This is a genomic window from Ancylobacter sp. G4_0304, from assembly GCF_047501495.1.
Taxonomy (GTDB): Bacteria; Pseudomonadota; Alphaproteobacteria; order Rhizobiales; family Xanthobacteraceae; genus Ancylobacter.
On sequence record NZ_JAZDRM010000019.1, the window covers coordinates 1 to 55,196 of the forward strand.

Annotated in this window: 54 protein-coding genes (1 of these 54 running past the window's edge); 25 read left to right on the forward strand and 29 right to left on the reverse strand. The window is 69.5% G+C overall.

The window, feature by feature from the left end:
- Positions 1-117: 117 nt before the first annotated feature.
- Entirely contained in the window at positions 118-1,422 is a 1,305-nt protein-coding gene (locus tag VRZ77_RS12240; protein ID WP_414593010.1) for a DUF3422 family protein, read from the reverse strand.
- A gap of 266 nt (positions 1,423-1,688) precedes the next feature.
- Here VRZ77_RS12240 and VRZ77_RS12245 point away from each other — a divergent pair, with 266 nt between their 5' ends.
- Positions 1,689-2,471 carry a hypothetical protein gene (locus tag VRZ77_RS12245; RefSeq protein ID WP_414592938.1) on the forward strand — a complete coding sequence of 261 codons (783 nt, stop codon included), beginning with the start codon at positions 1,689-1,691 and terminating at the stop codon, positions 2,469-2,471.
- An 84-nt stretch (positions 2,472-2,555) separates the two neighbouring features.
- On the opposite strand, the gene VRZ77_RS12250 is transcribed toward VRZ77_RS12245, so the two are convergent.
- A complete protein-coding gene (locus VRZ77_RS12250) occupies positions 2,556-2,954 on the reverse strand; it encodes a hypothetical protein (protein WP_414592939.1) in 399 nt (132 codons plus the stop codon).
- A 267-nt stretch (positions 2,955-3,221) separates the two neighbouring features.
- Here VRZ77_RS12250 and VRZ77_RS12255 point away from each other — a divergent pair, with 267 nt between their 5' ends.
- From VRZ77_RS12255 to VRZ77_RS12275, 5 genes are all read left to right on the forward strand, one after another.
- Positions 3,222-4,718 (forward strand): FAD-linked oxidase C-terminal domain-containing protein, encoded by a 1,497-nt coding sequence (locus tag VRZ77_RS12255; RefSeq protein WP_414592940.1) that lies wholly within the window; start codon positions 3,222-3,224, stop codon positions 4,716-4,718.
- A 175-nt stretch (positions 4,719-4,893) separates the two neighbouring features.
- Complete coding sequence (locus VRZ77_RS12260) at positions 4,894-6,309, forward strand: 8-oxoguanine deaminase (RefSeq protein WP_414592941.1); 1,416 nt, start codon at positions 4,894-4,896, stop codon at positions 6,307-6,309.
- A gap of 10 nt (positions 6,310-6,319) precedes the next feature.
- The gene (glcE, locus tag VRZ77_RS12265; RefSeq protein ID WP_414592942.1) at positions 6,320-7,531 is read left to right on the forward strand and encodes a glycolate oxidase subunit GlcE; all 1,212 of its coding nucleotides are present in this window, start codon (positions 6,320-6,322) and stop codon (positions 7,529-7,531) included.
- Between the two features lie 6 nt (positions 7,532-7,537).
- Complete coding sequence (gene glcF, locus VRZ77_RS12270) at positions 7,538-8,857, forward strand: glycolate oxidase subunit GlcF (RefSeq protein WP_414592943.1); 1,320 nt, start codon at positions 7,538-7,540, stop codon at positions 8,855-8,857.
- 162 nt (positions 8,858-9,019) lie between these two features.
- On the forward strand, positions 9,020-10,009 hold the full coding sequence (locus VRZ77_RS12275; RefSeq protein ID WP_414592944.1) for an asparaginase: 990 nt from the start codon (positions 9,020-9,022) through the stop codon (positions 10,007-10,009).
- Between the two features lie 6 nt (positions 10,010-10,015).
- On the opposite strand, the gene VRZ77_RS12280 is transcribed toward VRZ77_RS12275, so the two are convergent.
- The 5 genes from VRZ77_RS12280 to VRZ77_RS12300 form a co-directional block, all read right to left on the reverse strand.
- Positions 10,016-10,606 (reverse strand): histidine phosphatase family protein, encoded by a 591-nt coding sequence (locus VRZ77_RS12280; protein WP_414592945.1) that lies wholly within the window; start codon positions 10,604-10,606, stop codon positions 10,016-10,018.
- A gap of 134 nt (positions 10,607-10,740) precedes the next feature.
- Positions 10,741-12,891: a polyribonucleotide nucleotidyltransferase gene (gene pnp, locus VRZ77_RS12285; protein ID WP_414592946.1), complete on the reverse strand. Its 2,151-nt coding sequence runs from the start codon at positions 12,889-12,891 to the stop codon at positions 10,741-10,743.
- 226 nt (positions 12,892-13,117) lie between these two features.
- Positions 13,118-13,387: a 30S ribosomal protein S15 gene (gene rpsO, locus VRZ77_RS12290; protein WP_241619614.1), complete on the reverse strand. Its 270-nt coding sequence runs from the start codon at positions 13,385-13,387 to the stop codon at positions 13,118-13,120.
- Positions 13,388-13,614: 227 nt separating this feature from the next.
- Positions 13,615-14,400 (reverse strand): SDR family oxidoreductase, encoded by a 786-nt coding sequence (locus tag VRZ77_RS12295; protein WP_414592947.1) that lies wholly within the window; start codon positions 14,398-14,400, stop codon positions 13,615-13,617.
- On the reverse strand, positions 14,397-14,723 hold the full coding sequence (locus VRZ77_RS12300; protein WP_414592948.1) for a nuclear transport factor 2 family protein: 327 nt from the start codon (positions 14,721-14,723) through the stop codon (positions 14,397-14,399). Before VRZ77_RS12300 ends, VRZ77_RS12295 begins: the two co-directional genes overlap by 4 nt.
- Positions 14,724-14,800: 77 nt before the next feature.
- Between VRZ77_RS12300 and VRZ77_RS12305 the strand changes: the two genes are divergently transcribed.
- On the forward strand, positions 14,801-15,205 hold the full coding sequence (locus tag VRZ77_RS12305) for a winged helix-turn-helix transcriptional regulator (RefSeq protein ID WP_414592949.1): 405 nt from the start codon (positions 14,801-14,803) through the stop codon (positions 15,203-15,205).
- Between the two features lie 129 nt (positions 15,206-15,334).
- On the opposite strand, the gene truB is transcribed toward VRZ77_RS12305, so the two are convergent.
- From truB to rimP, 6 genes are all read right to left on the reverse strand, one after another.
- The gene (gene truB / locus VRZ77_RS12310; RefSeq protein ID WP_414592950.1) at positions 15,335-16,333 is read right to left on the reverse strand and encodes a tRNA pseudouridine(55) synthase TruB; all 999 of its coding nucleotides are present in this window, start codon (positions 16,331-16,333) and stop codon (positions 15,335-15,337) included.
- Entirely contained in the window at positions 16,330-16,746 is a 417-nt protein-coding gene (rbfA, locus tag VRZ77_RS12315; RefSeq protein ID WP_414592951.1) for a 30S ribosome-binding factor RbfA, read from the reverse strand. Before rbfA ends, truB begins: the two co-directional genes overlap by 4 nt.
- 129 nt (positions 16,747-16,875) lie before the next feature.
- Positions 16,876-19,653 (reverse strand): translation initiation factor IF-2, encoded by a 2,778-nt coding sequence (infB, locus tag VRZ77_RS12320; protein WP_414592952.1) that lies wholly within the window; start codon positions 19,651-19,653, stop codon positions 16,876-16,878.
- A 64-nt stretch (positions 19,654-19,717) separates the two neighbouring features.
- The gene (locus VRZ77_RS12325; RefSeq protein ID WP_414592953.1) at positions 19,718-20,449 is read right to left on the reverse strand and encodes an RNA-binding protein; all 732 of its coding nucleotides are present in this window, start codon (positions 20,447-20,449) and stop codon (positions 19,718-19,720) included.
- A gap of 60 nt (positions 20,450-20,509) precedes the next feature.
- Entirely contained in the window at positions 20,510-22,120 is a 1,611-nt protein-coding gene (gene nusA / locus VRZ77_RS12330; protein WP_414592954.1) for a transcription termination factor NusA, read from the reverse strand.
- A gap of 2 nt (positions 22,121-22,122) precedes the next feature.
- Positions 22,123-22,935 carry a ribosome maturation factor RimP gene (gene rimP, locus VRZ77_RS12335; protein ID WP_414592955.1) on the reverse strand — a complete coding sequence of 271 codons (813 nt, stop codon included), beginning with the start codon at positions 22,933-22,935 and terminating at the stop codon, positions 22,123-22,125.
- Between the two features lie 217 nt (positions 22,936-23,152).
- On the opposite strand from rimP, the gene VRZ77_RS12340 reads away from it, so the two are divergent.
- Together VRZ77_RS12340 and VRZ77_RS12345 are read left to right on the forward strand one after the other, a co-directional pair.
- A complete protein-coding gene (locus tag VRZ77_RS12340) occupies positions 23,153-24,034 on the forward strand; it encodes a 4-(cytidine 5'-diphospho)-2-C-methyl-D-erythritol kinase (protein WP_414592956.1) in 882 nt (293 codons plus the stop codon).
- A 13-nt stretch (positions 24,035-24,047) separates the two neighbouring features.
- Complete coding sequence (locus VRZ77_RS12345) at positions 24,048-24,371, forward strand: YnfA family protein (protein ID WP_414592957.1); 324 nt, start codon at positions 24,048-24,050, stop codon at positions 24,369-24,371.
- Positions 24,372-24,380: 9 nt separating this feature from the next.
- Here VRZ77_RS12345 and VRZ77_RS12350 read toward each other — a convergent pair whose 3' ends face one another.
- Complete coding sequence (locus VRZ77_RS12350; protein ID WP_414592958.1) at positions 24,381-25,403, reverse strand: polyprenyl synthetase family protein; 1,023 nt, start codon at positions 25,401-25,403, stop codon at positions 24,381-24,383.
- A gap of 194 nt (positions 25,404-25,597) precedes the next feature.
- On the opposite strand from VRZ77_RS12350, the gene VRZ77_RS12355 reads away from it, so the two are divergent.
- The 8 genes from VRZ77_RS12355 (at position 25,598) to VRZ77_RS12390 (ending at position 33,551) form a co-directional block, all read left to right on the forward strand.
- A complete protein-coding gene (locus tag VRZ77_RS12355) occupies positions 25,598-25,822 on the forward strand; it encodes a DUF2007 domain-containing protein (RefSeq protein ID WP_241619625.1) in 225 nt (74 codons plus the stop codon).
- Positions 25,823-25,840: 18 nt separating this feature from the next.
- Positions 25,841-26,617, forward strand: a complete 777-nt coding sequence (locus VRZ77_RS12360) for a tRNA1(Val) (adenine(37)-N6)-methyltransferase (RefSeq protein WP_414592959.1) — start codon at positions 25,841-25,843, stop codon at positions 26,615-26,617.
- A 60-nt stretch (positions 26,618-26,677) separates the two neighbouring features.
- Positions 26,678-27,574: a S49 family peptidase gene (locus VRZ77_RS12365; protein ID WP_414593011.1), complete on the forward strand. Its 897-nt coding sequence runs from the start codon at positions 26,678-26,680 to the stop codon at positions 27,572-27,574.
- Between the two features lie 29 nt (positions 27,575-27,603).
- Positions 27,604-27,798, forward strand: coding sequence for a hypothetical protein (locus tag VRZ77_RS12370; protein ID WP_414592960.1), 195 nt, complete (start codon positions 27,604-27,606; stop codon positions 27,796-27,798).
- A 148-nt stretch (positions 27,799-27,946) separates the two neighbouring features.
- On the forward strand, positions 27,947-29,164 hold the full coding sequence (locus VRZ77_RS12375; protein ID WP_414592961.1) for an efflux RND transporter periplasmic adaptor subunit: 1,218 nt from the start codon (positions 27,947-27,949) through the stop codon (positions 29,162-29,164).
- Between the two features lie 12 nt (positions 29,165-29,176).
- Entirely contained in the window at positions 29,177-31,192 is a 2,016-nt protein-coding gene (locus VRZ77_RS12380) for a MacB family efflux pump subunit (RefSeq protein ID WP_414592962.1), read from the forward strand.
- A gap of 74 nt (positions 31,193-31,266) precedes the next feature.
- A complete protein-coding gene (gene purD / locus VRZ77_RS12385; RefSeq protein ID WP_414592963.1) occupies positions 31,267-32,535 on the forward strand; it encodes a phosphoribosylamine--glycine ligase in 1,269 nt (422 codons plus the stop codon).
- Positions 32,536-32,576: 41 nt separating this feature from the next.
- A complete protein-coding gene (locus VRZ77_RS12390) occupies positions 32,577-33,551 on the forward strand; it encodes a patatin-like phospholipase family protein (RefSeq protein WP_414592964.1) in 975 nt (324 codons plus the stop codon).
- On the opposite strand, the gene VRZ77_RS12395 is transcribed toward VRZ77_RS12390, so the two are convergent.
- Entirely contained in the window at positions 33,548-33,976 is a 429-nt protein-coding gene (locus tag VRZ77_RS12395) for a nucleoside deaminase (protein WP_414593012.1), read from the reverse strand. The two genes, VRZ77_RS12390 and VRZ77_RS12395, sit on opposite strands and share 4 nt — an antisense overlap.
- A 105-nt stretch (positions 33,977-34,081) precedes the next feature.
- Here VRZ77_RS12395 and VRZ77_RS12400 point away from each other — a divergent pair, with 105 nt between their 5' ends.
- Entirely contained in the window at positions 34,082-36,130 is a 2,049-nt protein-coding gene (locus VRZ77_RS12400) for a pseudouridine synthase (protein WP_414592965.1), read from the forward strand.
- Between the two features lie 14 nt (positions 36,131-36,144).
- Positions 36,145-36,702, forward strand: coding sequence for a 16S rRNA (guanine(966)-N(2))-methyltransferase RsmD (rsmD, locus tag VRZ77_RS12405; protein ID WP_414592966.1), 558 nt, complete (start codon positions 36,145-36,147; stop codon positions 36,700-36,702).
- A 3-nt stretch (positions 36,703-36,705) separates the two neighbouring features.
- Here rsmD and VRZ77_RS12410 read toward each other — a convergent pair whose 3' ends face one another.
- Positions 36,706-37,494 (reverse strand): alpha/beta hydrolase, encoded by a 789-nt coding sequence (locus VRZ77_RS12410; RefSeq protein WP_414592967.1) that lies wholly within the window; start codon positions 37,492-37,494, stop codon positions 36,706-36,708.
- A 312-nt stretch (positions 37,495-37,806) separates the two neighbouring features.
- On the opposite strand from VRZ77_RS12410, the gene infC reads away from it, so the two are divergent.
- A complete protein-coding gene (gene infC, locus VRZ77_RS12415) occupies positions 37,807-38,331 on the forward strand; it encodes a translation initiation factor IF-3 (RefSeq protein WP_414592968.1) in 525 nt (174 codons plus the stop codon).
- A gap of 124 nt (positions 38,332-38,455) precedes the next feature.
- On the opposite strand, the gene VRZ77_RS12420 is transcribed toward infC, so the two are convergent.
- The 5 genes from VRZ77_RS12420 to VRZ77_RS12440 all read right to left on the reverse strand — a co-directional run bounded on the left by VRZ77_RS12420 (position 38,456) and on the right by VRZ77_RS12440 (position 43,731).
- Positions 38,456-39,832, reverse strand: a complete 1,377-nt coding sequence (locus VRZ77_RS12420) for a bifunctional folylpolyglutamate synthase/dihydrofolate synthase (RefSeq protein WP_414592969.1) — start codon at positions 39,830-39,832, stop codon at positions 38,456-38,458.
- A gap of 10 nt (positions 39,833-39,842) precedes the next feature.
- Complete coding sequence (gene accD, locus VRZ77_RS12425; RefSeq protein ID WP_414592970.1) at positions 39,843-40,841, reverse strand: acetyl-CoA carboxylase, carboxyltransferase subunit beta; 999 nt, start codon at positions 40,839-40,841, stop codon at positions 39,843-39,845.
- A 105-nt stretch (positions 40,842-40,946) separates the two neighbouring features.
- Complete coding sequence (gene trpA / locus VRZ77_RS12430) at positions 40,947-41,786, reverse strand: tryptophan synthase subunit alpha (protein WP_414592971.1); 840 nt, start codon at positions 41,784-41,786, stop codon at positions 40,947-40,949.
- Positions 41,783-43,024, reverse strand: coding sequence for a tryptophan synthase subunit beta (trpB, locus tag VRZ77_RS12435; protein WP_414592972.1), 1,242 nt, complete (start codon positions 43,022-43,024; stop codon positions 41,783-41,785). The genes trpA and trpB overlap by 4 nt, the downstream gene beginning before the upstream one ends.
- Entirely contained in the window at positions 43,021-43,731 is a 711-nt protein-coding gene (locus VRZ77_RS12440) for a phosphoribosylanthranilate isomerase (protein ID WP_414592973.1), read from the reverse strand. The genes trpB and VRZ77_RS12440 overlap by 4 nt, the downstream gene beginning before the upstream one ends.
- A gap of 176 nt (positions 43,732-43,907) precedes the next feature.
- Here VRZ77_RS12440 and cysP point away from each other — a divergent pair, with 176 nt between their 5' ends.
- From cysP to cysW, 3 genes are all read left to right on the forward strand, one after another.
- On the forward strand, positions 43,908-44,924 hold the full coding sequence (cysP, locus tag VRZ77_RS12445; protein WP_414592974.1) for a thiosulfate ABC transporter substrate-binding protein CysP: 1,017 nt from the start codon (positions 43,908-43,910) through the stop codon (positions 44,922-44,924).
- A gap of 165 nt (positions 44,925-45,089) precedes the next feature.
- Complete coding sequence (gene cysT / locus VRZ77_RS12450; RefSeq protein WP_414592975.1) at positions 45,090-45,911, forward strand: sulfate ABC transporter permease subunit CysT; 822 nt, start codon at positions 45,090-45,092, stop codon at positions 45,909-45,911.
- Positions 45,912-45,916: 5 nt separating this feature from the next.
- Positions 45,917-46,801, forward strand: coding sequence for a sulfate ABC transporter permease subunit CysW (gene cysW / locus VRZ77_RS12455; RefSeq protein WP_414592976.1), 885 nt, complete (start codon positions 45,917-45,919; stop codon positions 46,799-46,801).
- Between the two features lie 3 nt (positions 46,802-46,804).
- Here cysW and VRZ77_RS12460 read toward each other — a convergent pair whose 3' ends face one another.
- The 8 genes from VRZ77_RS12460 to VRZ77_RS12495 form a co-directional block, all read right to left on the reverse strand.
- Positions 46,805-47,767: an ornithine cyclodeaminase family protein gene (locus tag VRZ77_RS12460; RefSeq protein WP_414592977.1), complete on the reverse strand. Its 963-nt coding sequence runs from the start codon at positions 47,765-47,767 to the stop codon at positions 46,805-46,807.
- A gap of 3 nt (positions 47,768-47,770) precedes the next feature.
- Positions 47,771-48,118, reverse strand: a complete 348-nt coding sequence (locus VRZ77_RS12465; RefSeq protein WP_414592978.1) for a LapA family protein — start codon at positions 48,116-48,118, stop codon at positions 47,771-47,773.
- 97 nt (positions 48,119-48,215) lie between these two features.
- Positions 48,216-48,509, reverse strand: coding sequence for an integration host factor subunit beta (gene ihfB, locus VRZ77_RS12470; protein WP_029351613.1), 294 nt, complete (start codon positions 48,507-48,509; stop codon positions 48,216-48,218).
- An 84-nt stretch (positions 48,510-48,593) separates the two neighbouring features.
- The gene (sppA, locus tag VRZ77_RS12475; protein ID WP_414592979.1) at positions 48,594-49,568 is read right to left on the reverse strand and encodes a signal peptide peptidase SppA; all 975 of its coding nucleotides are present in this window, start codon (positions 49,566-49,568) and stop codon (positions 48,594-48,596) included.
- Positions 49,569-49,690: 122 nt separating this feature from the next.
- A complete protein-coding gene (locus tag VRZ77_RS12480; protein WP_414592980.1) occupies positions 49,691-50,302 on the reverse strand; it encodes a DapH/DapD/GlmU-related protein in 612 nt (203 codons plus the stop codon).
- A gap of 4 nt (positions 50,303-50,306) precedes the next feature.
- On the reverse strand, positions 50,307-50,999 hold the full coding sequence (locus VRZ77_RS12485; protein ID WP_414592981.1) for a DUF1045 domain-containing protein: 693 nt from the start codon (positions 50,997-50,999) through the stop codon (positions 50,307-50,309).
- 16 nt (positions 51,000-51,015) lie between these two features.
- Positions 51,016-52,155 (reverse strand): alpha-D-ribose 1-methylphosphonate 5-triphosphate diphosphatase, encoded by a 1,140-nt coding sequence (locus VRZ77_RS12490; RefSeq protein WP_414592982.1) that lies wholly within the window; start codon positions 52,153-52,155, stop codon positions 51,016-51,018.
- Positions 52,156-52,214: 59 nt separating this feature from the next.
- The gene (locus tag VRZ77_RS12495) at positions 52,215-53,822 is read right to left on the reverse strand and encodes a gamma-glutamyltransferase family protein (protein WP_414592983.1); all 1,608 of its coding nucleotides are present in this window, start codon (positions 53,820-53,822) and stop codon (positions 52,215-52,217) included.
- Positions 53,823-53,938: 116 nt separating this feature from the next.
- On the opposite strand from VRZ77_RS12495, the gene VRZ77_RS12500 reads away from it, so the two are divergent.
- Entirely contained in the window at positions 53,939-54,178 is a 240-nt protein-coding gene (locus tag VRZ77_RS12500) for a hypothetical protein (RefSeq protein WP_414592984.1), read from the forward strand.
- Positions 54,179-54,799: 621 nt separating this feature from the next.
- Positions 54,800-55,196, forward strand: partial view of a type III PLP-dependent enzyme gene (locus VRZ77_RS12505; protein ID WP_414592985.1) — the 5' portion only. The gene runs 734 nt beyond the window's last position; the window shows 397 of its 1,131 coding nt (coding positions 1-397); the start codon lies at positions 54,800-54,802; its stop codon lies off the right edge, out of view.

Consider the following 55,196-nt stretch of genomic DNA (forward strand, 5'->3'; position numbering starts at 1 on the left):
AGCCCGCCCCGGCAGCGCCCGCCCAGGCCCCGGCGCAGAACCAGTGGATCGGCACGCCCGCGCCCTCGACCGGCGGCTTCTCGCAATAAGCAGGTGAGAAGGACGAGGCGTGAGCGCTCACGCCTCGTCGAAATGGCCCTTGCGGATGCGCCGGACCACGGCCCAGATCGACAGCACCACCAGCGGCACGCCGAGCGCCGTTGCGACCCCGACATCATAGTCGAGGCCCATGGTCTGCGCCTTGTGGTGCAGGCCCTCCAGCACATAGTGCAACAGGCTGATCACGTAATAGGAGATCGCCGCCACCGACAGCCCTTCGACTGTCTGCTGCAGGCGCAGCTGCATGCGGGTGCGCTCGTTCATCGAACGCAGCAGGTCGCGGTTCTGCTGCTCCAGCTCGACATCGACGCGGGTACGCAGCAGGTTGGCGGCGCTGGTGAGCTTCAGGGAGAGATTGGCCTGGCGCTGCTCGATCGCCTGGCAGGTGCGCATCGCCGGCTGCATGCGCCGGGCGAGGAACTGCGCCCAGGTCGGAAAGCCGGAGACCGGCCGCTCCGCGATAGTGCGCAGGCGCAGACCGACGATCTCCTCATAGGCCCGGCTGGCGCCGAAGCGGAACAGCGAGGCCGCCGCATCCGCCTCCAGCTCGGCGGCGAGCGTGGTCAGTTCATCCAGCAGCTTGTTGTTGGCCGCCAGCCCCTCGGTGTTCTTCATCTCCTCGGTGAGCGCCCCGAGCCGCGCCTCGATATGGGCGACCTTGGGCGCGAGGCGCTGCGCCTCCGGCAGGCCGAGCAGCGCCAGCGTCCGATAGGTCTCGATCTCCAGCACACGCTGCACCAGCGCGCCGGCCGCGTCGTCGGTCATGCCGCGGTCACGCACCAGAATACGCACGAAGCCGGACGGGTCGGGCTGGAAATCGGTAGCGATCTCGGCGAAGCCGTCCTCGACATCCGAGCGCGCAAGGCTGGCGCGGTCGAACAATCGGTCGAGCGGCAGCGCGTCGGCGGTGTCGGTGACGAGGTGCAGGTCAGCCGCCACCAGCAGCGGACCGGGCTGCGGCATCTGCGAGAGCGTGGCGGCGAAACTCGCCGAGGAGGGCTGAAACGGCAGGCCGCCCTCCATCAGGTCCTCGGCCGGCAGCTCCCAGGTATAGGTGGTGAATTCCGCGTGGCTTTCCCAGCGCAGCACCGCCCCGCCGAACGTCACGCGATGATGCTTGGCGTCCGCCGCTGGCCCGGCATGGCCGCGCGCGGCGCAGAACGCGGCGAAGGCGGAGCGGTCGGCGCGGGCGGCGTCACGGTCCACCAGGAAGGCGACGTGCAGGATGCGCGCGGGGGTCGAGACCGAGACGAAGGGCCGGGCGTGAAGCTCCGCCAGCACCGGCGCGCGCAGCGGATGATCGGTGAATCCAAGGGCCAGCATCGAGGGTGGGGCGGTCTCGCTGGACGACACGATGTTGCCTCCTGATCACAGCTCTCGCGGCACGCCAGCCGCCGGTCGGGACGGGGGAACCATCCACCGGCCAATCGGTTGCATGAGCGGTGGCGGGGTGGCAACCCCCGTCCCGGGTCGCGAGCTGTGGCCAATTGGCATCAGCCGCGCGACAAGTCCGAAGTGATTCAAAATTCGTTTGCCATGATCAACAGGGCAGATGCATGAAGACAGGTGGGTTTTTCGGGATTGGCGACATGACCAGATTCGCGCGGGCGTTGTGCCTTGTTGTTCTCTCCGTTTTCGCCCTCGCCCTTGCTGTGCCGAGTGCCTCTGCCCAGTCGAAGAGCACGCAGCCACAGCCGCGTGTCTATCTGCTGCGCGGCCTCGCCAACATCTTCTCGCTCGGCATGGATGACCTCGCCGCGAAGATGAACCAGCAGGGCATCAAGGCGAGCGTCCACTCCTATTCCGACTGGCAGGTGCTGGCCGATTACGCGGTCGAGCAGGCGCAGGCGAACGGCACCAAGCGCCGGCCGCAGCCGGTCATCATCATCGGCCATTCGCTGGGCGCCGATGCGGCGGTTTATATGGGCAACAAGGTCGGCGCCGCCGGCGTGCCGGTCCCGCTGGTCGTGACCTTCGATCCCGTCACCCCGACCATCGCCTCGGCGCGGATAGGCCGTGTGGTGAACTATTACAAGCCGGGCGGCGCGGGGAAGGCGGTCTCCGGCCCGCGGGTCGAGAATGTCGACCTCACCTCCTCCGACACCATCGGCCATTTCAACATCGACAAGGTGGCCTCGCTGCATGCCAAGGTCATCGCCATGGTGAAGCAGCCGGTCCGTCCGGTGCGCAAGCCGCGGCCGGCCGCCCCGCCCCCGGTGGCGACGCCGACCGCGCCTGCCATCACCCCTGCCGCTACCCCCGCTGCCACGGTGCCTCCGGCGCCTGCCGCCACCCCGGCTCCCGCCGCCGCCGTGTCGCCCGCGCCGGCTCCGACGGAAACCGCCGCGGCTCCCGCTGGCACCGTCAACTGAGGCAGACCGGCCGACCTCAAATGCAAAAGCCGCTCTCCCTGACCGGGGAGAGCGGCTTTTGCCTTTCAAGCACGCTTACATGGCTCAGGCTGGCGTGACGGTGAACACCTGGAAGGTGTGCATGTCGCCATCTTCATCGCGCAGCGACACATATTCGCCGGGCACGAAGGCATGGTCGGCGAAGCGATAGCCGGTCTCGTCGTCCTCGGTGTCGCCCTCTTCATAGTCGAATACCCAGCTCGCGCCGTTCACGCCGCCGGCGCGGTGCACCAGCCGGCCCTGCTCGGGCGCGTCGTTGCCCCAGAACCGCTCCACCGTGCAGGCCGCGCGCACCGCGCGCCAGGCGTCCAGGTCGATATGGCCGCTCTCATCCAGTGGAGCCACGAATTCGTAGCCGTGGCGAGCGCTGCCCTCGGGAAAATCCTTGGAACGCGCCAGATGCAGCCGGATGCGGCTGAGAGCGGGTGCGGTATTGTCGGTCATGCCTGTCTCCCTGGACCAAGGAGGGCCCGCCGCCGGCGGAATCAGCCGGCGCATCGGCGCCCTGCGACCGGTGGTGTTCCGGCCTTGTCGGCAGCATTCTTGCCGTCCCGAAGGTGCCCGCCGCCTTGATCCGGCGCAAGGGTCTCGCGGGCCGCGCCCGTTCCATGCATCGATGGTCTAGTTTTTTTACCATATCGCGCGTAAAGGCTTTTCCCTAGAATGGATCGAAACGGTCGTTCAGGCCGGAACGACGACAGGGAGAACGCCATGTCCGCGCTCGTGATGCCGGAGCTCAAGGCCGACGTGCTGGCCCGGCGGGCCGAGATCATCGCCGATCTGCGCGCCATCGTGCCCGGCGAGGGCGTAATCGACGCGGTCAACGAGATGCGGCCCTATGAGAGCGACGGCGTGACCGCCTATCGCCAGCTTCCCCTCGCGGTGGTGCTGCCCTCGACCACGGAACAGGTCTCGAAGGTTCTCGCCTATGCCCACGCCAACGGCATTCCGGTGGTGCCGCGCGGCGCGGGCACCTCGCTGTCGGGCGGCGCGCTGCCGCTGGCCGACGGCATCCTGCTCGGCATGGGCAAGTTCAACCGCATCCTCGACATCGATTTCGAGAACCGCACCGTCACCGCCCAGCCTGGCGTCACCAATCTCGGCATCACCAATGCGGTGGTGCATAACGGCTTCTACTACGCGCCCGACCCGTCCTCGCAGATCGCCTGCACCATCGGCGGCAATGTCGCGGAGAATTCCGGCGGCGTGCACTGCCTGAAGTACGGCCTCACCACCAATAATGTGATGGGCGTCGAGATGGTGCTGATCACCGGCGAGATCGTGCGCATCGGCGGGCAGCACCTCGATTCCGGCGGGCTCGACCTGCTCGGCCTGATCGTCGGTTCGGAAGGGCTGCTCGGCGTCGTCACCGAGGTCACGGTGCGCATCCTGAAGAAGCCGGAAACCGCGCGCGCGGTGCTGGTGGGCTTCCCCTCCTCCGAAGCGGCGGGCGCCTGCGTCGCCGCCATCATCGCCGCCGGGATCATTCCGGGCGGGATGGAGATGATGGACAAGATGATGGTCCACGCCGCCGAGGCCTTTCTCGGCGTCGGCTACCCGCTCGACGTCGAAGCCCTGCTCATCGTCGAGTTGGACGGGCCGGAAGCGGAGGTCAACCACCTCATCGACCAGGTGGCGAAGATCGCCGACGGCCTTGGCTGCATGACGCTGCGCGCCTCCACCAGCGAGGAGGAGCGCATGGGGTTCTGGGCCGGACGCAAGGCGGCATTCCCGGCCGTGGGCCGCATCTCGCCGGACTATCTGTGCATGGACGGCACCATCCCCCGCAAGGCGCTGCCGCTGGTGCTGACCCGCATGGAGGAGATGTCCGCGAAATACGGCCTCAAATGCGGCAACGTCTTCCACGCCGGTGACGGAAATCTGCATCCGCTGATCTGCTACGACGCCAACAAGCCCGGCGAGCTGGAAAAGGCCGAGGCGTTCGGCGCCGACATCCTGCTGCTCTGCGTGGAAGTCGGCGGCGTGCTCACCGGCGAGCACGGCGTCGGCGTCGAAAAACGCGACCTGATGGGTTCAATGTTCAACGAGATCGACCTCGCCCATCAGCAGCGCCTCAAATGCGCCTTCGACCCGGATTCGCTGCTCAATCCCGGCAAGGTGTTCCCCCAGCTCCACCGCTGCGCCGAACTCGGCAAGATGCATGTGAGCGGAGGCAAGCTGCCGTTCCCGGACATTCCGCGGTTCTGAGCCGGGCGGCACGGATGGCGGGCGCAGCAGACATGACGATGGGTAATGCGACAACGCGCAAGGCGCTCGCCAATGCGCGCGGGCGCTGTACTCTCAAGGCTTCCGGCCTCGCCGGGAGCCGGGGCGGGAGGCGTCGGCTCCCTCTCCCCGCTCCAGCCCTGATGGCGGCCCGCTCATGACCACCTTGCTCGCACGCAATGCCACCGTACTCGTCACCATGGACGGCGCGCGCCGGGAGATTCCCGGCGGCGGACTGTTCGCCCGCGACGGGCGCATCGAGGCCGTCGGCCCCAGCGAGACCCTGCCGGCGACCGCCGACACGGTGATCGACCTTTCCGGCCATGTGGTGATGCCCGGGCTGGTGAACTGCCATCACCATCTCGACCAGACGCTGACCCGCAACCTGCCGGCGGCGCAGAACACCAACCTGTTCCGCTGGCTGCGCGCGCATTACCTGATCTGGGCCGCGCGCACGCCGGAAGCCTCGCGCACCGCGACGCTGGTAGGTCTTGCAGAACTTGCCCTCTCGGGCTGCACCACGGCGTTCGACCACGCCTATGTGTTCCGCAATGGCTGCAAGGTCGACGACCAGATCGGGGCCGCGCGCGAGATCGGCATGCGTTTCATGGTCTCGCGCGGCTCCATGTCGCTCGGCCAGTCGCGCGGTGGCCTGCCGCCGGATTCTTGCGTCGAGCAGGAGGACGACATCCTCGCTGACTCCGAGCGGGTGATCGGCGCCTATCACGACCCGAACCCCGGCTCGATGCTGCAGATCGCGCTGGCGCCGTGCTCGCCCTTCTCGGTTTCGGCCGAGCTGATGCGCGAGAGCGCGGCGATCGCCCGCCGGCACAAGGTGAAGCTGCACACCCATCTCGCCGAGACCGTGGATGAGGAGCGCTACACGCTTGAGCGTTTCGGGAAGCGCCCGGTCGCTTACATGGACGAGCTGGGCTGGCTCGGCGACGATGTGTGGTTCGCCCATGCGGTGCATGTGAACGACCATGAGATCGGCTGCTTTGCCGGCTCCGGGGTCGGCGTCTGCCATTGCCCGTCCTCGAACATGCGGCTCGCTTCGGGCATCGCGCCGGTGATGAAATATCGCCGCGCCGGGGTGAAGGTCGGCCTCGGCGTCGACGGCTCGGCCTCGAACGACGGCAACCACATGCTCGGCGAGGTGCGCCAGGCCATGCTGCTGGCGCGGCTCCAGATTTCGCTTCGCCCGCCGGAAGGCCCGGACACCGAACTCTCCACCTCCGACCCCTCGCGCGATGCCGAATGGATGACCGCCCGCCAGGCGCTGGAGCTCGGCACGCTGGGCGGTGCCAGCGTGCTCGGCCGCTCGGATATCGGTGCACTGGCCCCCGGCATGTGCGCGGACTTCTTCGCGGTGAAGCTCGACGATGTCGGCTTTGCCGGCGGCCTTTCCGATCCCGTCGCCGCGAGCGTGTTCTGCGCCCCGGCCCGCGCCAACTGGACCGTGGTGAACGGCCATCCGGTCGTGGCCAATGGCGCCATCACCACCATCGACCTGCCCGCCATCGTCGCCGAGCACAACCGGCACGCCGCGCGGCTGGCCGCCCTATCGGAGTGAAGCTGAGACCATGAGCGACCGTCTGTGCCCTAGAGACGAGGCCGAAGTCGTCGAGACCGTGCGCTGGGCGATATCGGAAGGCCGCACGCTCGACGTGGCCGGCTCCGGTTCCAAGCGCCGTCTCGGCCGGCATATCCAGACCGATGCCACGCTGGACCTGTCGTCGCTCACCGGCGTCACGCTCTATGAGCCCGAGGAGCTTGTGCTCAGCGCCCGCGCCGGCACGCCGCTCCGCGAGATCCGCGAGCTGGTCGCCAGCTCCAAGCAGATGCTGGCCTTCGAGCCGATGGATTACGGCCCGATCTTCGGCACGCCTGCCGGTGGCGGCACGCTGGGCGGCATGCTGGCAACCAACCTCGCCGGCCCGCGCCGGCCGAGCGCCGGTGCGGCGCGGGATCATGCGCTGGGCCTGCGCGCCGTCTCGGGGCGCGGCGAGGCGTTCAAGGCCGGCGGGCGGGTGGTGAAAAACGTCACCGGCTACGACCTGCCGCGCGGCCTTGCCGGCTCCTATGGCACGCTCGCGGCCTTCACCGAGTTGACCATCAAGGTACTTCCCCGCCCGGAGACGCAGGAGACGCTGCTGATCCTCGGCCTCGACGAAGCGGCCGGCGCCAGCGCCATGAGCGCGGCGGTCGGCTCCTATTACGACGTCTCCGGCGCCGCCCACCTGCCGGCCGAGATCGCGGCGATGATACCCGCCGTGGCCGAGGCCGGCACCTCCGTCACCTGCCTGCGGCTCGAAGGTGTGCTGCCCTCCATCGTCCATCGCCGCGCCAAGCTGGAGGAGATGCTCGGCGCGCGCGGCACGCTGGGCTTCCTCACCGCGGAAAACTCCACCGCTCTGTGGGAAGCGGTGCGCGACGCGCTGCCCTTCACCCGCGACATCGGCCGTGCGCTGTGGCGCGTCTCCACCGCCCCGATGGCCGCCCCCAAACTCGGCGCCGCCATGCGCGCGCTCGGCGCCGCTTGCTTCTACGACTGGACCGGCGGGCTGGTCTGGATCGAGCTGCCGGATGGCGAACCCCGCGCCGAGGCGCTGCGCACGGTTCTGGGCCCGCTCGGCGGCCACGCCACGCTGATCCGCGCCTCTGACGCCGCGCGCGCCGCGCTCGACGTGTTCGAGCCTCTCGACGCAGTGACCGGCGCGCTGGTGACGCGGATGAAGAACAGTTTCGACCCGAGCCGGGTGCTGAACCCCGGCCGCATGTATGCGGGAGTGTGAGGCGCCATGCAGACCAACTTCTCCCTGGCGCAGCTCGCCGATCCGCATGTGGCCCGGTCTGAGCAGGTTCTTCGCGCGTGCGTCCATTGCGGCTTCTGCACCGCGACCTGCCCGACCTATACGCTGCTCGGCGACGAGCTGGATTCGCCGCGCGGGCGCATCTACTTGATCAAGGACATGCTGGAGAACGGCCGGCCGGCGACGGCCGAGGTCGCCAAGCATGTCGACCGCTGCCTGTCCTGCCTGTCCTGCATGACCACCTGCCCCTCGGGCGTGCATTACATGCACCTCGTCGACCATGCCCGCGCGCATATCGAGGAGACCTACCGGCGCCCGTTCATGGATCGGATGATGCGCGCCCTGCTGGCGCAGGTGCTGCCGCATCGCGGCCGCTTCCGCCTTGCCATCGCCGGCGCCATGGTCGCGCGGCCCTTCGCCGGCCTCATCGGCGCAATCCCCGGCCTCGCCCCGGTGGCGGCGATGCTGAAGCTCGCCCCGGCACGTCCGGCTTCGCGCTCGGCCAGCGAGGGCGAGCGGCACTTCCCGGCCGCCGGCCCGCGCCGCGCGCGCGTCGCGCTGCTCGACGGCTGCGCCCAGCCGGTGCTGCGCCCGGAGATCGATGAGGCGGCTATCCGCCTCATGACCCGCATGGGCGTCGAGGTGGTGCGGCCCAAGGGCGGCGGCTGCTGCGGTTCGCTGACCCATCACATGGGCAAGGACGGGCCCGCGCTCGCCAATGCCCGCGCCAATGTCGACGCCTGGTGGCGCGAGATCGAGGGCGAGGGGCTCGACGCCATCATCATCACCACCTCGGGCTGCGGCACCACGATCAAGGATTACGGCCACATGCTGCGGCTGGAGCCGGCCTATGCCGAGCGCGCGGCCAAGGTCTCGGCGCTGGCCAAGGACATCAGCGAGTTCCTGGTAGAGCGCGAGCTGCCGGTTCCGGTGATCGATGCCGGCACCCGCGTCGCCTATCACTCGGCGTGCTCGCTCCAGCACGGGCAGAAGATCAAGACCGCACCGAAGACGCTCTTGCAGCGCGCGGGCTTCACGGTCCTGGAGCCGGCGGAAGGGCATCTGTGCTGCGGCTCGGCCGGCACCTACAACATCCTGCAGCCGGAGATCGCCGGGCGGCTGCGCGCCCGCAAGGTCGCCAATATCGAGCGCACCGATCCGCAGATCATCGCCGCCGGCAATATTGGCTGCCTGACACAGATCGGCGGCGGTACGGCGATCCCGACCGTGCACACGGTCGAGCTGCTGGACTGGGCGACCGGCGGCCCGAAGCCCGACCATCTCGGCGAACTGAACGCCGCCGCGTGAGCCGCCGGCCGGAAGCGAACGACATCCGCTGCCTCTCCGCGTTGCGGTAAGGGTCTTCGACGCGCCGCTGAGGTCCGACGCCACGCCGACACGGCCATTGCCGGGTGACGCCGTCCTGCGCCGGGGGCTATCCTCGACGCGCCCGTCGTCAGGATTCGCGTCATGCCACTGCCCCGCCTTCTCATGCTGTCGCTCGGCGGCACCATCACCATGACCGCCAATGCCGGCGGCGGCATCGCGCCGACGCTTGGCGCGGAGGATCTGATCGCCGCCGTGCCCGGCCTCGGCGCGGTGGCGCGGATCGAGGCGCGCTCGCCGCTGCGCCTGCCAAGCCCCTCGCTCGCCCTCGACCATGTCGTGGCGGTGGCCGCCGAGATTCGCGCGGCCTTCGCCGAGGGCATCGATGGCGCTGTGGTCATCCAGGGGACCGATACGATCGAGGAGACCGCCTTCGCGCTCGATCTGCTGCTGCCCGGCGACCGGCCGGTGGTGGTGACCGGGGCCATGCGCGGCCCGCAATCGCCCGGCGCGGAAGGCCCCGCCAATCTGCTGGCGGCCGCCCAGGTCGCGGCCTCGCCCGAAGCACGCGGGCTCGGCGCGCTCGCCGTGCTCAATGACGAGATCCACGCCGCCCGCTTCGTGCGCAAGGGTCACACCGCCCTCACCTCGGCCTTCGTCTCCGACAATGGCGGCCCGCTCGGACTGGTGGCCGAGGGCCGGGTCCGTCTTTTCTCCCGCGTTGCCCCGCTCGATCTGCCCGCGCTCGACGCCATCGACGGCGCATTGCCGGCGGTGGCGCTGGTCAAGATCGCCATGGGCGATGACGGCCGTCTGCTGCGCGCCGTGCCGCAGCTCGGCTTTTCCGGCGTGGTGATCGAGGGAATGGGCGCCGGTCATGTGCCGGCGGGCATGGCCGATCTGGTCGGCGAGGTCGCCGCCACCCTGCCGGTGGCGCTCGCCACCCGTACCCTATCCGGGCCGGTCTTCACCAACACCTATGGCTATGCCGGCTCTGAGATCGATCTGGTGGGACGCGGCGTGATGCCCGCGGGCTTTCTCTCGCCGGTCAAGGCGCGGCTGCTGCTCACGCTGGCACTGGCCGCGCGGCTGGACCGCGAGACGATCGCCCGCGCCTTCAAGGCGTTCGGCTGACGCCGCTCACGGCGCCGGCGCGACGTTCCAGCTTGAGATCACGCGGGTCCCGGGGTGGCTCGGGTCGAAGCCGAGAATGCTGTAGGTCGCGGTGCCGAGCATGAAATGCTGCGCCTCGATCAGTTCAAGCCCGATCCAGCGCGTGACGAGGCTGCGCCCGAGATGGCCGTGCGAGAACAGCGCGACGGTCCCGCTCAAGCCGCTCAGCTTCGCGATCAGCCGGTCGCAGCGCGCGGTCATGTCGGCGACCGATTCGCCGTCCGGGCAGCCGTCTCGGAAGATTTCCCAGGACGGCCATTCCTTGCGGATGTCGACCGAGCGCCGGCCCTCGAAAGCGCCATAGTCCCATTCCGCCAGATCCGGCTCGGTCTCGATGGGCAGGGCGATTCCGGCGAGTTCCGCGGTACGCCGCGCGCGGATGCGCGGGCTGCACAGCACCCGGTCGAAGGTGATGGCGGAAAGCGGGGCGACCAGCCGGCGCGCCTCCTCCTCGCCGCGCGCGGTCAGCGCGATGTCGGTGTGCCCGGTGTGCTGGCCGGAGAGCGACCATTCGGTCTCGCCATGGCGGATGAGGTAGAGGCGGAGCGGCGTCGGCATCGCAGGAAGACCTCGCAAGGCCCGGAACAGTCCGGGCGGCCCGGGATTCTAGAGCGATTCCGCCAGAAAGCACCGGGCAAACAAAACGGGGCGCCACAAGGGCGCCCCGCTGGATAGGTGAGATGTCAGGCCGATCACTCGGCGCCGGCTTCCGCCTCTTCGCCCTTCTTGGCTTCGAGGTCCTCGCCGGTGGCCTGGTCGACCACCTTCATGGAGAGGCGGGTCTTGCCGCGCTCGTCGAAGCCGAGCAGCTTGACCTTGACCTTGTCGCCTTCCTTGACGACGTCGGACGGCTTGGCGACGCGTTCCTTGGCGAGCTGCGAGACGTGCACGAGGCCGTCCTTGGCGCCGAAGAAGTTCACGAAGGCGCCGAAATCGACGACCTTGACCACGGTGCCTTCATAGATCTGGCCGACTTCCGGCTCGGAAGCGATCGACTTGATCCAGTTCAGCGCGGCCTTGATCGATTCGCCCGAGGCCGAGGCCACCTTCACGGTGCCGTCGTCCTCGATGTTGATCTTGGCACCGGTCTTCTCGACGATCTCGCGGATCACCTTGCCGCCCGAGCCGATCACTTCGCGGATCTTGTCGACCGGGATCTGGATCACCTCGATGCGCGGAGCATGCTCGCCGAGCTCGGAGCGGGCGCCGGTCAGCGCCTTGCTCATCTCGCCGAGAATGTGGGCGCGGCCATCCTTCGCCTGGGCGAGGGCGACCTTCATGATCTCCTCGGTGATGCCCGCGATCTTGATGTCCATCTGAAGAGCGGTGACGCCCTTGTCGGTGCCGGCCACCTTGAAGTCCATGTCGCCGAGGTGATCCTCGTCGCCGAGGATGTCGGAGAGCACGGCGAACTTTTCACCCTCAAGGATGAGGCCCATCGCGATGCCCGCCACCGGACGGCGCAGCGGCACGCCGGCATCCATCAGCGCCAGCGAGGTGCCGCAGACGGTCGCCATGGAGGAGGAGCCGTTCGACTCCAGGATCTCCGAGACGGCGCGCAGCGTGTAGGGGAACTCGTGCGCGGGCGGCAGGATCGGACGGATGGCGCGCCAGGCGAGCTTGCCATGGCCGATTTCGCGGCGGCCGGGCGAACCCATGCGGCCGGTCTCGCCGACCGAGAAGGGCGGGAAGTTGTAGTGCAGCAGGAAGCGCTCCTTGTAGGTGCCTTCCAGGCTGTCGATGAACTGCTCGTCCTCGCCGGTACCGAGCGTCGCGACCACGAGGGCCTGCGTCTCGCCGCGGGTGAACAGCGAGGAGCCGTGGGCGCGCGGCAGCACGCCGACCTCGGAGACGATCGGACGGACGGTCCGGGTGTCGCGGCCGTCGATGCGAACCCCCTCATCGAGGATGGTCCAGCGCACGATCTTGGCTTCAAGCTCCTTGAGCACTTCGCCGAGGACCTGCGCGTCCGGCACGTCCTTGCCTTCGGCGGCAAGGGCGGCGTAATGCGCCTTGGCCTTCGACTTGGCAGCGCCGACCGCGTCGTAGCGGTCCTGCTTGCGGGCGATCTTGTAAGCGGCGCGCAGCTCGGCCTCGATCAGGCCGCGCAGCTCGGTTTCCAGCGCGGAATGATCCGGCGCACTGAAGTCGCGCGGCTCCTTGGCGGCCTTCTCGGCGAGGCGGATGATCGCCTCGATCACCGGCTGGAAGTGGCGGTGGCCGAACATCACGGCGCCGAGCATCACTTCCTCGGGCAGTTCCTTGGCTTCGGATTCCACCATCAGCACGGCGTCGGCGGTGCCGGCGACCACGAGGTCGAGCGCGGATTCCTTAACCTCGTCGACGGTCGGGTTCAGCACGTACTCATTGTCGATGAAGCCGACGCGGGCGCCGCCGATCGGGCCCATGAACGGCACGCCCGACAAGGTGAGCGCGGCCGAGGCGGCGACCATGGCCACCACGTCGGGATCGTTCTCGAGATCGTGCGACAGCACGGTGACGACGACCTGAGTGTCGTTCTTGTAGCCTTCCGCGAACAGCGGGCGGATCGGGCGGTCGATCAGGCGGGAGACCAGCGTCTCCTTCTCGCTCGGGCGGCCTTCGCGCTTGAAATAGCCACCGGGAATGCGGCCCGCGGCATAGGCCTTTTCCTGGTAGTTGACGGTCAGCGGGAAGAAGTCCTGGCCGGGCTTGGGCGCCTTGGCGGAGACGGCGGTGGCGAGCACGGTGGTGTCGCCATAGGTCGCGAGCACGGCGCCATCAGCCTGGCGCGCCATGCGGCCGGTCTCGAGGACGAGCGTGCGCCCACCCCAATCGAGTTCCTCGCGGTGAATATCGAACATGTCTGTCTCTGGCTTTCCGAAACGAAGGCCATGGGCAAGACGGCGAGAGGCTCGCTAAAGGGGTTGAGGGCGCGAGCCTCCGGCGATCCTGCCATGGCCGCCGCTTCTCATCGGACGCGGCGAGCCCCATGCCCGCCACTCGTATCATTTCGCCCCGCCGGATCATCCGGTGGCGGCGAAGCAGAAACGGGCGGGCCCGGCACGACGCCGGACCCGCCCGCGAAACTCAGCGGCGGATGCCCAGCCGCTGGATCAGGGCCTTGTAGCGGCCTTCCTCGGTCTTCTTGAGATAGTCGAGAAGGCCGCGGCGGGCGGAAACGAGCTTGAGCAGGCCGCGACGGGAATGGTTGTCCTTGGCGTGGCTCTTGAAGTGCTCGGTGAGGTTCACGATGCGCTCGGTGAGGATCGCGACCTGCACTTCCGCCGAGCCGGTATCGCCCGGCTTGGTGGCGTATTCGGTGATGAGCGCCTGCTTGCGCTCCGCAGTGATCGACATCGGTCTTCCTTTCGATTGTCATGACGATAGAAGCGGCGGCGCGCTTCGGCATTGATCATCTTGACGATGAAACGCCTGTCGCCGCCTTGTCCGCCGTTCGGCCGGGCCGGGATGTCGTCCAGCACGGTCGAAGCATGGCGGATCGCGCGGACACATGTCCGCAACGCGCCGGCACCATACACGAAAACGCCACCGTGGCTAGCGCGATGTGAGCAACCGCGCGGGGTTCACGCCGTCGGCACGGTGCCGCCGTCGATGACATATTCGGCGCCGGTGATCGCGCTCGCGCGCGGCGAGACCAGGAAGGCGATGAGATCGGCGACCTCGCGCGGGCGCGCCGGCCGCCCGAGCGGAATGCCGCCGAGCGCGCGCATGATGATCGCCTTGCCGCCGTCATAGTCGGTGCCGGCTTCGGCCGCCAGCCGCTCGGCCAGCGCCATCGCCGCCTCGGTCTCCACCCATCCCGGCGCAACCTGCACCACGCGCACGCCCTTGCCCGCCACCTCTTTGGACAGGCTTTTGCTGTAGATCGCGAGCGCGGCCTTCGCGGCGGCATAGGCGGTGGTGGATTCCGGCAGCGGCAGCCGGCGCTGGATCGAGGTGACGTGGACGATCACCCCGCCGCCCTGTGCCAGCATGCCGGGCAGCAGCGCGCGGTCGAGCCGAACCGCAGGCATCAGATTGAGGTTCAGCTCGGCGAACCAGTTTTCGTCGGTCAGCGCGGCGACGCCGCCGGCCGGAGCGGAGGAGCCGCCCAGCACGTTGACCAATATGTCGACGCCGCCGAACCGTCCGTTGACCTCCCGCACGGCGGCGGCGCAGCCCTCGGCCGTGGCGAGGTCGGCGGCGATGTGATGCACGCCCTCGGCCGTCGGCTCCTCCGGCACATGGCGCGCGGTGGCCGCCACCATGGCCCCGGCCTCCCGCAGCGCTCGTACCACGGCGGCGCCGATGCCCTTGGTGCCCGCGGTGACCAGCGTGCGGCGGCCTTGCAGCTCCAGATCGAACGTCATGGCACGATCTCCAGCGCGGCGAGGGCCTCTCCGGTCAGTACGAAGCGGTAGGTCAGCTCGACCGGGCTGCCGGGGAAGTCGCCCGCGACGCGGGCGGTGACGATGACGCAGCCCTCCTGCTCGCGCCAGCTCACCGGTTCGGACGTGTAGTTGTAGCGGGTCGACGCCGCCTCTTTCCATTGGCGGATCGCGTCGTGGCCGACATGACGATGGCCCTCGTCGCGCACTTCGCCCTGTGGCGTGAAGCAGCGCGCCACCGCCTCGGGGCCTTGCGCGTCGGCGCGGAAATAGGCAAGGACCGGCGCGGGAAGGGCAGCGTTCATGGCGGGAGCCTCCGGTTGAAACAGCGCATCCCCTCGGCCGGGTTGCGCGAGCGGAAGATGTGCCGGAGACTTGCCAAATGACAAGTACGCACGAAAAAGTCGGTTACTTACCCGCTGGTAAGCCCGAGACCCCGCCCGGCCACAACCCTCATGCCCACACGCGCGAAAGCGCGGCTGCCGGCGTCGAGGCAGGTCTGAAGCTGCTGGAAGGACGCTGGAAGCTGGTGATCCTGTTCCACCTGTTCGGCGGACGGGTGCTGCGCTTCTCGGAGCTGGAGCGGGCGATCCCCGCCATTTCACAGAAGATGCTGATCCAGCAGCTCCGCCAGATGGAGCAAGATGGCATCGTGCGGCGCATCGTGCACCATCAGGTGCCGCCCAAGGTGGAATACGCGCTCACCGACTGGGGGCAGGCGCTGTGCCCGGCGCTGGATGCGCTGCTGAGATGGGCAGGCTCACGCCCGGACGGGACACGGGAGTGACCCGCCGCGCACGGTCATCGGTCCTTGTGTTGTTCTCCTTCCCTCTCCCCGTTCGATGACGGAGAAGGGCGGCAGGCCTGAGAGGGCGCCGTCTTTGACACGACCGCTCCTCCCGTTAGTCGAGGTCGGTCACTTACCCGAGTGGAAAATCCGGCGCGGGTGGATTTCGCCGCCTTCCGCCTCGCCGAGCGCAATCAGGCGGCCGCCGGCATGGATGGCGACCGGACCTTCGAGGATCGGCGCGTCGCGCCCGCGCAGGATGATGCTCTGGCCATGGGCGAGCCGCGCGGCATCCGCCGTCGACACCCGCAGCGCGGGCAGCGTGTCGAGACCGACATCGACCGGCCGCAGCGCTTCCATCGGCGCGGCATCGTCCATCGCCTCGGAAATCTCGCGCAGCCGCGCCAGCGGAACGAGATCGGCTTCGAGGAAGGTGCCGACACAGGTACGGCGCAGCGCGGCGATGTGGCCGCGCGTTCCGAGCAGGCGGCCGATGTCGCGGGCGATCGAGCGCACATAGGTGCCCTTGCCGCATTCGGCCTCGAACACGGCGTGGTCGGCATCCGGCTCGTCGATCAGCTCGATGCGATGGATCACCACGGTGCGCGCGGCGAGTTCGACCACCACGCCGTCACGCGCGAGGTCATAGGCGCGCTCACCATTGATCTTCAGCGCCGAATAGGCCGGCGGCACCTGCTGGATTTCGCCGCGGAAGCTTTCCAGCGCGTCGAGGATTGCTGCACGGCTGGGGCGAACCTCGGAGGTCGCGACCGCCTGGCCCTCGCTGTCGTCGGTGTCGGTCTCGATGCCCCAGCGCACGGTGAAGCGGTAGATCTTCCGCCCGTCCATGACGAACGGCACGGTCTTGGTGGCCTCGCCCAGCGCGATCGGCAGGCAGCCGGAGGCGAGCGGGTCGAGCGTGCCGGCATGACCGGCCTTCTTGGCCGAGAACAGCCATTTCACCGCGCCGACCGCCTGGGTCGAGGTCATGCCGACCGGCTTGTCGAGCAGCACCCAGCCGTCGATGTCGCGCTTGGGGCGGCGCTTGCGCGCGGGGGCGTCCTTCGCGGGCAGGGCGGCCTCGTCGAGCGCCTCGGCGGCAAGCGGCGCATTCACCGGGGCGTTCATTCGTCGTCTCCGTCGGTCTCGTTGGTGCCGAGGTCGCGCTGCACGTCGGGCGAGCGCAGAAGCGCGTCGATCCGCGCGCCTTCCTCAAAGGAAGTATCGAGCCGGAACCGCAGCTCCGGCGTGTATTTCAGCTCAACGCGGCGGGAGATTTCCCCGCGCAGCGGCTTGGCGTTGGCGGCCAACGCGGCGATCGCCTCCTTCTCGCCCTTACCGCCGAGCGGCATGACGTAACAGGTGGCGATCTTGAGGTCGGGGCTCATTCGCACCTCGGGCACGGTGATCAGCACGCGCGCCAGCGCGGGATCGGGAAGATCGCCGCGCGAGAGGATGTCGGAGAGCGCATGGCGCACCAGTTCGCCCACGCGCAACTGGCGCTGGCTCGGGCCGGAACCCGAGCCGGTCTTGTTCTTCATGATCGTTCACAAACCTTCAGGGCCCGCCCCGAAACGGGGTTACGGGCCGGCTTCGACCGGGACAGGCGGATTCGGACCGCCGATCCCCGCGGAAAATGCCGGGGCGCCGTGTCGGGCCCCCCGGATTCGTCACAGCGTACGCTGCACCACCTCGACGCGGTAGCACTCGATGATGTCGCCCGCGCGCATGTCCTGGTAGTTCTCGAAGGACATGCCGCACTCCTGGCCCGCGTGCACCACGTTCACGGCATCCTTGAAGCGGTTCAGCGTGGAGAGCTTGCCTTCGTGGATCACCACGTTGTCGCGAATCAGGCGGACATGCTGGCCGCGCTCGACGGTGCCGTCGGTGACGCGGCAGCCAGCGACCTTGCCGACCTTCGAGACGTTGAAGATCTCGAGGATCAGCGCGTTGCCGAGCATGGTCTCGCGGTTGATCGGCGCCAGCAGGCCGCCCATCGCCGCCTTCACGTCATCCACCAGGTCGTAGATGATGTTGTAGTAGCGGATTTCGATGCCGGCACGCTCGGCCGCCTCGCGGGCTTCCTTGTTGGCGCGCACGTTGAAGGCGATGATCGCGGCGCCCGCGGTCTCCGCCAGCGTCACGTCGCTCTCGTTCACGCCGCCCGCGCCGGAATGGATGATGCGGGCCTGCACCTCGTCGGTGCCGAGCTTCTCCAGCGAGGTGATGATCGCTTCCACCGAGCCGGACACGTCGCCCTTGATGATCAGCGGGAATTCCTTGCGGCCCGCCGTCTTCGCCTGGCTCATCATCTGCTCCAGCGAGCCGCGGACGGTGGCGGAACGCGCCGCCGCCTTCTCGCGCTTCTGGTGCTGGCGATAGTCGGTGATCTCCCGGGCACGGGCTTCGCTTTCCACCACGGCGAGACGGTCGCCCGCCTCCGGCGTGCCGTTGAAGCCGAGCACCTCGACCGGCATGGACGGGCCGGCCTCGCCGAGCTGGGTGCCCTTGTCCGAAATAAGGGCGCGCACGCGGCCCCATTCGGCGCCGGCGACCACGATGTCGCTGACCTTGAGCGTGCCGCGCTGAACCAGCACGGTTGCGACCGGACCACGGCCGCGGTCGAGCTTGGCTTCGATCACGGTGCCCTCGGCATCGCGCACCGGGTTCGCCTTGAGGTCGAGCAGTTCGGCCTGCAGGCTGATGAGTTCCAGCAGCTTGTCGAGATTGGTGTGAGCTTTGGCGGAGACTTCGACTTCCAGCGTGTCGCCACCCAGGCTTTCGACCTGAACCTCGTACTGCAGCAGTTCGCTGCGCACGCGCTCGGGCTTGGCGTCCGGCTTGTCGATCTTGTTGATCGCCACGATCAGCGGCACCTTGGCGGCGCGCGCGTGATTGATGGCTTCCACCGTCTGGGGCATCACGCCGTCATCGGCCGCGACCACCAGCACCACGATGTCCGTCACCTTGGCGCCGCGGGCGCGCATGGCGGTGAACGCCGCATGGCCGGGCGTGTCGATGAAGGTGATCTTGCCACCGAGCGGCGAGACGACCTGATAGGCACCGATATGCTGGGTGATACCGCCGGCCTCGCCGGAGACGACATTGGCCGAGCGCAGGGCGTCGAGCAGCGAGGTCTTGCCGTGATCGACATGGCCCATGATCGTGACGACGGGCGGGCGCGAGACCAGCTCGTCCTCGGTGTCCGGCGTGTCGAACAGGCCTTCCTCGACGTCGGATTCGGCGACGCGACGCACGGAATGGCCGAGTTCCTCGGCGATGAGCTGCGCGGTGTCGGCGTCGATCACGTCGGTGATCTTGACCATCTGGCCCTGCTTCATCAGCAGGCGGATCACGTCGACCGCGCGCTCGGCCATGCGGTTGGCGAGTTCCTGGATCGAGATGGTCTCGGGAATCGTCACCTCGCGGGCGATCTTCTCCTTGGCTTCCACCTGGCGGTGGCCGCTCATGCGCTGGGTGCGGCGGCGGAAGGAGGCGACCGAGCGCTGGCGCTCGTCCTCGCTCGAAAGGGCGGTGACGACCGTCAGACGGCCGCGGCTCTTGTCCGGGCCGGCGGGGCGGGTCGGCTTCTGCGGCGGCGGAACGGGACGCGCGGGCGCGCCGCCGGGACCACGACGAACCGGACGACGCTCGTCATCCTCGGCTTCCATGGCGGACGGGCTGCGCGGGGTCGCGACGCGCGGGGCACCCGGCGCGGCAGGCGCGGCGGCCTGCGGCGCACGCGGGGCCGAGGCCGCCGGAGCTGCGGCAGTCGGAGCCGGCGCGGACGACGCACTGTCCTCGCCGAAGCGCTTGCGGGCTTCCTGCTCGGACTTGCGCTTGGCCTCCTCCTCGAAGGCGCGGCGCGCATCTTCCTCGCGCTTGCGGGCCTCGGCGGCCTCGCGCTCGGCCTTCTCGCGCGCCTCGCGCTCGACGCGGCGGCGGGCCTCTTCCTCGGCGATGCGGCGTTCCTCGACCTCGCGGACGCGGGCGTCCTGCAAGGCGGCGGCGCGGGCGCGGGCCTCTTCCTCGGTCAGCGAGCGCAGCACGACGCCGCCCGGGCGCGAGCCCTGGGGAGCGGGCCGCGGCCCGGAAATGTTCGCGCCGGGCGCGGGCTGGGTGCGGCTCTGCAGCGGGGCACGCTGCGGCTGCTGCGCCGGACGCGCGGGCGCACCGGACGGGCCAGCGGCAGGCCGGGCGGGAGCGGCGGGCTGTGCGGAAACCGGCGGCGCGGCGGGCGCGCTTGAGGGAGCGGCAGCCGGCGCCTCGGGCTTGTCACCCGGGCCGAGCACACGGCGCTTCACCTTCTCCACCACCACGGCCTTGGAGCGGCCATGGCTGAAGCTCTGACGGACGACGCCCTGCTCGACAGGCCTCTTGAGCGTCAGGGTCTTGCTCCCTTGGCCAACGCCCATCGTCTTCTCGCCGGGGTTCTTCGTATCGGTCATTCGGTTTCCGTTTCCTCGACATCCTCGCCCTGCGCGGGGATGCGTCATATCTGTGCGCCAGCCGCTAACTGGCGCGCCAGGCCTCGAGCTTTCTTACACGCGAGAGAAACCCCGCGCTCGTCGGATGCGCGAGCAGCGCAGCATGTACCACATTTGCCCGCCCCAGCGCCAAGTCCAATTGCACGCCGGAGAGGCATTCTGTGACGGCAATCTGCCTGTTTGTTGCCTCACCGATGCGAATTGCCAGCGCATCGAGCTTGGCCGCCCCGTCGCGGGCCGCGTCGCTGGCATGAATCAGCACCGCGACCTCCCCACTCTGGAGCGCCTCGTTCACACGGGTCGTGCCGGTGATCACGCGCCCCGCCTTGTTGGCGATGCCGAGAGCGCCGAGCGCGTCCTTCTCCAGCAGGCCCTCGACCAGCTCGGGCAGCGCCGGATCGGCCCGTCCCTTGCCCTTGAAGGCGCGCCCGAAGGCCTTCTTCTTCATCGCCTGCGCGAGAGCCCCGCGCGTGGCGGTGACCCACGCTCCCCTTCCGGGAAGCCGCGCCCCGAGATCGGGCACCACCGTGCCGTCGGGCGCGACCACGAAGCGGAGCATCCGCGCCACCGGCGTCACCTCGCGGGTGGCGAGGCAGAGCCGGGACGTTTCGCGACGGGCCGCTGCCGGTCCGTCGTCGGTTTCGTCGGCCAGATCGGCGGCGCCGTCGGCGGTCGTCGGCGCAAAGGCGGCGGCATCGGAACCGACGGCGGACGGCGCCACGCTCCCGGCCATCGCCGGAGCGAGGTCATCGACCAAGCCGCTCTCGCCCGTCCCGCGATCCTTCACCCCGCGCTCCCTTCATCAGACCCGCGCCGTTCAGGCGCCGGTCGTCGCGTCTTCTTCCGCCGCTTCCTCGTCGGCCGCGCCGGCGAGGTCGGCCTCATCGATCCAGCCGGCCTTGACGCGGGCCTGCATGATCAGCGCCTCGGCATCCTCGCGGGAGAGGTTGAAGCCCTCCAGCGCGCCGGGGATGCGCACGGTCTCGCCGTCCTTGCGCTCGGTCCAGCCGGTCAGGTCGTCCGTGGCGCAGCCGGCGAGGTCCTCGACGGTCTTGATGTCGTTCTCGCCGAACGCCACCAGCATGGCCGAGGTCACGCCCGGCACCTCGCGCAGCCCGTCCTCGACGCCCAGCGCGATGCGCCGTTCCTCGAAATCGGCCTCGATCTGGGCGAGATAGCCCAGAGCGCGATTCTGCAGTTCCTGCGCGGTGTCCTCGTCGAAGCCCTCGATGCCCGCGAGCTCGCCGATCGGCACATAGGCCAGTTCTTCCACAGTGGCGAAGCCCTCGGAGGCGAGGAGCTGGCCCATCATCTCGTCGAGATCGAGCGCCTCGGCGAACATCTTGGTGCGCTCGGCGAATTCCTTCTGGCGGCGCTCGCTTTCCTCGGCCTCGGTCATGATGTCGATGTCCCAGCCGGTGAGCTGGGAGGCAAGGCGCACATTCTGGCCGCGACGGCCGATCGCCAGACTTAGTTGGGCATCCGGGACCACGACTTCAATACGCTCGCGATCCTCGTCGAGCACGACCTTGACGACTTCCGCCGGGGCCAGCGCGTTGACGATAAAGGTCGCGACGTCCGGCGACCATGGGATGATGTCGATCTTCTCGCCCTGCAGCTCGTTCACCACCGCCTGCACGCGCGAGCCGCGCATACCGACGCAGGCGCCGACCGGATCAACCGAGGAATCACGCGAGGTCACGGCGATCTTGGCGCGCGAGCCGGGGTCGCGCGCGACCGCCTTGATCTCGACGATGCCGTCATAGATTTCCGGCACTTCCTGCGCGAACAGCTTGGCCATGAACTGGGGATGGGTGCGCGACAGGAAGATCTGCGGGCCGCGCGGCTCGCGGCGCACGTCATAGACATAGGCGCGGATGCGGTCCGAGGTCTTGAAGATTTCGCGCGGCAGCAGTTCGTCGCGGCGCAGCGAGGCTTCGCCACGGCCGAGGTCGACGACCACATTGCCGTATTCCACGCGCTTGACCGCGCCGTTGACGATCTCGCCGATGCGGTCCTTGTACTCGTCATACTGCCGGTCGCGCTCGGCCTCGCGCACCTTCTGCACGATGACCTGCTTGGCAGACTGCGCGGCGATGCGGCCGAAATCGAAGGGCGGCAGCGTGTCGGCGATCGAATCGCCGATCTGCGCGGCCGGGTTCAGCCGGCGCGCGCCGACAAGATCGATCTCGATGGCGGAATTCTCGACCTGCTCGACCACAAGGAGATGGCGCGCCAGGCGCAGTTCGCCGGTGCGCGGGTTGATCTCGGCATGGATGTCGGTCTCCGCGCCGTAGCGCGAACGCGCCGCCTTGGCGATGGCGTCCTCCATGGCGGCGATGACGATCTGCCGGTCGATCGACTTCTCACGCGCGACCGCATCGGCGATCTGGAGAAGTTCGAGCCGGTTTGCGCTGACCACAGCCATTGTCAGGTCTCCTTCGCGTGGGATTTGCGTTTGGCGTTGGATTTCTTGGTCGGTTTCGCAGCGCCTTTGGGCTTCAGCATGGGGCCCTTGCGGACCGGCATCTTCTTGGGCGGAATCACCCGTACAGCGATGCTCTCGCCCTCGCTCTCCGGCTCGCCGCCGAAATCGGCCGCATCGAAATCGGCGTCCTCGATCTCGTCTTCCTCGATCCCCGCACCTTCGCGCAGCGCCTTGTCGCGGCGCAGGGCCTCGCGGATCAGCTCGTCGGTGAGCACGAGACGCGCATCGCCGATATCGGCGATCGGCAGATGATGGGTATCGGGCGCGCCGGCGGGCGCATCCGGCAGGCGGACGACGGCATTGACGCCCTCGACGCCGATGAGCTTGCCGCGGAAGCGCTTGCGCCCCTCATGCGGCACCGCCATCTCGACCTTCACCTCATGCCCGGCCCAGCGCTGGAAATCGGAGAGCCGCACCAGCGGCCGGTCGATGCCCGGGGAGGACATTTCGAGGTTATAAGCACCGGAGATCGGGTCCTCGACATCAAGCACCGGCGAGATGGCGCGGCTCGCCGCCTCGCACTCGTCGATGCCGAACGAACCGTCCGGGCGCTCGGCCATGATCTGCAGCGTGAGATGCTCGCCGCCGGAGATCTTCGCCCGCACCAGGCGGAAGCCAAGCCCTTCGAGCACCGGCCCCACAATGGCGGCGACACGGGCGGCGGGCCCGCTCTCGGTGACGAGGCGGGGCTCGTTCAGCGCGGGCGCGTCAGTCGCGGCGGCGCTCTCGTTCAGGTCGGTCTGGTGTTCGCTCATTGTCCTCGCCGGACGGCTGAACGGGCTCAATGCAAAAAGAGCGGGTCCCGGCGGCGGAACCCACTCTCAACCGACCGTTCAGTCGCTGTGAGATGTCTTTGATGGCGTGCTTATACGCCCAAAGCCCAGCTGCGCGCAAGGGCAGGGTGCGGGGCAGAGCGTGAGGCAGACGGGCGCCCCTCTTGTCGCCCGGTGCAGGCCCGCGCATAAGCGCGTCATGATCGCTTCCGCCGACACCGCGGCGCTCACCGAGCGGGCGCCCGCCAAGATCAACCTGTCGCTGCGCGTTCTCGGCCGGCGGGCGGACGGCTATCACGATCTGGCGAGCCTCGTCGCCTTCGCCGGCACCGGCGACCGGCTGGCGCTGTTCCCGGGGGAGGCACTCGGGCTCGACATGACCGGCCCGCGCGCCGGCGCGCTCACGGCCGAGCCGGACAATCTGGTGCTGAAGGCCGCGCGGGAGCTGGCGGAGCGGGTGCCCGGCCTGGCCGCCGGCCGCTTCCGTCTCGACAAGCGTCTGCCCGTCGCCTCCGGCATCGGCGGCGGTTCGGCGGACGCGGCGGCCGGCCTGCGGCTGCTGGCGCGGCTCAACGGGATCGCGCGCGACGATCCCCGCCTGTTTGAAGCCGCGCTCGCCACCGGCTCCGATGTGCCGGCCTGCCTGTATTCCCGCGCCTGCCGGATGACCGGGCGCGGCGAGGCGCTCGCCCCGCTCGCTTTGCCGCGCTTCGGGGCGGTGCTGGTCAATCCCGGCGTGGCGGTCGCGACGGCGGCGATCTTCCGGGCGCTGGCGCTCCCCCCCGGCACCCGCCGCGACGAGGCCGCTCTGCCGGAGGGCTTTGCCGACCGGGACAAGGCGCTGGCCTTCCTGCGGGATGCGCCCAACGACCTGGAGCCGCCGGCCCATGCGCTGGTGCCCGTACTCGACACGGTGGAGGCCGCGCTGAGGGCGACGCCGGAGGTGCGTCTGGTGCGCATGTCCGGCTCGGGTGCGACCATGTTCGCGCTGTATGACGATTGCCGGGCAGCGGCGCGCGCGGCCAAGATGGTGGCCCGCCTTCATCCCGACTGGTGGGTCAAGTCCACCATTCTCGGCTGAAAGACCCACGCGCATGCACACGCCCATCGTCTTCGCCCTCGCCGCGCTCACGGAGATCGCCGGCTGCTTTGCGTTCTGGGCGGTGGTGCGGCAGGGCGCGAGCGCGCTCTGGCTCGGGCCGGGCGTGGTCAGCCTGATCGCCTTCGCCGGGCTGCTGACGCTGGTGGAATCCTCCGCCGCCGGACGCGCCTTCGCGGCCTATGGCGGGGTCTATGTCGCGGCGTCGCTGGCCTGGCTGTGGGCGGTGGAAGGGTTCCGGCCGGGTCGCTGGGACCTCGTGGGCGGGGCGGTATGCCTCGCCGGAGCTGCGATCATCATCTTGGCGCCGCGGGGGTAAGACCGGAGTTCAGCGCGCCCGGGCGACGCAGAAATCCACCACGTCGAGCAGCGCGCGCTTGGCCGGGCCGTCGGCGAACAGGCCGAGCGCGTCCTTGGCCATGGCGCCGTAGTGCCGGGCGCGGTCCACCGTGTCGGCCAGCGCGTCATGGCGCGCCAGAAGCTTCATCGCGTGTTCGAGGTCGCCCTCGTTGATCTCGCCGGTTTCGAGGCAGCGCTTCCAGAAGCCGCGTTCCTCGTCATTGCCGCGCCGGAACGCCAGCACGATCGGCAGCGTGATCTTGCCCTCGCGGAAATCGTCGCCGACATTCTTGCCGAGCTTGGCGCGCGAGCCGCCATAGTCCAACGCGTCGTCGACCAGCTGGAAGGCGATGCCGAGATTCATGCCATAGCTGCGGCAGGCCGACTGTTCCACCTTGGGCCGGCCGGCGATCACCGGGCCGACCTCGCAGGCGGCGGCGAACAGTTCGGCGGTCTTGCCGCGAATCACGGCGAGATACTCGTCCTCGCTGGTCGCGGTGTTCTTGGCGGCGGCGAGCTGGGCCACCTCGCCCTCCGCGATCACCACGGCGGCGGTGGAGAGAATGTCGAGGGCGCGCATGTTGCCGACCTCGATCATCATGCGGAACGCCTGTCCGAGCAGGAAGTCGCCGACCAGCACGCTGGCCTCGTTGCCCCACAGCATGCGGGCGGCGAGCTTGCCGCGGCGCATCTCGCTGTCGTCGACCACATCGTCATGCAGCAGCGTCGCGGTGTGCATGAACTCGACCGAGGCGGCGAGCTTGATGTCGCCGTCGCCGGCATAGCCGGTGAGGTCCGCCGTGGCGAGGGTGAGGATCGGGCGCAGCCGCTTGCCGCCGGACGAGATGAGGTGCTGGGCGACCTCGGGAATCATCGTCACGTCCGAACCCGTGCGCGACAGTATGAGCGCGTTCACCCGCTCCATGTCGGCGCGCACGAGGGTGAGAATGCCCTCCAGCGACGGCTCGGCATCGATCTCGGCGGCGGGGTCGAACGGCAGGACGACGGCCACGGGCGGCTTCCCTCACTAAAACACTTCAGACGTGGACATCGCCCCCACGACATCCCCCGGCGGCTGGACCGCAGCCCTCTCATAGCCCAGTCGGAAGGCAAGCGAAAGTTGAACCGGCTCCTCCACGGATGCCCCATCGACAACCGCCCGACGGAAGGCTTGCCCTCCTGCCCGGTTCCTGCGCCAATGCCGCGATGCGTCCCCTTGTGCTGACCAACGATCTGATCCTGCTCAACGCCATCGAGGCGCTGCTCACCAGCGCCGGCATCGGCCATGTGGTGCTCGACCAGCACATGAGCGCGCTGGAAGGCTCGATCGGCCTGCTGCCACGCCGGCTGCTGGTGGAGGAGGAGCGCTATCGGGCGGCGCGGGCGCTGCTGTCGGAAGCTGGCTTCGGCCATGCCCTCGCTGTCGAGTGATTCCGCGGAGCCGCGCCCGTGAGCCTGCCGACATCACCGGAAGAGACCACGGACGACGCCCTGCTCGGCGGCAGGCTGCGGCTGCTGCAGCCCGCGCGCGGCCACCGCGCGGGGCATGACGCGCTATTGCTCGCCGCCACCGTGCCGGACGATGCCCGCCATGCCGTCGACCTCGGCGCCGGGGTCGGTGCGGCGGGGCTGGCGGCCGCCATCCGCCTGCCGGCGGCGCGGGTGACGCTGGTGGAGATCGACCCCGCCACGGCGACGCTCGCCGCGCGCAACGCCGCCCGGCAGACACCGGACATGAGCGGGCGGATCGCGGTGGTCACCGCCGATATCGCGACGCTGGCCCGCCCGGCGGGCCCCGAGCTGCCGGCGGCCCGCGCGGCCGATGTCGTGCTGGCCAACCCGCCCTTCAACGACCCCGCCCGCCACCGGGTCTCCCCGCTCGCGGACAAGGCGCGCGCCCACGCCATTCCCGATGCCGGTATGGACGCGTGGATCAAGGCCGCCGAGCGGCTGCTGGAGGCGGGCGGGCGGCTGCGGCTCATTCACCGCCCGGAGGCGCTGGAGGCGCTGCTGGCGGCGCTTAAAGGACGTTTCGGTGCCGTATCGATCCTGCCGGTGCATCCGGCTCCGGGAGCGCCGGCGATCCGGCTGCTGGTCGGGGCGATCAAGGGGCGGCGCACCCCGCCCCGGCTTGTGCCCGGCCTCGTCCTCGCCGGTGCGGATGGCCGGCCTTCACCTGAGGCCGAACGCCTGTTGCGGGGCGGCGAGGGGCTGGCGCTGGAATAAGTTGCCGTTCGGACAAGCGCTCGCTTGAGCGAAGCGTGGTGCGGCCCTATGTCTTTCACCATGGCAAACAACAGCTTCCTCGACACGCTCCGCCGCCGGCTCCGCCCCATTCTGCCCGCGCGGCTGCGCGGCGACACCGCGATCGTGCCGGTGCTGCGCCTGCACGGCGCCATCGGCATGAACTCGCCACTGCGCCCCGGCCTCACCTTCGCCGGCGTCGCCAAGGCCCTGGACCGCGCCTTCGCAGTCAAGGGCGCAAAGGCGGTGGCGCTGGTGATCAATTCGCCGGGCGGCTCGCCGGTACAGTCCCACCTCATCTATCGCCGCATCCGGCTGCTGGCGCAGGAGAAGAACATCCCGGTCATCGCCTTCGTCGAGGATGTCGCGGCCTCGGGCGGCTACATGCTGGCCTGCGCGGCGGACGAGGTGGTCGCCGATACGTTTTCGATCATCGGCTCGATCGGGGTGGTCAGCGCCGGCTTCGGCTTCGACCGCGCCATCGACAAGCTCGGCATCGACCGGCGGGTCTATACCGCCGGGGTGAGCAAGGTGATCCTCGATCCGTTCCAGCCGGAAAAGCCCGAAGATGTCGAGCGGCTCAAGGCGCTGCAGAAGGACGTGCATGACGGCTTTATCGGCCTCGTGAAGGAGCGGCGCGGCGATGTGCTGTCCAGCCCTGATGACGCCCTATTTTCCGGCGAGTTCTGGGTGGCGCCGCAGGCGCTGGAGCTGGGGCTGATCGACGCCATCGGCGATCTGCGCTCCTTCCTGAAGGCGCGCTATGGCGAGAAGGTCTCGACGCCGCTGATCCAGTCCGGCGGGGGCCTGTTCGGCCGGCGCACGCCGGGTGTTTCCGGCGCTGTCGCGCCCGAGGCCGCCGCGATCGGCGCCGGCTTCGCCGAGCAGGTGCTGAGCACGGCGGAAGAACGCGCACTATGGAGCCGCTTCGGGCTCTGAGCGGGCCGAAGCGAGAGCGGGGAGCGACCATGCCGCCTGTGTTCGTTCTGGCGATCGGCGCGATCGGCGCCGCTGCGCTGGTCAAGCTGCTGGCCAAGGAATCGCGACGCGTGAACGAGGAACTCGACGCCACGCGCCGCGACCTCGACGCCCGCGCGCCGGACCCGCACCGCACGTTACGCCGCGACCCGGCGACCGGCGAATACCGCCCGCTCGACCATTGAGCGCAGGGCGTTCCTTGGAAGACCTATAGACTAGAGGCGTGACAACTCCTCTTTTCCATAGGCATTGCCTATCATTACCGCGAATTCACTTTGTACGCCGCAGCTTGCGCCTTATCCCTTGTGGTGGAACGGGATAGGCGGGAACGCGATGTTGCAGAGGTCCGAAACGAGCCGGGAAAGTCAGGCCAGCGGCGAGGCGCATGTGGTGCGGCGCCGCAAGCGTCGCGGCTGGCCGCTTCTGGTCGGCGCGCTAGTCCTCGCGGGCGGCGCGGGCGGCTATTACTACTACGCCCGACAGGAAGCGGCCACCACGGCCCAGCCCGCGCTGCAGACCGCCCCGGTCACGCTCGGCGACATCGAGACCAGCGTCACCGCCATCGCCAAGATGCAGCCCAAGACCTATGTCGATGTCGGCACCCAGGTGTCCGGCCAGCTCCGCACCATCATTCCCGATGTCGGCGCGCTGGTGAAGAAGGGCGAGCTGCTCGCCGAGATCGATCCCACCGTCTACCAGACCCGCGTCGCCGGCGACCGCGCCAGCCTCGACAATCTGCGCGCCCAGCTCGCCCAGGCGCAGGCCCAGCTCGTGCTGGACAGGCTGCGCGAGGAGCGCGCGCAGGAGCTGCTGGCCAAGCAGAGCGGCAGCAAGGACGCGGCCGACGCCGCCATCGCCACCGCCCGCATCAGCGAGGCCAAGATCGACGCGCTGAAAGCGCAGATCGCCCAGACCCAGGCGACGCTGGACGGCGACCTCGCCAATCTCGGCTACACCAAGATCTACGCCCCGATCGACGGCACGGTGGTCTCGATCACCGCGCGCGAGGGCGGCACGCTGAATGCCAACCAGTCCGCCCCGATCGTGCTGCGCATCGCCGACCTGCAGACCATGACCGTCACGGCGCAGGTGGCGGAGGGCGACATTCCCCGCATCAAGGTCGGCACGCCGGCCTATTTCTCGACGCTCGGCCTGCCGGACCGGCGCTGGAACGGCACGGTGCGCCAGATCGAGCCGACGCCGACCATCGTCAACGACGTGGTGCTCTACAACGTGCTCATCGACGTGCCGAACGACGACCTCACCCTGATGACCGACATGACGGCGCAGGTGTTCTTCCGGCTCGGCGAGGCGAAGGACGTGCCGCTGGTGCCGACGCCGGCCCTGCGCACGCGCCGCGACGGCAGCCACAGCGTGCGCGTGATGACGCCCAAGGGGCCGGAGGAGCGCACGGTGAAGACCGGCCTGTCGAACCGGACGGTGACGCAGGTGGTCGAGGGCCTCGCCCCCGGCGATGTGGTGGTGACCGGCGCGGGCGCGGCCCCGCGTCCCGCCGGGCAACAGCGCCCGGCCATGCCGCCGCGGCTCTAGGGGAACGCGCCGATGAACGTCATTGCCGGCCGCACCGCCGACAGCGCGAGAATCGATCCGGCGCCGGCAGACGCCCCGCGCGGCGAGACCGGCCAGCCGATCATCGAGCTGGTCGACGTCAGCCGCATCTATCCGAACGGCGAGACCGTGGTGCGCGCGCTCGACCGCGTCTCGCTCGCCATCCATCCTGGCGAGTTCATCGCCATCATGGGTCAGTCCGGCTCCGGCAAGTCGACGCTGATGAACATTGTCGGCTGCCTCGACCGCGCCTCGTCCGGCAGCTATCGCGTCGCCGGCGTCGATGTCGAGGAGCTGGACGCGGACGCGCTGGCGGAACTGCGCTGCTCCACCTTTGGCTTCGTGTTCCAGCGCTACAACCTGCTGCCCAGCCTCACCGCCGCCGAGAATGTCGCGATACCGGCGATCTATGCCGGCACGCCGCAGGAGGAGCGCACGGAGCGCGCCCATCGCCTGCTCGCCCGGCTCGGCCTTGGCGAGCGCACCGAGCACCGGCCGAGCCAGCTTTCCGGCGGCCAGCAGCAGCGCGTCTCCATCGCCCGCGCCCTGATGAACCGTGCGCCCGTGATCCTCGCCGACGAGCCCACGGGCGCGCTGGATTCGCGCTCCGGCGAGGATGTGCTGGCGCTGCTCACCGAGCTGAACGCGGAAGGCCACACCGTCATCCTCATCACCCATGATGCCGATGTCGCCGCCCACGCCCGGCGCATCGTGCGCTTCCAGGACGGGCGCATCGTCTCGGATGAACGCCGGGAAGCGGACCCGGAGCGGGCGCCGCTGCCGGCCCATGGCCATGCGCGGCGCGGCCGCTTCGCCCGCTTCGTGCCGGACCTCGCGGAGGCCGTGCGCATGGCCTTCGCCTCGATGCACGCCAACATCTTCCGCACCGCGCTGACACTGCTCGGCATCGTCATCGGCGTCGCTTCGGTCATCACCATGCTGGCGGTCGGCGACGGCGGAAAGGCGAGCGTGCTAGAGCGCATCTCGCAGATGGGCACCAACCTGCTGATCGTGCGCCCCGGCGCGGCGGGCATCCGCTCCTCCGGCGACAATGCCACGCTGCTGCCGGAGGATTCCGACGCGCTGGGCGCCGTGCCGGGGCTGAGCGCGGTGGCGCCGGAGCGCTCTGGCCGCGCCACGCTGCGCTTCGGCTCGCAGGATTATTACACCCAGGTCGTCGGCACCAATGCCGACTATCTCGGCGCCCGCGACTGGCCGATCGCCCGCGGGGTGATGTTCACCGGCGAGGACGTGCGGGCCTATGCCCCGGTCGTGGTGCTGGGGCAGACCGTGGTGAACAACCTGTTCGGCGATTCCGACCCGATCGGCCAATATGTGCTGATCAAGAACGTGCCCTATGAGGTGATCGGGATCCTCTCCCCGCGCGGCGCCAATGCCTTCGGGCAGGACCAGGACGACACGGTGCTGGTTCCGCTGTCCACCAGCTTCATGCGGGTGTTCGGCCGGCGCTTCCTCGGCTCGATCACCGTGAAGGTGGAGAATGCCGACGACATTCCCACTGCTGAGGCCGCGATCACCCGCATCATCACCGAGCGGCACCAGACCGAGGATTTCCAGGTGCGCAACACCTCGCAATTCCTGGAGACCGCGATGGCGACGCAGGACACGCTGACGCTGGTGCTGGGCTGCGTCGCCGCCATCTCGCTGCTGGTCGCCGGCATCGGCGTGATGAACATCATGCTGGTGAGCGTGACCGAGCGCACCCGCGAAATCGGCATCCGCATGGCCACCGGCGCGCGCATGAGCAACATCATGCTGCAGTTCAACACCGAGGCGCTGGTGGTGTGCGGCGTCGGCGGCGCGGTGGGCGTCGCGCTCGGCATCGGTGCCGCGCTGGGGCTGGAGGCTATGGGCGCGAACATCCTGCTCTCGCTGATGCCGCCGCTGCTCGCCTTTGGCTGCGCCTTCCTCACCGGCCTCGTCTTCGGCTACCTGCCCGCCCGCAAGGCCGCCGGCATGGACCCGGTGACGGCGCTCGCCTACGAGTAGCGCCCGCCCCCTTGTCCCGCGCCGCGCGAACGGTTAGGCCGGGGGCGCATGATGACGCGCGCGGAGGCTTATCAATGAACGTTCTTCTGCTGGGCTCGGGCGGCCGCGAGCATGCGCTCGCCTGGAAGCTGGCGCAGAGCCCGCTGATGGAGACCTTCATCGCCGTGCCGGGAAATCCCGGCATCGCGGAATTCGCCCGCTGCATCGACACCATTCCGCTCACCGACCATGACGCCCTCGTCACGCTGTGCGGGGCGGAGAACATCGACCTCGTGGTGGTCGGCCCGGAGGCGCCGCTGGTGGACGGCATCGCCGACCGGCTGATCTCCGAAGGCATCGCCGTGTTCGGCCCGCGCCGCGTCGCCGCCCAGCTCGAAGGCTCCAAGCTGTTCACCAAGGAGCTGTGCAAGTCGCACGGCATCCCCACCGCCGCCTTCGGCCGCTTCTCCGACGCCGAAGCCGCCCGCGCCTTCGTGCGCCGCCACGGCGCGCCGATCGTGCTCAAGGCCGACGGGCTGATGGCCGGCAAGGGCGTGATCGTCGCCATGACCCTCGAAGAGGCGCTCAGCGGCATCGACGAGGTGTTCGCCATGGATGGCGGCGCGTTCGGCACCGAAATCCTGATCGAGGAATTCCTTGAGGGCGAGGAGGTCAGCTTCTTCTGCCTGGTCGACGGCGAGACCGTGCTGCCCTTCGGCTCGGCACAGGACCACAAGCGCGCCTTCGACGGCGACCAGGGCCCCAATACCGGCGGCATGGGCGCCTATTCCCCCGCTCCGGTGTTCACGCCTGAGATGGAGCGCCGCACGCTCCACGAGATCGTCAAGCCGACCGCCCGCGCGCTCGCCGACGCCGACAGCGCCTATCGCGGCATCCTGTTCGCCGGGCTGATGATCACCGCCAAGGGCCCGCAGCTGATCGAATACAATGTCCGCTTCGGCGATCCCGAGTGCCAGGTGCTGTTGCTCCGGCTCGAAGGGGACCTGCTGCCGCTGCTTCACGCCACCGCCACCGGCCGGCTGGAGGACCACGACATCGCGCTCAAGCCCGAGGCGGCGATCACCGTGGTCATGGCCGCGAAGGGCTACCCCGGCAGCTACGGCAAGGGCTCGGTGATTTCCGGGCTGGACGCCGCCGGGTCGATCCCGGGCGTGCATGTGTTCCATGCCGGCACCGCGCGGCGCGACGGCGCGATCGTCGCCAATGGCGGACGTGTTCTCAATGTCACCGCCATCGGCTCCAATGTTGCCGAGGCCCGCGAACGCGCCTATGACGCGGTGGCGCGCATCGACTGGCCGGAAGGCTTCTGCCGCAGCGACATTGCGTGGCGCGCGCTGGGCTGACGCGGCTTCCGCCGGTATTCGACCATAAGGCGCGCGCACAAATGCCGCATGAGCGTGGCAGGGATGTCGGCATGGACGATCAGGCGATGAAGCCGCGCGCGCGGCACGGCGGCGACCACGGCCCGGCACATGCCGCGGGCGATCACGGCGACGACCGGCATCCGGCCGCGCCCGAGCCCACGCCGCGCCCTCCCGGCGGACCGAGCATCGGTGTCGCCCTCGGCTCGGGCGGCGCGCGCGGGCTCTCGCATATCCTCGTGCTGGAAGCGCTGGACGAACTCGGCATCCGCCCGGTGGCGATCTCCGGCACCTCGATCGGCGCGCTGGTCGGCGCGGTCTACTGCGCCGGCATGCCGGGCCGCGACATCCGCCATCTCGCGCTCGCCCTGCTGCGCAACCGCCGCGAGACGATGGGGCGCCTGCTCACCGCGCGGGTCGGCCGGATCAAGGACCTGTTCGGCGGCCTCGGCAATCCGGTGCTGATCGACGCCGAGCGCTTCGTCGACGCCTTCCTGCCGGAGATGGTGCCTCAGACTTTCGAGGAACTTGGCATCCCGCTCCAGGTGGTGGCGACCGATTACTGGGGCCGCTGCGAGCGCATCCTGCACCATGGCGCGATCCGCCCGGCGGTCGGTGCCTCGCTCGCCATTCCCGGCCTGATCCGCCCGGTGACGCTGGGCGGGCACACGCTGGTCGATGGCGGGGCGGTCAACCCGCTGCCCTTCGACCTGTTGCGCAACAAGGCCGACATCGTGATCGCGGTCGACATCACCGGCGGGCACAATGGCGAGACGCGCGGCCTTCCCGGCCCGTTCGACGCCATGTTCGCGACGCTGCAGATCATGGCGTCGTCCATCGTGGCGGAAAAGCTGAAGGCCGGGGCGCCGGACGTGCTGATCCGGCCCAATGTCGACGCCTTCCGCGTGCTGGAATTCTTCCGCGCCACCGCCGTCCTGAAAGCCGCCGAGCCGGTGAAGGACGAGGTGAAGCGCCGGCTGGAGGCGGTGCTGGGTTAGCGCCGGCCTGCGAAAAACGCCTTCAGCAGCTCCGCCGCCTCGCTCTCGCGAAAGCCGCCATAAATGTCCGGCCGGTGATGGCAGGTGGCCTGCGCGAAAAAACGCACGCCGCTCTCCACCGCTCCGCCCTTGGGATCGGCCGCGCCGTAATAGACCCGGCGCAGCCGCGCCCAGGCGATGGCGCCCGCGCACATGGTGCAGGGCTCCAGCGTGACGTAGAGATCGCAATCGGAAAGCCGGTCGGTGCCGAGGGCGGCGGCGGCCGCGCGGATCACCAGCATCTCGGCATGGGCGGTGGGATCGGCCTGCTCGCGGGTGCGGTTGCCGTCGGCGGCGAGGATCGCGCCGCCCCGCACCAGCACCGCGCCGACCGGAACCTCGCCCCGCGCGGCGGCCTTTTCCGCCTCCTCAAGCGCCCGGCCCATGAAATCCGGCCGCTCGCCGGCAACGCTCGCTGGTGTTTGTTGCGTCAAGTGCTCGCCTCGTACCGCCGGACATGATAGCACCGCGACCCAAACCGGATTGACCCCATGCCGAAAAAAGCCCCGCCCCGCAAGGATCACAACAAGGTGCCGCGCGCCCCGCGCGAGATCGCGCCGCTCGAACCGCGCGAGGCCGAGCGCGTCGCCAAGGTCGTCGCCCGCGCCGGGCTCGGCTCGCGCCGCGAGGTCGAGGAGTGGATCGCGGCCGGGCGGGTCGCGGTGAATGGCGAGGTGCTGGAAAGCCCCGCCCGCACCGTGACGCGCGACGACCTCATCGAGGTCGACGGCACGCCGATCCCGGCCAAGGAGCGCACGCGGCTGTTCCTCTACCACAAGCCCAAGGGCGTGGTGACCACCAATTTCGACCCGGAAGGCCGCGCCACCCTGTTCGAGATCCTGCCGCCCGGCCTGCCGCGCCTGGTCTCGGTCGGCCGGCTCGACCTCAATACCGAAGGGCTGATCCTGCTCACCAATGATGGCGGGCTCTCGCGCGTGCTGGAACTGCCGGAAACCGGCTGGCTGCGCCGCTACCGCGTGCGCGCCAAGGGCGACATCACCCAGGACAAGCTCGACGCCCTCATCAAGGGCGTGACGGTCGACGGCGTGCATTACGGGCCGATCGAGGCCGCGCTCGACCGCGTGCAGGGCGCCAATGTGTGGCTGACGCTGGCGCTGCGCGAGGGCAAGAACCGCGAAGTCCGCAACGTGCTGGGCTCGCTCGGCCTCGATGTGAACCGGCTGATTCGCCTGTCCTACGGCCCGTTCCAGCTCGGCGAAATCGCTCAGGGCGCGGTCGAGGAAGTGCGCACCCGCGTGCTCGCCGACCAGCTCGGCCCGGAGCTTTCGGCCGCCGCCGGCGCGGATTTCGAGGGCCCGGTGTTCAGCTATGACGAGCCGGACGAGGACAAGGCCGCGCGCGCCGGCAAGGCGGGCACCAAGCCTGCCGCCAAGGGCCCGCGCTATGCCAAGCCCGAAGGCGGTGAGGATCGCCATCGCCGCCGGCCGATCGACCTTGAGGAAACCGCCGAGCGCAGCGTGACCTCGGGTCTCGTCGCCGACCGCAAGGGCCGCAAGGTGCTGGTGCAGCGCGTGCGTTCCACCGAAGTTGTGGCGGAAGAACGTCCGGCCCGCCCGCTGCGCGAGCGCGAGCGCCGGGAGGAGGAGCAGGAAGCCAAACGCGCCCGCCCCGAGCGCGCGCCCCGCAAGGGCGGCGAGAGCACCTTCCGCAAGCGCCCGGACGGCGAGCGTCCCGCGCGTCGCGAACGTCCCGAAGGTGACCGCCCCGAGCGGCCGTTCCGCGAGCGTACCCCGCGCCCGGAGGGCGAGCGTTCGGAGCGCCCGTTCCGTTCCCGCCCCGAAGGCGAGCGCGGTTTTCGTCCGCGCGGCGATGGCGAGCGTCCCGCGCGTCGCGAGCGCCCCGAAGGTGACCGTCCCGAGCGGCCGTTCCGCGAGCGTGCCCCGCGCCCGGAGGGTGAGCGTGCCGAGCGTCCGTTCCGCTCCCGCCCCGATGGCGAGCGTGGTTTTCGTCCGCGCGGCGATGGCGAGCGTCCCGCGCGTCGCGAGCGCCCCGAGGGTGACCGCCCCGAGCGGCCGTTCCGCGAGCGCACCCCGCGCCCGGAGGGTGAGCGTTCGGAGCGCCCGTTCCGTTCCCGCCCCGAAGGCGAGCGCGGCTTTCGTCCGCGCGGCGATGGCGAGCGGGCTCCCCGCCGCGAGCGTCCCGAGGGCGATCGTCCCGAGCGGCCGTTCCGCGAGCGTGGCCCGCGCCCGGAAGGCGGGCGCTCGTTCCGGGGCGAATCCGGCGACCGGCCCTATAGCGGCCGGGTGAAGTCCGAAGGCGCGTTCCGCGAGCGGCCGATGGGTGGCAAGACCGGTTCGCGCCCGCCCCGCGACGACGAGGGTGCCGAGCGCCCGCGCAGCGCGGGCCGGCCTGCGGGCAAGAGCTTTGGGGCCAAGAACTTTGGCGGCAAGAGCTTTGGCGGCAAGCCCGGTGCCTCGCGCCCGGGAGGCAAGCCTGCGGGAGGAAAGCCCTCCAGCGGAAAGCCCGGCGGGCGCCCCTCCGGCGGCAAACCTTCCGGCAAGCGGCCGCCGCGCGGCTGAGGCGGATCTGAACGATGCGCATCGTCGGCGGACGCTTCAAGGGGCGCCCCCTCAAGAGCCCCTCCTCCAACGCCACGCGCCCGACCACGGACCGGCTGCGCGAGGCGCTGTTCAACGTGCTCGCCCATGCCTATGGCGATGCGGCGGACGGCGCCAAGGTGCTGGATCTGTTCGCCGGCACCGGCGCGCTCGGCATCGAGGCGCTCTCGCGCGGGGCGGCCTTCGCCCTGTTCGTGGAGGACGCGACGGAGCCCCGCGCCCTCATCCGCGCCAATGTCGAGGCGCTCGGGCTGGGCGGCTGCACCCGCATCTTCCGCCGCGACGCCACCAAGCTCGGCCCGACCGCCGGCGGCGAGCGCTACAGCCTCGTGTTCTGCGATCCGCCGTATGGCAAGGGCCTCGGCGAGAAGGCGCTCGCCGGCGCGCTGGCCGGAGGCTGGCTGGCGCCGGAGGCGCTGGTGATCGTCGAGGAGGCGGTGGACGCGGCCTTCGCTGCGCCCGAGGGCTTCACGGAAATCGAGCGCCGGCGCTACGACGCGACCGAAATCGTGTTCCTGCGCGCGGCGGGCTAAAAATCAGCCAACCTCTTCCACCGCCGCGATCATCCGCGCCAGATCTTCCGGCCGCGACAGGCGGTGATCGCCGTCCTTGATCAGGGTCAGCACCACATCGTCCTCGGCGAGGCAGGTGACGAGGCGCAGCGCGTGGCGCCACGGCACGTCGGCATCGGCCACGCCCTGAAGGATGCGCACCGGGCAGCCGACCGAGAACGGCGCACCGAGCACGAGGTTCTGCCGCCCATCCTCGATCAGCGCGCGGGTGATCGGCTGCGCGGCGCCGTATTCGGACGGGCGCAGCCACTTGCCGTCATGAAGAATGGCGGCGCGCACGTCGTCGGGCATCGCCTTCCACATCAGCTCCTCGGTGAAGTCCGGCGCCGGCGCCAGCAGAACGAGCCCCCGGAGCCGGTGGCTCTCGCCGCGCGCCGCGAGCGCGCGCGCCAGCAGCAGCGCCACCCAGCCGCCCATGGAGGAGCCGACCACGATCTGCGGGCCGGAGGTGAAGACCTCGAACACCGCCAGCGCCTCGGCCGCCCAACGCGAAATGGTGCCCTGCTCGAAGGCGCCGCCGGATTCGCCATGGCCGGAATAATCGAAGCGCACCACCTGCCGGCCGCCGGCCTCGCCCCACTGCGCCAGATGCTGCGCCTTGGTGCCCTTCATGTCGGAGAGAAAGCCCCCGCACCACACGACGCCCGGCGCCGCCTCCGTCGAGACACCCGGCGTCACGCGCACGGCGATCCGCCGCTCCTCCTCACCCACTGAGAGGAATTGCGGCTCGGAGGCGGGGATTTCAGCGTTCATCGCGGCACGTCCTTACTGGCATAATGTCGACGCAAGCCGCCGATGCGCCTTGCGATTCGAGAAAAGCGACCCATTTTCACTACAGCTTGATACCCCACGCGGCCAGAGCGCGGCGACCCTATCGCCGCCCGAGCGTTTTTAACGTCGTTCCGACGCGATTTCCCTTGCGTAACGCCGTTGACTTCTGCCGGGTTTGTCACGATGTTCTGCGACCGTTTTACACGCGCGCAAGCATGCCGGCCGGCAAATCTCTGGGTGCGGTGGAACGAGCAGAGCGAAACGGCAGAGGAGAAGACCGCCATTCGTCGCCCCATGAGACCCGTCGCGCCGGAAAAGGAAGGCCCGCGCGTCAACGAAGATATCCGCATCCGCGAAGTTCAGCTGATCGACCAGGACGGCCAGAACCGTGGTGTCGTGCCGACGCGCGATGCCATTGTCATGGCGCAGGAAGCTGGCCTCGACTTGGTCGAGATCGCTCCGAATTCCGTGCCGCCGGTCTGCAAGATTCTCGACTATGGCCGCTTCAAGTACCAGAACCAGAAGAAGGCCAACGAGGCGCGCAAGCGCCAGCACGTGGTCGAGATCAAGGAAATCAAGCTGCGCCCCGGCATCGACACGCATGACTACGACGTGAAGATGAAAGCCATCCACCGCTTCTTCGAGGAAGGCGACAAGGTGAAGGTCACCCTGCGCTTCCGCGGCCGCGAGATGGCGCATCAGGAGCTCGGCTACAAGCTGCTCAACAAGGTCAAGGAAGAGCTGGCCACCCTCGCCAAGGTCGAATCCGAGCCGCAGCTCGAAGGCCGGCAGATGGTCATGATCCTTGCGCCGCGCTGAGCCCGCCACGTCATCCCGGAATGGCCGCGAGGCCATCTCCGGGATCGTGCGCTGATCATCTTAAGGCGATCCCGGCTCGATGCGTCGCTGCGGCCGGGATGACCTCACAAGGCCCGGCTTCCGCCTATTCCGGCACGCTGCCATTCTCGCCGAGAACCGCGCCCGCCAGATAGAGCGAGCCGCAGATCAGCACGCGTGGCGCCGGCCCGACCGGCACCGTCCCCAGCCCTTCCAGCGCCGCACCCACGCTGCTCGCCACCGAGGCGTTCAGCCCGTGCGCGCGCGCGGCCGCCGCCACGGCTTCCGGCGGCTGGCCCTTGTGCTCGCCCGGCACCGGCACCGCGATCACCTCGCGCGCCAGCCCGGCGAAGGGGGCGAGGAAGGCGGACGAATCCTTGCTGCCCAGCATGCCGACCACCAGCACCAGCGGGCGCGGCGCGCGATCCTCGATATCGGCCAGCGCGCCGGCCAGCGCCTGGCCGCCGGCCGCGTTGTGGCCGCCATCCAGCCAGATATCCGCGCCCTCGGGCGCGCGCAGCGTGAGCGGGCCATGGCCGAGGCGCTGCAGCCGCGCCGGCCATTCCGCCGCGCGCACGCCCTGCTCGAAGGCCGATACCGGCAGCTTGAGCCCGGCGACCCGCAGCGCGGCGACCGCCAGACCGGCATTTTCGATCTGGTGCGGGCCGACGAGGCGCGGACGGGGCAGGTCGACAAGCCCGTCCTCGTCGGCGACGATGAGGCGCCCGCCTTCCTCATAGGCTTGATACTGCTCGCCGGCGACGTGCAGCGGGGCGCGCAGCCGCGCCGCCTGCCGCTCGATCACCGCCAGCGCCTCGGGAAGCTGCCGGCCGACGATCACCGGCACGCCGCGCTTGATGATGCCGGCCTTCTCACCCGCGATCTCGGCGATGGTCTCGCCGAGGAAATCGACGTGATCGATCGAGACCGGGGTGATGACGCTCGCCAGCGGGCTCTCCACCACATTGGTGGCGTCGAGCCGCCCGCCGAGCCCGACCTCCAGCAGCAGGATGTCCGCCGGCACTTCGGAAAACAGCAGGAAGGCGGCGGCTGTGGTGATCTCGAAGAAGGTGATCGGCTCGCCGTCATTGGCGCTCTCGGCGCGCGCCAGCGCCTCGCCCAGCGCCTCGTCGCTCACCAGACGGCCGTCAAGCCGGATGCGCTCGTTGAACCGCACCAGATGCGGAGAGGTGTAGACATGCACGCGCCGCCCGGAAGCCTCCAGCACCGCGCGCATGAAGGCGACGGTGGAGCCCTTGCCATTGGTGCCGGCGACCTGGATCACCGGCGGCAGCCGGCGCTCGGGATGGCCAAGCCGCTCCAGCAGCCGCCACATGCGGTCCAGCGACAGGTCGATCAGCTTGGGATGCAGCGCCAGCAGGCGCTCGAACAGCGCGTCGACGCGCGCATCGACCTGCGGGCGTCCCCTCAGCCCCGAACCATACGGGCCGGAGGGGAAAGCGGCGGGCAAGGCGGAAGCCATGGCCGCGGCCTCAGGCCACGGGAACGACGGGCGGCAGCGGCGCCTCGGACGCGGGCACCGCCTCGGCGTCCGCGGGCTTGGCCTCGGAGGTCTTGGCCTCGGACGTCTTCGCCTCAAGGGCGCGCGGCTCGGAAGACTTGGCCTTGGCCTCGCCCGGCGCGGGCGCCCGCATCAGCAGGTGGCTCAGCCGCGAAAGCGTCGCGCGCATCTCGTGGCGATGCACCACGAGGTCGACCATGCCGTGGTCGCGCAGATATTCGGCGCGCTGGAAGCCCTCGGGCAGCTTCTCGCGGATGGTCTGCTCGATGACGCGCGGACCGGCGAAGCAGATCAAGGCGCCCGGCTCGGCAATGTGGATGTCGCCCAGCATGGCGTAGGAGGCGGTGATGCCGCCGGTGGTCGGGTTGGTCAGCACCACGATATAGGGCAGGCGCGCCTCGCGCAGCGCGTGCACCGCGCAGGTGGTGCGCGGCATCTGCATCAGCGAGAGGATGCCTTCCTGCATGCGCATGCCGCCGCCGCAGGCGAACATGATGAACGGCGTGCCGCGCGAGACGGCGGTCTCCATGCCGGTGACGATCGCCTCGCCCGCCGCCATGCCGAGCGAGCCGCCCATGAAGCCGAAATCCTGCACCGCGATGGTGACCGGCAGGCCATCGAGCTTGCCGAAGCCGACCTTCACCGCGTCCTGCGCGCCGGTCTTGGCGCGGGCGTCCTTGAGGCGGTCGGTGTAGCGCTTCTCGTCGCGGAACTTGAGCGGATCGGGCACCACCGAGGGCAGCGCCACGTCGTACCACTTGCCGCCGTCGAACAGCGAACGCAGCCGCGCCGTCGGGTCCATGCGCATGTGGAAGCCGGAGCCGGGAACCACGAACAGATTGGCTTCCAGATCCTTGTGGAACACCATCTGCCCGGTTTCGGGACATTTCACCCAGAGATTTTCCGGCACTTCCCGGCGGTTCAGGAAGCTGCTGATCTTCGGGCGAACGACGTTGGTGATCCAGTTCAACGGGCTAGCTCCGGCTAAGGGGTCGCGGCGGCACCGGAAGGGCTCTCCCGGACGCGCCGCCGCATCATCTAATGCGCGAGATGGGCGATGAAAAGGCGTGGCGCGTTATTCGGCGGCGGCGCGGCGCGCGCCCCGCACCGCCTGCGCCAGTTCGCCCACCAGCGCGGTCACGGCCGGAACCGTCGCCGGCGTCGCGGTATCGCCCTCGCCGAGCGTGGCGCGCAGCGCGTCGATCAACGCCGAGCCGACCACCACGCCATCAGCCCCGCCGGCGATCTCGGCGGCCTGCGCCGGGGTCTTCACCCCGAAGCCGACAGCGACCGGCAGGGTGGTGTGGCGCTTGATGCGTGCCACCGCCTGCTTCACGCGGTCGGCGTCCGGCGTCGCGGCGCCGGTGATGCCGGCGATCGAGACGTAGTAGACGAAGCCTGCCGTGTTCGCGAGCACGGCCGGCAGGCGCTTGTCGTCGGTCGTCGGGGTGGCGAGGCGGATGAAGGCGAGCCCGGCCTTGAGCGCGGGCAGGCACAGTTCGTCGTCCTCTTCCGGCGGCAGGTCGACCACCACCAGACCGTCGACGCCGGCCTCCTTCGCGTCCTTGAGGAAGCGGTCGACGCCGTAAATGTAGACCGGGTTGTAATAGCCCATCAGCACCAGCGGCGTGGTGGCGTCGTCCTTGCGGAATTCGCGCACCATCTCGATGGTCTTCGCCAGCGTCTGCCCGGCTTTGAGCGCGCGCAGGCCGGCGGCCTGGATCGCCGGGCCATCGGCCATCGGGTCGGTGAACGGCACGCCGAGCTCGATGATGTCGGCCCCGGCCGCGGGCAGCGCCTTGAGCAGCGCCAGCGAGGTCTCGCGGTCCGGGTCGCCGGCGGTGATGAAGGTGACGAGCGCGGCGCGGCCTTCCGCGGCGCAGGCCTTGAAGCGCGCTTCGAAACGCGGGCTCATATCTTGGTCCCCAGAATCTCCGCCACCTGCGGAATGTCCTTGTCGCCACGGCCGGAGAGATTGACCACCATCAGATGGTCCTTCGGCAGGGTCGGCGCGAGTTCGATCACCTTGGCGAGCGCATGGGCCGGCTCCAGCGCCGGGATGATGCCCTCCAGCTTCGAGACCAGCTGGAACGCGGCCAATGCCTCGTCGTCGGTCGCGGAGATGTAGGTGGCGCGGCCGGTGTCGTGCAGCCAGCTGTGCTCCGGCCCGATGCCGGGATAGTCGAGACCCGCCGAGATGGAATGGGCCTCGGCGATCTGGCCGTCACCGTCCATGAGCAGGTAGGTGCGGTTGCCGTGCAGAACGCCCGGGCGCCCGCCGGTGAGCGAGGCGGCATGCTGGCCGGACGGAATGCCGTGGCCGGCGGCCTCGACACCCCAGATCTTCACCGACGGATCGTCGAGGAAGGGATGGAACAGGCCCATGGCGTTGGAGCCGCCGCCGATGCAGGCGATCAGGCTGTCCGGCAGACGGCCCTCGGCCTCCAGCATCTGCTCGCGGGTTTCCTTGCCGATGATCGACTGGAAATCCCGGACCATGGCCGGATAGGGATGCGGGCCGGCGACGGTGCCGATGCAGTAGAACGTGTCGTGCACATTGGTCACCCAGTCGCGCAGCGCCTCGTTCATGGCGTCCTTCAGCGTGCTGGAGCCGGACTTCACCGGAACCACCTCGGCGCCCAGCATCTTCATGCGGAACACGTTGGGCGCCTGCCGGGCGACATCGACCGCGCCCATATAGACCACGCATTTCAGCCCGTAGCGCGCGCAGAGCGTGGCGGTGGCGACGCCGTGCTGGCCCGCGCCGGTCTCGGCGATGATGCGCGGCTTGCCCATGCGGCGGGCGAGCAGGATCTGGCCCAGCACGTTGTTCACCTTGTGCGAACCCGTGTGGTTCAGTTCCTCGCGCTTGAAATAGATCTTGGCGCCGCCATCGCGGCCCTCGGCCGCGGCAACTCCACGAAGATGCTCGGTGAAGCGCTCGGCGAAATAGAGCGGGCTCGGCCGGCCGACATAATGCTTCAGCCCGGCCTCCATCTCCGCCTTGTAGGCGGGATCGGCCTTGGCGGCCTCATAGGCGGTCTGCAGATCGAGGATCAGCGGCATGAGCGTTTCGGCGACGAAACGACCGCCGAAGATGCCGAAATGGCCGTTCTCGTCGGGCCCGGTGCGGAAGGAATTGGGAACGTTCACGAAGCGATGCCCGTCTGGTTGGAAGAGAGCGCCGGCTTTACGGCTGCGGTTGCGGTGTCGGAACTGGCGGCGTTCCGGGCGGCGCGGATGAAGGCAGTGATCCGTGCCGGGTCCTTCACGCCGGGCGCGCTTTCCACGCCGGAGGAAACGTCGACCGCCGGGGCATGGGTCAGGCGCAGCGCCTCCTCCACATTCTCCGGGGTGAGGCCACCTGACAACATGAAGGGCTTTGAAAGGTCAAGACCGGTGAGGAGATTCCAGTCGAACGGCACGCCGTTCCCGCCCGGCAGCACCGCCCCCTTGGGCGGCTTGGCGTCGAGCAGCAGCCGGTCGGCGACGGCGTCATAGGCGGCGAGGCCGGCGAGATCCTCGGGCCCGGCGATACCGACCGCCTTCCAGACCGGCAGGCCGAAGCGCGCGCGGATGGCGGCGACGCGCGCGGGCGTCTCCGCGCCGTGAAGCTGGAGCACATCCGGGCGCACCGCCTCGATCATGGCGGCCAGCGCCGCATCGTCCGCGTCGACGGTCAGCGCCACGACCGTCACACGCCCGCCGGCGCGCTTGGCCAGCGCGGCGGCGGTGGCAAGGTCGAGATGGCGGGGGCTTTTGGGGAAGAACACCATGCCCACCATGTCGGCGCCCGCCGCCAGCGCGGCGTCCAGCGCCTTGCTCGTCTTCAGGCCGCAGATCTTGATGTCGATGGACACGGGGGTTCTCTCCTCAGGGCCTGCACCTAGCACGGATCGAGGGAGCTAGGCGAGCCAATGCGATTCTCCCCTTCCGTCACGGCGATGGACATGCTACTCACGCTCAACTGTGAAATTAGATATTTCACTATCAGTTACGTGAATAGGCCCTCGGCCGCCCGACCCGGAGAATTCCCATGCGCCTCACGCGCCGTCTCGTCCTTTCCGCCTCGCTGGCCGCCGCGCTTCTCGGGGCCGGCGCCGCCCATGCGCAGCAGGCGCCGAACAGCATTCTCAACGCCTCCTACGACGTCGCCCGCGAGCTGTTCGAGGCGGAGAACAAGGCGTTCGAGCCGGCCTACAAGGCCAAGACCGGTGCCGACATCAAGGTCAACCAGAGCCATGCCGGCACCTCCAAGCAGGCGCGCTCCATCGTCGAGGGCCTTGAGGCGGACGTGGTGACCTTCAACCAGGTCACCGACATCACCTTCCTCGCCGACAAGGGCTATGTCGCGAAGGACTGGCAGAGCCGCCTGCCGAACGCCTCCTCGCCCTGGTACTCCTTCCCCGCCTTCCTGGTGCGCGAGGGCAACCCCAAGGGCGTGAAGAACTGGGACGACCTGGTGCGCGACGACGTGAAGCTGGTGTTCCCGAACCCGAAGACCTCGGGCAATGCCCGCTACACCTATCTCGCTGCCTATGCCTACGCGCTGGAGAAGTTCGGCGGCGACGAGGCCAAGGCCGACGCCTTCGCCAAGAAGCTGCTCTCCAACGTCGTGGTGTTCGACACCGGCGGGCGCGGCGCCACCACCTCCTTCGTGGAGCGCGAGCAGGGCGACGTGCTGATTTCCTTCGAGGCCGAGGTGATCAACGTCAAGGACGCCTACAAGGACAAGAACTTCACGGTCGTGGTGCCCCCGGTCAGCCTGCTGGCCGAGTTCCCGGTCGCGGTGGTCGACAAGGTGGTGGACAAGCGTGGCTCGCGCCAGGTCGCCACCGACTATCTGACCTTCCTCTATTCGCCGGAAGCCCAGAAGATCGCCGCCGGCTTCAACAACCGCGTGGTCGACCCGGCGGTCGCCGAGGCCAACAAGGACAAGTTCGCCCCGGTCCGCCTCGTCAAGGTGGAGGACGTATTCGGCGGCTGGGACAAGGCGCAGAAGACCCATTTCGCCTCGGGCGGCAAGCTCGACCAGCTGTTCGTCGCGCCCTGAGGGCAGCGCCGGACGCCGGATGAACCAGCCACGGCTGGACATCCAAGGCTGGACATCCTCTGCTGATTGCGGCATGGCCGGGCTCGACCCGGCCATGTTCATTTGAACTGACCCGGCCATTGCCATTTTCGACAGGGGCCCGACCGGAATGAGGACATCGCCGCCGTGAACCGCGTCGTGCCGGGCTTTCCGCTCTCCCTCGGCATCACCCTCACCTATCTCAGCCTGATCGTGCTGCTGCCGCTGGGCGCGCTGGTGTGGCAGGCGCTGGATATTGGCTGGGACCGCTATGTCGCGATCCTCACCGGCACACGCACCGCGGCGGCCTTCCGCCTGACGCTGGCCACCGCCGCCGGCGCGACGTTGTTCAACGCGGTATATGGGCTGGCGCTGGCCTGGGTGCTGGTGCGCTACGACTTTCCCGGCAAGCGGCTGCTCGACGCGCTGGTGGACGTGCCCTTCGCCCTGCCCACCGCCGTCGCCGGCATCGCGCTCTCCGCGCTGTTCGTGAAGAACGGCTGGTTCGGCGGCCCGCTTTCCGCGCTTGGCATCGATGTCGCCTATACGCCGCTCGGCATCGCGCTCGCCATGGCCTTCACCTCGATCCCCTTCGTGGTGCGCACCGTGCAGCCGGTATTGGAAGACCTCGCCCATGATGTCGAGGAAGCGGCCGCGACGCTCGGCGCCTCCGACCGCCGCATCTTCGCGCGGGTGATCTTTCCGGCGATCTTCCCGGCCTTCCTCACCGGCGCCTCGCTCGCCTTCGCGCGCTCGCTGGGCGAGTTCGGCGCCATCATCTTCATCGCCGGCAACCTGCCGGGGCGCACCGAGGTGGTGTCGCTGCTGACCTTCATCCGCATCGAGGAATATGACTACCCGGCCGCCGCCGCCATCGCCGCGACGCTGCTCGGCCTCGCCTTCCTCATGCTGTTCGTGGTGAACATGATCCAGCTCTGGCAGCAGCGCCGCATCGGGACGGGAGACTGACCGCCATGGCGAGCGAACCCCGGCTTCCCACGCATACCCGCACCCGAATCCGGGTTGGCGATGGCGCACTCACCCGCCGGCTGCTGATCGGCGGCGTGCTGCTGGTCACGGCGCTCATCGTGATCGCCCCGCTCGCCGCCATCTTCGCCCATGCGTTCAGGCAGGGCTGGGCGGCCTATCTCGCCTCCTTCGCCTCCGAGGACACGCGCCACGCGATCTGGCTCACCCTCTTCGTTGCGGTGGTGGTGGTTCCGATCAATGTCGGCTTCGGCATTGCGGCGGCGTGGTGCATTGCCAAGTTCCGCTTCACCGGGCGCAATCTGCTGGTGGCGCTGGTCGAGCTGCCGTTCTCGATCTCGCCGATCATCGCCGGCGTCGCCTATCTGTTCGTCTATGGCGCGCAGGGGCTGCTGGGGCCCTGGCTTCAGGAACATGACATCAAGATCATGTTCGCCGTGCCCGGCATCATGCTGGCGAGCCTGTTCGTCACCGCGCCCTTCGTGGCGCGCGAGCTGATTCCGCTGATGATCGCGCAAGGGTCGGAGGAGGAAGAGGCGGCGGTGACGCTGGGCGCCGGCGGCTGGCGCATCCTGACGCTGGTGACGCTGCCCAATGTGCGCTTCGCCCTGCTCTATGGCGCGGCGCTGTGCAACGCCCGCGTCATGGGCGAGTTCGGCGCGGTGTCGATCGTCTCGGGCAACATACGCGGCCAGACCAACACGCTGCCGCTGCAGATCGAGCTGCTCTACCAGGACAACAACGCCATCGCCGCTTTTGCGGTGGCCACCATTCTGACGGCGGTGGCGCTGTTCACGCTGGTCGCCAAGGCGATCATCGAGCGGCTCGACGCCGCGCGCACCCGGGCGCTGGGCGGAACGCCGGGGCACTAAGACTCAGCCGCGTTTCAGCGCCTTCCACACCAGCTCGGCGGCGGCGAGATCCTCGATCGCGGTGCCGACCGACTTGAACAGCGTGATCTCGTCATCGCTCGCGCGCAGCGGCGCGGTGCCGGAGGCGAGTTCGAACAGGTCGCCGAGAATGCCCTCGGGCGTGAGCACGCCGGTCTTGAGCGGCACCACGATGTCGCCCGCCTCCTTGCCGGCCCCGGCGCGGGTGTCGACATAGACGCGCGACCGGCGAATCGCCTCGTCATCGGCCTCGCGCATGGCGGGGGTGAAGCCGCCGACCAGATCGACATGCTGGCCGGGCCTCAGGAAGCGCCCCTCGACCAGCGGCTCGGGCGAGAGCGTGGCGGAGGTGATGATGTCGGCCTCTTCGAGCGCCCGCGCGCGGTCCGGCTCGGCATGGGCGTCGAAGCCCTCGGCCCGCAGCTCGGCGGCCAGCGCCTGCGCGCGCGCGAGGGTACGGTTCCAGATCGCGATGGAGCGGATCGGCCGCACGCTGGCATGGGCGCGGGCGAGATAGGGCGCCATGCCGCCGGCGCCGATCACCGCGAGGCGGGACGCATCGGGACGCGCGAGGTAGCGCGCGGCCAGCGCGGAGGCGCAGGCGGTGCGCCACAAAGTAAGCGCGCGCCCGTCCATCACCGCGAGCGGCGCGCCGGTGGCGGCGGAATTGAGCACATAAAGCCCGGTCACGCTGTCGAGCCCACGCGCGGCATTGCCGGGGAACACGGTGACCAGCTTGGTGCCGAGCACGTCGTCGTCGGTGCCCTCAGCGGTCCAGGCCGGCATCAGCAGCAGCGTCGCTTCGGCATCGGGCCGGGCAATGGCGTGGTGATGACGGACCGGCGTCACGATGTTGCGGCGAAACGCGGCGTCCAGGGCGTCGATCAGCGCGGGAAAGTCCAGCAGGCCGTCGATCTCGGCCGCCGTGACGAAAGCGAGCGAGGCCATGGTTCAGGCCGCGCTGCGCCGGTCGGACAAGGCGGGAAGGTCGCGCCCGGTGCCGGTCGCCTTGCGCACGGCGTCGAGCTCGGCGGCGGTGCGCCTCACCTCGCGGCCGGCACGCCGCGCGGCGCTGCGGTAGCGGCCCTGCTTCACCCAGACCGCGACGCCGCCGAACAGCACGCCGAGGATCAGCGCGGTGAACACCACGATGTAGAGCGGCGCCTGCACGCTGAGCGAGTCCACGCCGCCGAACGGATCAATCACCAGCGCGACCGGATGCCGGTTGGCCACCGCCAGCATGACCAGCACGATCGAGACCGGCAGGGCGACGACGATCAGCACGATTCGTTTCAGCACAGCATGCTCCCGGGCGGCCGGAGCGCCGCCTCACCGCAGTTCAGAAAGCCCGTCCTCGCAGGACGGGCGGCCGACGCATCGACGTGTTGCGTCAGGCCTATTCCAGGTCGACGCCATCATTGAGGCGCTCGCGCATTTCCTTGCCGGTCTTGAAATAGGGCACGGCCTTGCCGTCCACCGCGACATGCGCGCCGGTGCGGGGATTGCGACCCGTGCGGGCGGGGCGGCTTTTCACCGAGAACGCGCCGAAACCGCGCAGTTCCACCCGGTCGCCGCGCGCCAGCGCCGCCACGATCTCATCCAGGATCGCATTCACGATATTCTCGACGTCGCGCTGATAAAGGTGCGGGTTTGCCTCCGCAATCCGCTGCACTAGCTCAGACTTGATCATCGACGCTCCGCCCCCTTGATTACGCCCGGATCGCCGCAAATCCGAAAACGTCATATTTTGGAAAAACTTGGCCTGTCCCGTCCCTCAATGAGGGTGCCAGAGGGCCAATAGACCGTCAAGGCGTAGCTGAGCGGCGGCGCCCTCGGCGGAGCCCAGCAGGATCTGGCCGATTTCCGCCATGCCGGCCAAGGACATAAGGCGGATCGACGCCCCGCGCAGCCAGCCGAATTCGTCCCCCGCCCGCCCGGTCCGCCAATCGCGCACCGGCAGATCGGCCGAGACCTGGCGCTCGCGGGCGAGCCAGGCACGGGCGGTGCGCTCGTCGCCGAGCTCGTCGACGAGGCGCAGCGGGAGGCCCTGATGGGCGGTGAACACCCGCCCGTCGGTGACTTCCGCAAGCTTGTCTCCGGAGAGCAGGCGCCGCTCGGCCACCAATTCGCGGAACCAGTCATAGCTGTCGCTCACCAGCGAGGCGACGGCGGCGCGCGCGGCCTCGCTCGGCGGCTCGAACATGTTGGGCGCCGCCTTGAGCGGAGACGACTTGATCTCCTCATAGGAGATGCCGAGCGTCTTCATCGCCTCGGCGAAATTCGGGAACTGGAAGATCACCCCGATCGAACCGACCAGCGCGTTGCGCGGGGCGACAATATGGTCGGCGCCCATGGCGGCGATATAGGCGCCCGAGGCCGCCATGCCTTCCACCACCGCCACCACCGGCATGCGCTCGGAGAGCCGGCGCAGCCCGTCATACAGCGCCTGCGAACCGACCACCGTGCCGCCGGGGCTGTCGATCGACAGGATGACCGCGCGGGCGCCGGAGCGGCCGATCGATTCCAGCAGCTCCAGCCGCTCGCGCTCGTTGCGGATGACGCCGCCGATCTTGACGCGGGCGACATGGGGGGCGGCGCGCGGCAGCAGCGCGCCTTCATTGACATAGGCGAACAGCCCGGCCCCGCCGAGCACCAGCACGAGCAGCGCAAAGACACGCCAGAAGCTGACCCGCCGCCGCAGCCGGCGCTTTGCCAGCACCTCGTCGACCTCGATCGCGCGATTTGCCATGTGGCCGTCCGCCTCTTTGCTTCGCCGCCCGCTCAGGAAGTAAAGGCCGCGCGGCGGGGTGGCAAGGGGAGACGCCGACGCAGGGAGCCGCCCGAGGCCGGCGAAGCAGACGGATAACGCTTTCAGCCGCCGTGCTTTTCCAGGAACGCCTCGATGGCGAGCCCGCGAAAATCCTCCAGCGCGGTGCGTAGCCGGGCATGGTCCCAGTCCCACCACGCCAGCGCCTGCAGCCGGTCGGCGATGGGCTCGGGAAAGCGCATCCGCACCACGCGCGCCGGCACCCCGGCGACGATGGCATAGGCCGGGACGTCCTTGGTCACCACCGCCCCGGCCGCGACCACCGCGCCGTCGCCGATGCGGCGGCCCGGCAGCACGATGGCGCCGTGGCCGATCCAGACGTCATGGCCGACGATCACCGGCTGCGCGCGGCGCCAGCCGAAGAAATCGGGTTCGTCCTGCGCATCGTCGAAATAGGCCGAGGCGCGATAGGTGAAATGCGACTGGCTGGCGCGCTGCATCGGGTGGTTGCCCGGATTGAGGCGCGTCATCGCGGCGATGGAGACGAAGCGGCCGATGCGCGAATAGGCGATGTCGGAATCGTTCACGACATAGGAATAGTCGCCCAGCTCGCATTCCAGCAGCTTGGTGCGCGCGCCGACCTGAGTGTAGCGGCCGAGCGTCGATGCCGCGACCTGCGCGCTGGGATCGATCACGGGGTCGAGGCCGAGCTTCATGTCCTCAGCTCCCGAACGGGTAGCGCGCCAGCACCCGGAACGGACCGTCCTCCTGCCGATACAGCGAGATCTCGGAGACGATCAGCGGCCCGTCGGCCCCGCTCATCGCGAATAGCTCGGCGAGTTCCGCCTGGGCGCGGGCGCGGGCCTCGTCGTCCAGCGGGCCGGTCAGCGTCATGTGGAAGCGGAAATCGTCGAACACGTAAGGGTAGCCCCAGCGGTCGAGATATTCCTGCTGGCGCGCGGTGAGAGGGGCGCGCAGCCGCTTCTCGCGCTCGGCCGCCGACATCGGCGCGCGGAATTCGTCGAAGGCGGTCACCGCGCTCGCCGCCAGCCGGTCCAGCGCCGCGCAGGTCGATACCGTCTTCAGCGCGAGGAAGCGGCCGAGCGTGACCAGTTGCACGCCCGCGCAGGCAAAGCGCGCGCGATCCCCGGCGAAGCGCTGGCAGACCGCGCGCAACTCGGCCTCCTCTCGGCCCGGCGCGAGGCGGAACGGGGCCTTCAGCGTGCCGTGGAAACCGTAGCGGCGCGGCTCGCTCGTCACCTCGCGCCAGTCCTGCGCCTCGAAGCGGCGCATGGCGGGTGGGCTCAGATCGCGCCCGGTCTCGGCATCGTAGCCGATGATCGAGGAGCCGAAGCGCCAGAGCGGGCTCTGCGCCGGCGGCGCGAAATAGATCGCGTAGCGGGGTTCAGCCATCAGCCTTCTCGCGCCTTCAGAACACGCGCCGCCCGCGCCGCGCGACCTCATGCACGACGGGCGTTTCCTCGACGAGGGAGAACCGGACCAGATCGGCCGCGAGGCCCGGCGCCAGCCGGCCGCGATCCTCCAGCCCGGCGAGCCGCGCCGGCGCACGGGTGACGAGCGACAGGGCCTGCGCCATATCGAGGCCCGAGGTCCGGGTCAGCGACACCGCGGCCTGAAGCAGGCTGGCCGGCACATAGTCGGAGGCGAGCGCGTCGAGCAGCCCCTCGGCCGCCAGATCGCGCATCGAGACGCCGCCGGAATGCGAGAAGCCGCGCACCACATTCGGCGCGCCGCCAATGGTGGCCAGCCCCGCCTCATGCGCGGCGCGGGCGGCCTCGACCGTGGTCGGGAACTCGGAAATGGTGCAGCCGGCCTCCAGCGCCTCGGCGACATGGGCCGGCGTGGTGTCGTCATGGCTCGCCAGCACGATGCCGCTGCCGGAAAACAGCGCCACCATCGAGGCGTAATTGCCGGCCACCGCCGCGCGGCCGCGCTCGGCGCGGGCCGACAGCTCCTCGTCGATCTCGCGCGCGTTCTTGCCGACACCGGAGAGATAGACCTTGAGATGCTCGACATTGCGCCACTGCCGCGCGCCGGGCGTGTGGTCCATCAGCGAGGCAAGGCCAAGCTCGGGATGCGCGATCGCGGCGTCCACCAGCTCCGGCAGCGTCGGATCGGTCAATTCGCAGCGCAGATGGACGCGGTGCTCGATGCGGAACAGGCCGCGCGCCGCGCCCTCGCCCACCACGTCCAGCATCACCGGGTACAGCGCGCGGCGCTCCGCCTTGGCCTGGTCGAAGCCGCCGGCGCAGATCGCGTCGAACACGGTGGTGACCCCGGCGCCGGCCATCTGCGCGTCATGAGCGAGCGCGGCGGCGCGGGCATCGGGCCACACCACCTTGGGACGCGGCAGGAAATGGCCTTCCAGCGCGTCGGTGTGCAGGTCGATCAGCCCCGGCGCGAGATAGGCGCCCTCGCAGTCGCGGGCCGCCGCCAGATGCGAGCGCCCCTCGTCGACCGCGCGGATGGTGCCGTTCTCATGGACCAGCGTGCCGGTGACGACGCGATCCTCCAGAACGAGGCGGGCATTGGTCAGAATCGATTCCATGGATCCTCTTCCTCGCCGCGCCTCTCGCATGAGGATGTGACCGTACCGTGAAGCCGGGGCTAGATACCTGCCGCCCCGCCATCGGCGCGCGGGTCGTGCGTGCCTTCCAGCCCGGCCTTGCCGGGATGCAGGACGATGGCGCCGGCATGGCCCATCGTGCCGGCATAGGGCGCGTCGAGAACCTCCACCTCGTGGCCGGCGCGCGCGAGCTGTTCGACCAGGGTCGAATCGAGCGCGCCTTCCAGCTTGAGGCTGACCGAGGGCGAGCCCCAGGTGCGGCCGAGCACCCAGCGCGGGCGCGCCACCGCCTCGCCGAGCGGGGCGCCGAACAGGGCGTAGCGGCTGAGCACCGCGGCATTGGTCTGCGGCTGGCCCTCCCCGCCCATGCAGCCGAAGGACACCACCCGCCCGTCCGGCAGCGCGGCGAAACAGGGATTGAGCGTGTGGAACGGCCGGCGGCCCGGCTCCAGCGGGTTCACCGCCTCAGGATCCAGCGAGAAGCTGGAGCCGCGATTCTGCATGAGCACGCCGGTCGCCGGCAGAGCGAGGCCGGAGCCGAACTCCCAGTAGATCGACTGGATGTAGGACACCATCAGCCCGCTCGAATCGGCGGCGCCGAGCCAGATCGTGTCTCCCGGCGCGGCGCGGTGCGGCCACGGCGCGGCGCGCTTCGGATCGATGGCTGCCGCCTCGCGGGCGAGGCGCGCGGGGGTGAGGAACTCGGCCGGGTCATGGGCGAGGCGGCCATGGTCGGTCACCACCTTGTCGCGCACCAGGAAGGCGCGCTTGGTGGCCTCGATCAGGCCGTGGACATGGGCGAAGCCTTCCGGCTCGGTGACGCCCAGCCGCTCGAAAATGCCGAGGATCATCAGCGTGGCGAGACCCTGCGTCGGCGGCGGCGAGCCCCACAGCTCCAGGTGCTGGCCCTTGAGATGCAGCGGCGCGCGCTCGACGGCGCGAAAGGCTTCGAGATCCGCGCGCGTGATCGGGCTGCCGGCGCGCTCAAGGTCGGCAGCGATCTCGCGGCCGATATCGCCACGGTAGAAATCGTCGAGACCGGCCGCGCCCAGATGCTCCAGCATGTCGGCCACCCGCTCGAAGCGCAGCACGTCACCGGCGTGCGGCGCCTTGCCGTCCTTGAGAAACATGGCGGCGAAGCCCGGCACGTCCTTCAGCTCGTCCAGCTTCTCGGCGGTCAGCCCCGCCTGCGAGGCGCTCACCGTGACGCCCGCGCGCGCATGGTCCTTCGCCGCCTCCAGCAGGCGGCGTAGCGGCATCTTCCCGCCATGGGCCTTCGCGCTGTCCAGCGCCAGCTGCCAGCCACCGATCTGGCCGGGAACGGTGAGCGCGGCGAGCGGGCCGCGCGCGGGAATCGCGTCGTAGCCGGCGTCGCGATAGAGCGCACGCGTCGCCTTGGCGCCGGCATAGCCCGCCGCCTCGATATAGCGGATGCGCCCGGAGGGCTCGCGGATCAGCCAGAAGCCGTCGCCGCCGAACTGGGTCATGTGCGGATAGGCCACCGCGATGGCCGCCGCCGCCGCAAGCGCGGCCTCGACCGCGTTGCCGCCCTCCTCCAGCACCGTGCGCCCGGCCTCGACCGCCGCCCAATGCGGCGCCGCGACCATGCCCCGCCCGGCGCGGACGCTCTCGTGACCCTGACCTGCCATCTCACTCTCTCCCGGACCTGTTATCGTGGCGGAGCCCCGCGATGTGACCCGCCTGGCTTGACCCGCGCGGCGCGGCATAGCAGGTTGCGCCCCGCCAATTAAGCGGAATGGAACTGATGAGCACGGGCCGACGCATTCGCTGGGACAATGTGAGCACGGTGGTGAGCGCCACCATCCTCGTGGGTGTCGAGTTCCTCGGCGCCGGCCTCGCGCTGGGCTGGGCAATCGCCGCGCTGTTCGAGGCGAGCCTGGTCTGGGAGATCATCTTCGAGGGCGCGTTCGCCGTGATCGCGTTCTACGCGATCTGCCGCTTCTTCATCCGCGCCAAGGGAATCGAGCCCTTCGTCGAGGGCTGAGGCCGGCCGCGCCTGCGCGTGACAGTGCGACGGGTTTGATGGCCGGGCCCCCCCCGGCCGTTGTCGTTTTTGGTACCCCGTTCCATCCCGAGCCAACCCTTAGCCGGCGCACGGAAAAAACTTGAAAAACCCGCTTGCATGTGACGGCGGAAATCCATACATCACCACTCGCCCAATATTCGCACGTGCCTGTGGTCGCGTGCCGATCGGCGGAAGTCCGGACAAGAGGCCGGAAAGTCGCCAGGAAGATCGGTAGCCGGAGGCGAAACCGGCGCACCTCGCTCTCAGCGGGGAACGTGACTTGAAGCAACGACGTAGCGGGCTTTTTTAGTCTCAGTCGGCCCTCCAAAGGTCGGCGACACTGAAGAGGCACTACTTCTTGCCGGGCGTGCGGTCGGGTCTCCCGTACCAAGCGATGGCATCGGACGAACGAGAGCGCTCTCCACATGCGCCCCCGAACGCATCCGTGCCACGGCTCCATACCAACCGGCCTTGCGGCAAAAACCGTGCGGCCGGCGAACGGATGCGCATTCTCGCCACGAGCGCGGCACACTCACGCCGCGGGCGGGTGTTCGCATCCATCGTCCTGGGTCGAAGCTTTGAAGGTTTGTGGAGAGCGCCATGACCGACCGTATCCGCGAGTTCCTGCGCAACCGACGTGAGGACGGCCCCTGCGTCGTCGTCGATCTCGACGTGGTTCGTTCCAACTACGCCGCGTTTGCGCGCGCGCTGCCGGATACCCGCGTGTTCTACGCGGTGAAGGCGAACCCCGCCCCGGAAATCCTGAGCCTGCTCGCCGAGCTGGGCTCGTGCTTCGACTGCGCCTCGGTGGCCGAAATCCAGATGGCGCTGGCCGCCGGCGCGACCGCGGACCGCATCTCCTATGGCAACACCATCAAGAAGGAGCGCGACATCGCGCGCGCCTTCGAGCTGGGCGTGCGCCTGTTCTCGGTCGACTGCACGGAAGAGGTCGAGAAGATCGCCCGCGTCGCCAGCGGCTCGAAGGTGTTCTGCCGCA

What these genes read in the sequence shown, in the direction of transcription:
- VRZ77_RS12240 (WP_414593010.1), bottom strand. Translation starts at nt 1,422, where the DNA reads ATGCTGGCCCTTGGATTCACCGATCATCCGCTGCGCGCGCCGGTGCTG.
- VRZ77_RS12245 (WP_414592938.1), top strand. Translation starts at nt 1,689, where the DNA reads ATGACCAGATTCGCGCGGGCGTTGTGCCTTGTTGTTCTCTCCGTTTTC.
- VRZ77_RS12250 (WP_414592939.1), bottom strand. Translation starts at nt 2,954, where the DNA reads ATGACCGACAATACCGCACCCGCTCTCAGCCGCATCCGGCTGCATCTG.
- VRZ77_RS12255 (WP_414592940.1), top strand. Translation starts at nt 3,222, where the DNA reads ATGTCCGCGCTCGTGATGCCGGAGCTCAAGGCCGACGTGCTGGCCCGG.
- VRZ77_RS12260 (WP_414592941.1), top strand. Translation starts at nt 4,894, where the DNA reads ATGACCACCTTGCTCGCACGCAATGCCACCGTACTCGTCACCATGGAC.
- glcE (WP_414592942.1), top strand. Translation starts at nt 6,320, where the DNA reads ATGAGCGACCGTCTGTGCCCTAGAGACGAGGCCGAAGTCGTCGAGACC.
- glcF (WP_414592943.1), top strand. Translation starts at nt 7,538, where the DNA reads ATGCAGACCAACTTCTCCCTGGCGCAGCTCGCCGATCCGCATGTGGCC.
- VRZ77_RS12275 (WP_414592944.1), top strand. Translation starts at nt 9,020, where the DNA reads ATGCCACTGCCCCGCCTTCTCATGCTGTCGCTCGGCGGCACCATCACC.
- VRZ77_RS12280 (WP_414592945.1), bottom strand. Translation starts at nt 10,606, where the DNA reads ATGCCGACGCCGCTCCGCCTCTACCTCATCCGCCATGGCGAGACCGAA.
- pnp (WP_414592946.1), bottom strand. Translation starts at nt 12,891, where the DNA reads ATGTTCGATATTCACCGCGAGGAACTCGATTGGGGTGGGCGCACGCTC.
- rpsO (WP_241619614.1), bottom strand. Translation starts at nt 13,387, where the DNA reads ATGTCGATCACTGCGGAGCGCAAGCAGGCGCTCATCACCGAATACGCC.
- VRZ77_RS12295 (WP_414592947.1), bottom strand. Translation starts at nt 14,400, where the DNA reads ATGACGTTCGATCTGGAGCTGCAAGGCCGCCGCACGCTGGTCACCGCG.
- VRZ77_RS12300 (WP_414592948.1), bottom strand. Translation starts at nt 14,723, where the DNA reads ATGAACGCTGCCCTTCCCGCGCCGGTCCTTGCCTATTTCCGCGCCGAC.
- VRZ77_RS12305 (WP_414592949.1), top strand. Translation starts at nt 14,801, where the DNA reads ATGACAAGTACGCACGAAAAAGTCGGTTACTTACCCGCTGGTAAGCCC.
- truB (WP_414592950.1), bottom strand. Translation starts at nt 16,333, where the DNA reads ATGAACGCCCCGGTGAATGCGCCGCTTGCCGCCGAGGCGCTCGACGAG.
- rbfA (WP_414592951.1), bottom strand. Translation starts at nt 16,746, where the DNA reads ATGAAGAACAAGACCGGCTCGGGTTCCGGCCCGAGCCAGCGCCAGTTG.
- infB (WP_414592952.1), bottom strand. Translation starts at nt 19,653, where the DNA reads ATGACCGATACGAAGAACCCCGGCGAGAAGACGATGGGCGTTGGCCAA.
- nusA (WP_414592954.1), bottom strand. Translation starts at nt 22,120, where the DNA reads ATGGCTGTGGTCAGCGCAAACCGGCTCGAACTTCTCCAGATCGCCGAT.
- rimP (WP_414592955.1), bottom strand. Translation starts at nt 22,935, where the DNA reads ATGAGCGAACACCAGACCGACCTGAACGAGAGCGCCGCCGCGACTGAC.
- VRZ77_RS12340 (WP_414592956.1), top strand. Translation starts at nt 23,153, where the DNA reads ATGATCGCTTCCGCCGACACCGCGGCGCTCACCGAGCGGGCGCCCGCC.
- VRZ77_RS12345 (WP_414592957.1), top strand. Translation starts at nt 24,048, where the DNA reads ATGCACACGCCCATCGTCTTCGCCCTCGCCGCGCTCACGGAGATCGCC.
- VRZ77_RS12355 (WP_241619625.1), top strand. Translation starts at nt 25,598, where the DNA reads ATGCGTCCCCTTGTGCTGACCAACGATCTGATCCTGCTCAACGCCATC.
- VRZ77_RS12365 (WP_414593011.1), top strand. Translation starts at nt 26,678, where the DNA reads ATGGCAAACAACAGCTTCCTCGACACGCTCCGCCGCCGGCTCCGCCCC.
- VRZ77_RS12370 (WP_414592960.1), top strand. Translation starts at nt 27,604, where the DNA reads ATGCCGCCTGTGTTCGTTCTGGCGATCGGCGCGATCGGCGCCGCTGCG.
- VRZ77_RS12375 (WP_414592961.1), top strand. Translation starts at nt 27,947, where the DNA reads ATGTTGCAGAGGTCCGAAACGAGCCGGGAAAGTCAGGCCAGCGGCGAG.
- VRZ77_RS12380 (WP_414592962.1), top strand. Translation starts at nt 29,177, where the DNA reads ATGAACGTCATTGCCGGCCGCACCGCCGACAGCGCGAGAATCGATCCG.
- purD (WP_414592963.1), top strand. Translation starts at nt 31,267, where the DNA reads ATGAACGTTCTTCTGCTGGGCTCGGGCGGCCGCGAGCATGCGCTCGCC.
- VRZ77_RS12390 (WP_414592964.1), top strand. Translation starts at nt 32,577, where the DNA reads ATGCCGCATGAGCGTGGCAGGGATGTCGGCATGGACGATCAGGCGATG.
- VRZ77_RS12395 (WP_414593012.1), bottom strand. Translation starts at nt 33,976, where the DNA reads ATGGGCCGGGCGCTTGAGGAGGCGGAAAAGGCCGCCGCGCGGGGCGAG.
- VRZ77_RS12400 (WP_414592965.1), top strand. Translation starts at nt 34,082, where the DNA reads ATGCCGAAAAAAGCCCCGCCCCGCAAGGATCACAACAAGGTGCCGCGC.
- rsmD (WP_414592966.1), top strand. Translation starts at nt 36,145, where the DNA reads ATGCGCATCGTCGGCGGACGCTTCAAGGGGCGCCCCCTCAAGAGCCCC.
- VRZ77_RS12410 (WP_414592967.1), bottom strand. Translation starts at nt 37,494, where the DNA reads ATGAACGCTGAAATCCCCGCCTCCGAGCCGCAATTCCTCTCAGTGGGT.
- infC (WP_414592968.1), top strand. Translation starts at nt 37,807, where the DNA reads ATGAGACCCGTCGCGCCGGAAAAGGAAGGCCCGCGCGTCAACGAAGAT.
- VRZ77_RS12420 (WP_414592969.1), bottom strand. Translation starts at nt 39,832, where the DNA reads ATGGCTTCCGCCTTGCCCGCCGCTTTCCCCTCCGGCCCGTATGGTTCG.
- trpA (WP_414592971.1), bottom strand. Translation starts at nt 41,786, where the DNA reads ATGAGCCCGCGTTTCGAAGCGCGCTTCAAGGCCTGCGCCGCGGAAGGC.
- cysP (WP_414592974.1), top strand. Translation starts at nt 43,908, where the DNA reads ATGCGCCTCACGCGCCGTCTCGTCCTTTCCGCCTCGCTGGCCGCCGCG.
- cysW (WP_414592976.1), top strand. Translation starts at nt 45,917, where the DNA reads ATGGCGAGCGAACCCCGGCTTCCCACGCATACCCGCACCCGAATCCGG.
- VRZ77_RS12460 (WP_414592977.1), bottom strand. Translation starts at nt 47,767, where the DNA reads ATGGCCTCGCTCGCTTTCGTCACGGCGGCCGAGATCGACGGCCTGCTG.
- ihfB (WP_029351613.1), bottom strand. Translation starts at nt 48,509, where the DNA reads ATGATCAAGTCTGAGCTAGTGCAGCGGATTGCGGAGGCAAACCCGCAC.
- sppA (WP_414592979.1), bottom strand. Translation starts at nt 49,568, where the DNA reads ATGGCAAATCGCGCGATCGAGGTCGACGAGGTGCTGGCAAAGCGCCGG.
- VRZ77_RS12480 (WP_414592980.1), bottom strand. Translation starts at nt 50,302, where the DNA reads ATGAAGCTCGGCCTCGACCCCGTGATCGATCCCAGCGCGCAGGTCGCG.
- VRZ77_RS12485 (WP_414592981.1), bottom strand. Translation starts at nt 50,999, where the DNA reads ATGGCTGAACCCCGCTACGCGATCTATTTCGCGCCGCCGGCGCAGAGC.
- VRZ77_RS12490 (WP_414592982.1), bottom strand. Translation starts at nt 52,155, where the DNA reads ATGGAATCGATTCTGACCAATGCCCGCCTCGTTCTGGAGGATCGCGTC.
- VRZ77_RS12495 (WP_414592983.1), bottom strand. Translation starts at nt 53,822, where the DNA reads ATGGCAGGTCAGGGTCACGAGAGCGTCCGCGCCGGGCGGGGCATGGTC.
- VRZ77_RS12500 (WP_414592984.1), top strand. Translation starts at nt 53,939, where the DNA reads ATGAGCACGGGCCGACGCATTCGCTGGGACAATGTGAGCACGGTGGTG.